We start from the raw sequence: 57,671 nt of genomic DNA on the forward strand, positions 1-57,671 counted from the left end.
AAATAACCTGCAGGAGTACTGGAGCAATGGTGGGAGCTTCCCGCCGCTGGCCCAGATGCCCTTCTTTATCCTTGCGGATGAAAAGCCAATAGAAGATGTCCAGCATTTCCGTGCCCGGTTCCGCTTTGTGGATGATATCATCACTCCTAATGCCTGGGACCACCTGGAAGCGAAAATTGCTACTATCACCAAGTTTAAGAAGATCAGCAGTTTCCCCGCCGGCGAGCAGCAGGAGGTAGCCGCCCCAAGATACACCCGTCATTTCCTGAGCAACTTTATGAAACGTGGACTGGACCTGGTGGTGGCCCCGGCCATCCTGCTCCCGTTACTGCCGGTCATGCTGCTCATCGCATTGCTGATCCGGCTGGAATCCAAAGGCCCTGTCTTTTATGCAGCCACCCGCGCCGGCCGCAATTATAAAGTTTTCAAGTTCTATAAGTTCAGGACCATGGTGCCCGATGCCGATAAAAAGCTGAAGGAACTGCAACACCTGAATATGTACACCGATAAAAAGGACGGCCCCGTATTCTTTAAAGTGTCCAACGATCCCCGCATTACCCGCCTGGGAAAATTCCTGCGCAATACCAGCCTGGATGAATTGCCCCAATTACTGAACGTGATCAAGGGTGATATGTCGCTCGTGGGCAACCGGCCTTTGCCCCTGTATGAAGCAACAACGTTAACGACAGACAGCTATGCAGAGCGCTTCCTGGCACCGGCCGGCATCACCGGGCTGTGGCAGGTAAAGAAACGTGGTAAAAAAGAAATGTCCATTGAAGAAAGGATTGAACTGGATATTTCCTACGCACACCAGCGTTCTTTCCGCTACGACATGTGGCTGATCCTCAATACGCCCAAGGCGCTTGTTCAAAAAGATGATGTGTAATGTTGTTGATCTTAGCATTTATAGTTTTTATATACCTGGCTGCATGCGTTACCTATAATCTCGTGCTGGCTATTGCAGGGGGGCTGAAACAGCGCTCCCGCCTTCCTTACCAGGATGAAACAACGTTTGGAAGGATTGCTATACTTATTCCCGCTTACCGGGAAGATGAAGTCATTATTTCAACTGTCCAGAGCTATCAGCATTTAAATTATCCTGCCGGTAAATACGAGGTAGTAGTGATTGCAGACTCCCTGCAGCCTGCTACCATAGCTACTTTGAGGGAACTGGATGTGAAGGTGATCGAGGTTTCCTTTGAGAAAAGCACCAAAGCAAAATCCCTGAACGTAGCATTCCAGCAGTTAGGGGACGATTACGACATGGCGCTGATAAGTGATGCCGATAACATACTGGCCGCAGACTTCCTGCTGAAGGCCAATTACCTGTACCAGCAAGGCCATGAGGCCATACAGGGGCAGCGCGTGGCCAAGAACCTGGATACGCCTTTCGCCATCCTGGACGCGGCCAACGAGATCATTGCCAACCATCTTTATCGCAAAGGCGCTAATGCACTGGGGCTTTCTTCTTCCGTGATCGGCTCCGGGATGGTATTCCATTATCCCATGATAAAGGAAATACTCCAGGAGATACAGGCCACCGGCGGGTTTGATAAAGTGCTGCAATTACTGGTGGTAGAGAGGGGCGTCAGCATCGCCTACCTGGAAGATGCGTATGTGTATGATGAGAAGATAGCACATTCCGCTGTGTTTGAGAACCAGCGCAAAAGATGGATAGCCAGCCAGATCGTGTACCTGCGCACATTTTGGGCCAGGGGCTGGAAAGCCCTGTTCAAAGGGCAGGTGAATTATTTCAACCTGTCTGTGTGCCAGAACGCGCTCATGCCCAGGATGCTGTTGCTTTTCATCCTTACCATAGGTACCCTGCTCAGCCTTGTGCTGAAGCCATACCTGGGGGATGCATGGTGGTGGATGCCGGTGCTGTTTGTACTGAATGCCATTACAATGCTGATCCCCATCCCGGCTAAGTTTTTCACCAACTACCTGTTTACCGCCCTGCTGGCCATGCCCAAGGCGGTGCTGATCATGGTAAAACTGATGTTTCGCCTGAAAGGTGCCGACAAGACATTCATTCATACCAAACACACCCAGACAGGTATTAACAACCCATTGTTACATGCACCCGGAGAATAAAATACAACCACTCGTTTCTATCGTCACTGTTAATTACAACAATGCAGCAGTTACGGCAGCACTGATGGCTTCCCTGAAAACCATCAGCTACCCCAACCTGGAAGTGATCGTGGTGGACAATGCTTCCACAGAAGATCCCGGGGAGCAGGTACTGAGGGAATACGAAAATGCAAAAATTATCTACAGCGATAAAAACCTGGGCTTTGCCGGGGGCAATAACCTGGGTATTAAACAGGCAAAAGGCGAATACCTTTTCCTGGTGAATAACGATACCGAATTTACCGAAGGATTGATAGAAGGATTGCTGGAAGTCTTTTACCAGCACCCGGATGCGGGCCTCGTGAGCCCCAAGTTCCATTACTTCTTTAACAAAGGCACCATAGAATACGCAGGCTACCAGGCCGTGGACCCCGTAACCGGGAGAAACGGGATGATAGGATGCCGGGAGCAGGACCACGGGCAGTATGACCAGCTGGCGGTGACCCACTATGCGCATGGTGGTGGTATGATGACCTCCGCTGCGGCCATCAAGGCAGTAGGGCTGATGCCGGAAGTATATTTTCTCTACTATGAAGAATTTGACTGGTGCGAGCAGTTCAAGAAAAAAGGATACCAGGTGTATTATCAGCCCAAGTCGCTGATCTATCATAAGGAATCAATGACCACCGGGAAGAACAGCCCTTTGAAAACATACTACATCACCCGGAACCGCATGCTGTTCATGCGCCGGAATGTAAAACCCTTTTCCAGGGCACTGTTCATGGGATACTTCATTTTGCTGACCATCCCCAAAAATACCCTGCAGTTTTTAATACGGAGGGAAGGGGTGCACATGAAGGCCTTCTGGCGTGGGATCTATTGGAATATTAAGCATTTTAAAACGGACGACATATGTGCGGGATAGCAGGATTTATTGATTTTTCAAAACGGTCGGATTTTCAGTTGCTGAAATCCATGACCGACGCTATGACGCATCGTGGTCCGAACGATGCCGGCTATGAAGTGTTTGAGCAGGAGCATGCCATGATCGGCCTGGGCCAGCGCCGCTTGTCTATCCTGGACCTGAGCGCTTCCGGCCACCAGCCCATGCACTTTGATGCATATACCATTATCTTCAACGGTGAGATCTATAATTTCCGGGAAATAAGAGCAGAACTGGAATTGCTGGGTTATACCTTCCAGTCGGATGGTGATACAGAGGTACTGCTGAAAGGCTATGCCGCCTGGCAGGAAAACATACTGGACAAGTGCATCGGTATGTTTGCTTTTGTGATCTACGACCGGAAGAAAAATGAAGTGGTACTGTTCCGCGACCGTGCCGGTGTAAAGCCGCTGTATTATTACTGGCATCAGCAGCAACTGTTTTTTTCCTCAGAACTGAAGGGCCTCATGGCACATACCGCCTTCCCCAAAGTCATTGATCCAAACAGTTTGTCGCTCTTCCTGCAGTACAGCTACATTCCCGGTCCCTACACCATTTTCCGGCACACCCGTAAACTGTCGCCCGGGCACCTGCTCCGCGTAAGCCTGCAGCGCAGGGAAGTGGAGGAAGCAGGCTACTGGAATGTACTGAAATCTTACCAGCAGGAAGTAACAAAGCTGACCGAAACCGAGGTCATAGACCACACCCGTTCACTGCTGCACAGCGCCTATAACTACCGCATGGTAGCCGATGTGCCGGTAGGCGTGTTCCTGAGCGGCGGCTATGACAGCAGCAGCGTGGCCGCCATCCTGCAGTCTGACAGTAGCAGCAAGATCAAAACATTTACCATTGGTTATAAGGAAGCCGCGTGGGATGAATCCGCAGAAGCAAGGAAGATCGCCGGTTTCCTGGGCACAGACCACCATGAATGGATAGTGGGGCCGGAAGAAGCCAGGGGGGTATTGGAGCACCTGCCGGAGATCTACGATGAGCCTTTTGCCGATAATTCTACCGTGCCTACCACGCTGGTAAGCCAGTTTGCCGCAAAGGAAGTAAAAGTGGTTTTATCTGCCGATGGGGGCGATGAGCTGTTTGCCGGCTATAACAAATTCAACCAGTCTATCCGCTATACCAGCAGTATGCCGCAAATGGTACAGCGTTCCATCAGCGGTGTGATGTCGCTGGTATCGCCGGAGCTCATCCCGTATTTCAATAAGCAATACAACTTCTCCTCCCGCTATGAGAAAATGAAACTGATCTGGGCCAGCGGGAAGCCCCAGCAGGCGCTTAAATACATCAGCCAGTACCTCACCGAGGCAGAAGTAAGCCAGTACACTGGCCTGGCTAAAAGCAGCTACAAAACAAACTTTGACCTGAACGGTGAGCTGGGCAACATTGCCGATCCGCTGAACCGCCTGCTGGCCGTGGATTACAAGACCTTCCTGGTAGATAATAACCTGGTGAAGGTGGACCGGGCTACCATGTCGGTGAGCATTGAAGGCCGTGAGCCCATGCTGGACCACCGCCTGGTGGAGTTCCTGGCGCAGGTACCGACATCGCTGAAAACGAAAGGCGGGGTGAATAAATATATCCTGAAAGAGATCGTACATAAATACATTCCCAGGGAGTTGATGGAAAGGCCCAAACGCCCTTTCATTGCGCCCCTGCAGGAGTGGTTCCGGGATGAGCTGAAAGAGCAGATGCGCTATTACCTCACCGGTGAAAGGCTGGCCCGGTCCGGGTTTTTCCAGGTGAAGGAAGTGGAGAAGTTACTGGAGCACTACCTGGCCGGTGGTAAAGTAAGCCACCAGAAATTATGGAATATGCTGGTGTTCCAGCTTTGGTACAGCCGGTGGATAGAAAAACTATAGGCAATGGGAAGTGACAAAAAGATAAGAGTGCTGGAGACCATCCGCCAGGGAAAAATAGGCGGGGGAGAAAGCCATGTGCTGGACCTGGTAGCTACGCTGAACAAAGACGAGTTTGAGCCGGTGGTACTATCTTTCACAGACGGGCCCATGATCGAAGCGCTGCAGCAGATGGGCATACCGGTCCGGGTGATCCAAAGTGAAAAAGCATTTGACATCGGCGTGTGGAAAGCGGTAAAACGTTTTATTGCCGCTGAAAAGATAGATATTGTGCACGTGCACGGCACCCGGGCAAACACCAATGTGCTGTGGGCCGCCCGCAGCCTGGGCCTGCCCATCGTGTACACTATCCACGGGTGGTCTTTCCATGAAGGGCTGCACCCGGTGGCAAAACGACTGCGCATTGCCGCAGAGAAATTTATTACCGGAAAGGCCCGCGTTAATATCTGCGTTTCCGCTGCCAATCAACAGGCTGGCAACCACGCTTTCGGCACCTTCAACAGCATCGTGATCCGGAATGGGGTGAACCTGCAGAAGTTCAATGCAGCCGGCGGGTATACGGATATCAGGGCTTTGTTTAACATACCGGCAGATAAGATCGTGGTATGCTACATTGCCCGGATGACCTACCAGAAAGACCCGCTTACCATGGTGAGGGCTTTTGCACAGGCACATGCCGGCGCACCGCAGCTGCACCTGCTGATGGTGGGCGATGGTGAGCTGAAGGAAGCCACCATGCAGGAAGCGACAAAACTGGGCGTGGAACGGATGATCACGTTTGCGGGCTTCCGGCAAGATATCCCGGCCATCCTGAGCGCCGCAGATATTTACTGCCTGCCCTCTTTATGGGAAGGATTTCCCATCGGGGTGCTGGAAGCCATGGCCATGGGCAAGGCCGTAGTGGCCACGGATGTAGATGGCACCCGGGAAGCCGTGACCCACAACAAAAACGGGGTACTGGTACAGCCACAGGATGTAAACGGCATTGCGCAGGAATTGATCGCATTGGCCACAGACCCGCAACGCAGGGCGTCCCTGCAGGAAGAAGCCCGGGCCACCGTGTTGCAAAATTTCAATGTAACCGGGATGACGGGTGCAGTAGAAAAGGTTTATCATCAACTACATAAAAGTTAACTTACTATTCGTGATATGAGAACAACCGCAATAACCTACGGATACGATCGAATTGCCGATATAAAAAGACTGAACTTCATCACAGACAGCCTGAAGCAGTATATTCCCGACGGCGGCAGTGTGCTGGATGTAGGATGTGGCAATGGCGTGATCAGCCGGCACCTGGGCCAGTTTGGCTACAACGTGCTGGGCATAGATATCAGCGAAAAAACCATTGCCGTGGCTAACAAAGCCAATACTTATCCCAACGTGAAATTTGCAGCCATCAGCGCAGAAGCACTGACCGCGCAGGGCGAAACCTACGACGCCGTGATCTGCAGTGAAGTGATAGAGCACCTGGACCAGCCGGAGTTATTACTGCACACCATACACGCCTCCCTGAAGGATGACGGCCTGCTGATCGTTACCGTGCCCAATGGCAACGGGCCGCGGGAGCTGTGCGTAACAAGGCCCATGCTGAAAGCCAGGAACAATCCTGCTGTGTGGAATAGCATTAACAAAGTAAAGAAAGCGTTAGGCTTCAGGGGTACCACCGCGCAGTCGCAGGCGGATAACCTGGACCACGTGCAATTCTTTACCCGGAATGATCTCCGTGAACTGGCCAGGAACAGCTCATTTGATATTATCCGGTTTGCCAAGACAAACTTCGTGGAGGATGTGTTTCCTTTTTCCATCCTGACACGCCGCATAAAATTCCTGCAAACGATCGATTGCCAGGTAGCGGAAATACTGCCTTACGCCTTTACCGGCGGGTTTAACACCCTGTGGCGTAAAGCAAATAAATAGGGGTTTCTTTATTAGGATATGGTCTCAACCCAAAAAAGGGTATCTCAGTTGTAACGCTGTGATACCCTTTTCATTTATAAGATCCCGGTATTATTAACGGGTACTTTTTTGCTGTACATGCGCATCAATGGCGTCCAGCACCTGCGGTGCGGTGGCCATGTCAAATTTCCGCGCCAGCAATTTGCCACTTTGTAAGATGGCTGGCAGATCAGCCATGGTAAATGTTCTGGGGTGGGCATGCCCTTCAGACCAGTCTATATAACGCAGGTAGTCGTTGTGCACCTGCCCCCGGAAATCACTGTGCATGATCACTGTCTGGAAAATAAATTCATCCCCGCCCCAGGTGTATTTATAGAACCGCTCCAGCTGCGGGTGCTGGCTGATGTAATTGAGGCACCAGTATGCACAATCCGCAGTGAGGCTCCACCACAGGGAGCCGCCAAACACCTCCAGGCCCAGGGGATGCTTCCGCTTGGGAAGCAGCGCATTGATAAGCTGCGTCACTTTATATTTCCCCGGTATCTTCCAGTCTTCAAAATGCCATTGGGTGATCTTTTTCATCATGGGCTGCAATGCAGCAGGGGTAAGGACATCCAGGAATTGCAATCCCGGGTGCTGTTCAAAGTAGTTGTAAAGATCAGCTGCCCCCACCAATGGATAATCCTGTGCGCTGATGAGGTGCACATAATCGTAATGGGTACCTGACTGGCGCACGCTGGCAATGCCTTTCAGCGCGGCGGCAATCGTGCCATAACCCGCCCAGGTTACACTTACCCGGTCTGCCACATAATATGTTTGCGGGTGCTCAAATATATGCTCCCAATCCTTCTTATCCACCTTGGCATCCAGGTGGATAAAGGCGTCTATCTGCGGATGCGACAAGCGACGCAAAAGCCTTAGCAGCTGCGCCGGTTGCTTATGCGCCAGGATGATAAAAGCGTGCCTCATGACTGGTCGGATTTTAAATTAAAGCGGGCCGACCTCACTTTGCGGACCAGTTGTTTGCATTCCTGCCAGCCCAGCTGCCAGATACTTTTAAATTCAAGGTCCGGCAGGTATTTTTTCAGGAAGTAGTAGCCAAAGATCACGGCAAACAACAGGTTGAGCGAAGAAGCGATGGCCACCGCTTTAATATCGTTGAACATCCACACCAGTGTGATATCGAGAATAATGTTGAGCACCAGTTTCAGGAGGTTCTTATAAAAATTCACCCCCGGTTTGTTGATCATATCCAGCGTTACACCGGTAAAACGGTCAATGGGGTAGAGGATGGCAGACAGGAGGAAAATGATCACGATGCCGGTGGCGGAGATATACTTAACAGAGGCCAGCAGCGTTATCAGCGGTTGCACAAACAGCAGCATACCGATGATGAAGGGCAGGATCAAAATCGTTACGGTACCGGTGTACCGGCAAAAAGCCCTGGCCACACCGGCCAGGTTGCCTTTGTTTGCTTCCTCGGAAAGCGTGGGCTGGGAAGTAGCCACAAAGCTTCTCAGTATAATTTCAATTACCTCCATGAATTTCTGCGGAATGCTGTAAATAGCCACCGCCGCAGGACTGATCATGGTACGGAGCACAAGGTTGTCTGAATAATTGAGCAACGCGGAAGACAACATGCTGCCGATGATCAAACGGCCGTATCTGTACATTTCCATTATCCGCGCGGTGTTGCGGTGGCGCATGGCATGCAGCTCCGCCCAGCCAAAGTACAAGCAATATAAGCTGGTGACCAGCAGTGACAGGGCATAGGCGTAAAGCACGGTATGCAGTTCCAGCGTGCCCGAAAAATAAAACACGCCCAGGAAAACCAGGAACGATCCGTTCTGCATAAACCGGATCTGCACGATCTTATCAAACCGGTGGCTGGCCTGCAGCAGCCAGGTGGCCATATTGAAAGGAAGGGATAACAACGTCATGATGCCCAGGTAACCAAAGAAGAAATGCCAGGTGGGGCTGAAAAGGTTGCCTGCAAATAAGAACAGCAGCGAGGAGAGCACCACGTAACCACCGGTGAGCAGGAGGGAGATGTACCATGCCGCGCCCGTGCCCAGGGTGTAATTTTCTTCACCAGCCCCTGTGCAGAATTTAATGATGCCGGATTGCAGCAGCGCCGTGCGGATCTGGTCAAGAATGCCATAGGTGGCCAGGAAGAGCACCCATTCCCCGAAGGGGTCTTTCCCTAACACGCGTACCAATAACGCAAAGGACAACAGGTTGAAATAGGCCATCACAACGTTACCGGTTAACGATAGTAAATGCCTGTTCTTTAAAATGCCGGAAATACGGAGGCCCATGAACTAGATATTAATGATCATGGCTTTAAACAGGATGAGGTTAAAATGTGGGTGTGCAGTACGCAAAGGTAAACAAATTTTTTTGCCTTTACGATCAATAAAAATAGTACTGGTAAAACGAATATAGATTATATTTATTTATACTTTATTAAATGTACTTATACATGTTGTGTATTTTTCATATATGTTGGAAAAAATTTATTTTCTTTGCAAAGTAAGTTTCTGCGGCCCAATGAGATAGTATAGGAGAAACTAAAACTTTGCAACCATATACTTTAGTGATGATTAACCGTACTCCCCTGACAGGAAGCCCTCTATTGCGCGTGTATAACTGGTTGGTCCTGGTTATCATTTATTTGCTATGCTGCAATAGCAGCGCATTGGCGCAAACCATGACCGGTAAGGCATTTAATGACCCTACGATGAGCAACATCAAGGGGTATTACGAGTATTTGCCCGCCGGTTACTCCCCTACAAACGGAAAGAAGTACCCACTTATTATATTTTTTCACGGCCAGGGCGAGTTGGCTTCCAGCTCCCCGCTGAGCAGCGTGTTAAAGAATGGGCTGCCCCAGAAAATAAATGATGGCCTTTTCCCTACCAGTTTTACGGTCAATAATCAACAGTACGAGTTCATTGTGCTGTGCCCGCAATTTTACAGCTGGCCGGGTTCCGGCGATGCGATCAAGTTCAAGGACTGGGCGTTGAACAATTACAGTGTTGACGTAAACCGTATTTATATCACCGGTTTAAGTATGGGCGGTGGCGAAGCCTGGGGCGCACTGGCCGAAAATGGCGGCTCCAAAGCCTTTGCAGCCGCGGTGATGGTGTGTGGTTATTATCCACCCACCCAGGCCCTGGCCAAGGTGATCGCCGGCAATAATGTGCCCGTATGGGCCCTGCACAACAAGGTAGATCCGAATGTGGACCCCAATTATTCCATTAACTGGGTTAATTATATCAACAGCAGCGTACCCGCACCGGCGGTGCCGGCAAGGCTCACCATCTTTGACGCCTCCGGCCACGATGCATGGACCAAAGCATATGATCCTTCCTACAAGGAGAATGGGATGAACATCTACGAGTGGATGCTCCAGTACTCACTGGGTGGTACCACTACACCGCCACCTACCAATCCGCCTCCCACAACGGGCGGCAAGCGGATCACCGTACCCATGTCTAACAGTGCCAATGGCAGGGCCGAAATATATTACCCGGATGCCATGACCACCTTTGGTGTAAACCCCGGGGACACTTTGTGTATTCCCGCGGGGGAGTACGAATATGTGCACCTGGGAAACCTGGTAGGCACAGCAGATAAACCGATTGTGATCACTAATTGCGGGGGCCAGGTAAAACTGGGTGTAAGGAACCAGGGCACCGCTACGGTTTTTAACGCGCCATCCTGCCGGTTCATTGAGATCAGCGGGAGCGGGGATGAGAACTATGAATATGGTTTTGATCTGAACGGCACCAACATCAACGGGCTGAAGATATTCGGCATCACCTTTGGCATGGGTGCTTCTGATTTTGATGTGCATAACCTCTACATCCACGATGGTAATATCCTGTTGCAGGCCAAAACCCTGCAAACCTGCGACCATCCTGAATACCTGGAAGGCGCTTTTGTAATGAAGAACGTGAAGATCCACCACCTGAAGGCCATCAATTCAGCGGGGGAGGGCTTTTACATTGGCAATACCCACTACTTCTGGAATGACGGTACCTGTACCAACCTGCGCTCGCACTGGATCGAGAACCTGCAGGTGTATGACAATGACCTCGAAAACATAGGCTCAGACGGCATCCAGGTGGCTATGGCAAAAGACGGCGACAACCGCGTGTATAACAACCGCCTGATCAATTACGGTATGTCGCAGAATGCTGCCCAGGGCTATGGTATCCTCATTGGGTCCGGCTGCTCCATGAAGGTGTATAACAACTACGTACATACCGGGTTTATGCCGGGCATCGCCATCTTTGGCTCCGGTGTGAATGATGTATATAATAACGTGATCTCTGACATCCACTATGAAGGGATCAACGTATCAGACAAAGTCCCTGACGGCACCACCACAGACCTCTTCCCACCCGCTACGGCCAATATCTATAACAACACCATCGTAGCTACTGATTCAGGGAAAAATGCGATCAAGATCTTCGCATATCTCACCACCATCGGGCACCAGGTGTACAATAACCTGATGGTGCAGAAAGGCACCGACTTCGATTATCCCAGCAGGGGAATGTACATCAAAGGTGATCAGCAGATCAAGTTATCCGCCAGCAACAACCTTTGCTATCCTACTGCCACGGCCGCAGGCATGGTGGATTCTGCATCTACCAGTTTCAGGCTGCTCGGCACTTCCCCGGCCATAAACGTGGGACGGGATATGTCTGACTTTTCCCTTAAAACAGATTTTGACGGCACCGCGCGGCCCCTGCAAAACATTTATGATGTAGGTGCATTTGAGGTCAATGCCAGTTCTGTGCCGGCAGTACCCATTGCCAAGGCAGGTAACGATATGTCCATCACTTTGCCTGCATCGGCTGTAACCCTGAATGGTAGCGGATCTACACCCGCTCCGGGCAGCACCATTGCCAGTTATGCCTGGGCCAAAGTGAGCGGACCGGCGGTAGGCACCATTGCCAGCCCCGCTGCTGCACAAACCCAGGTAACAGGGCTTACCACCGCGGGCACTTACATTTATAAACTCACGGTGACAGACAAGAACGGGAAAACAGCATTGGATTCTGTTACCGTTACCGTGCTTGCTGCTGCCAATATACCGCCTGTAGCAAATGCCGGTACCGCACAAACCATTACGCTGCCCACCAGCAGTGTTACTGTGGATGGCTCCAAATCAACAGATACGGATGGGCAAATTGTGACCTGGTTATGGCAGCAAACAAGCGGCCCCGCGGGTGCCGTGATTGCCACACCGGCTGCAAAGACCACCCAAGTCACCGGCTTACTGCAAGGAGCCTACACATTTTCCCTCATTGTCACCGACGATAAAGGCGCGAAGGACACCGCCACGGTGAGTATTACGGTAAACGCTGCCGCCAACGTACCGCCCACTGCCAATGCAGGCCCCGCGCAGGCCATTACCCTGCCTGCAAACAGCGTTACGGTAGATGGTTCCGGATCCACCGACCCGGATGGCCAGATCGTAACCTGGCTGTGGCAGAAAGTGAGCGGCCCCGCCGGTGGTGTCATTGCCACACCGGGTAGCCAGGCCACCGCGATCTCACAACTGGCGCAGGGTGTATACGTTTTTTCGCTTACCGTAACAGATAATAAGGGCGCTACCAATACCGCTACGGTACACGTTACTGTAAACCCCGCCGGCAATGTGCCCCCCACGGCAAACGCAGGCTCCGCGCAGACCATCACGCTTCCCACAAATACGGTTACCGTTGATGGTTCCAAATCAACAGATACGGATGGGCAAATTGTGACGTGGTTATGGCAGAAAGTAAGCGGCCCGTCAGACGTGGTGATCTCCACGCCTGGCCAGCAGTCTACCCAGATCACCGGTTTGCAGCAAGGCACTTATGTCTTTGCCCTCACCGTAACAGACGATAAGGGAGGCTCCGATGTTGCCACGGTAAACATTACAGTGAATGCAGTTCCCAATGTGCCACCCACCGCCAATGCCGGCACTGCACAAACCATTACGCTGCCCACCAGTTCCGTGACCCTTAATGGCGCTGGGTCCACAGACACGGATGGGACAATTGTAACCTGGCAATGGCAGCAAACAAGCGGCCCCGCGGGCGCTGTGATCGCCACACCCGGCCAGGCCTCCACGCAGGTCACTGCTTTGCAGCAGGGCACTTACACCTTCTCGCTGACGGTCACAGACAATAGCGGCGCCAGCGCCACTGCCACTGTAACCGTTACGGTGAACGCCGCGCCCAACGTACCGCCCACGGCGGATGCAGGTGCTGCGCAAACCATTACACTGCCCACCAATACTGTCACCCTGGATGGTTCAACATCAACGGATGCAGATGGACAAATTGTAACCTGGTTGTGGAAAAAGCTGAGCGGCCCGGCCGGCGGTACGATCTCCACACCGGGTGCAAAGACCACGCAGGTCACCGGCCTGGAGGAAGGCACTTACGCATTCTCCCTCACCGTTACCGACAATAAAGGCGCTACGGCCATTGCTACGGTGAGCATTACCGTAAAAGCAGCCCCCGTCCAGAACCAGCCACCAGTGGCCGTTACAGGCGGCAACCTGGTAGTGTACCTGCCGGATAATTCCGTTGCAGTGAATGGCAGCACCTCCTACGATCCGGATGGCAGTATTGTAAAATATGAATGGGCACAGGTTTCCGGTCCCTCCACCGCTGATATCGTGAACCCGGCCGCGGCCAGCACCAACATCCAGTCACTGAAAGAAGGTATCTATAAGTTCAAACTTACCGTCACCGATAACCAGCAGCTCACCGGCGAGACCACATTTGTAGTGGGCGTGGTACCGGAAGCGCTGGAGCACATTGTAGACACGGTGCTGCTTTTCCCGAACCCGGCCTCTTCGTATGTAAGATTGAAGGTGACCCGGAGCGGCACAGATCCGTTGTACCTGAATGTCTATGACCTGAGTGGTAAACGCGTGCTGCAGGAAAAATACAATAACGAGGGTACCTTCCAGGTAGAACTGCCGGTAACCAGCCTGTCCAATGGATATTACGTTATCCAGCTGGAGGACAATAAGCGGCATTTCCACTGGCATGGAGGATTTATAAAACTCTTGTACTAACGGGAATTGATTGTTGACTTTCCGTGACACGGCGCGTTGCAGCACGCGCCCGTTACAGCCGGAACCAGCTGCCGGTATTTCCACTGCCATGGCGGCTTTGCAGAACGTGGGACTCAGCCGTTCGCTTTTTCCCAGTTGCCGGTGTCGGGATTGTATTGTTTAATAGGCCGTGCAGGATTACCCGCTACGATCGTGTAGGCAGGTACGTTCTTCGTAACAACGCTGCCTCCGGCCACCACGGCGTGTTTGCCGATGGTGACACCCGCGGTGATCACACTATTGGCCCCGATCCAGCAATCATCTTCCACCACGATCTGCGCCACGGAACAGGGTTGCAGCGCAATGGGTGTGTGCGGGTCCTGGTAGCCATGATTGAGCCCGGACAACACAATGTTTTGCGCCAGGATCACATTGTTACCAATCGTTACCGGGCCTATCACCACGTTCCCGATCCCGATCCGCGTGCTATCGCCAATGATCACGGCGCCCATGCCGTTATTCACCGTTGCAAAATCTTCAATGGTGGCATACCTGCCCAGTTGGAACGGCTGGAAGGGAAGTACATCTATCCGGGTTCTCCTTCTGATCAGGGATCCTTTCCCTTTTTTATGTACAAACGGGTTCACGAACAGCTTCACCCATAACCTTGGCCTGGCCTGGCCTTTGGGCATCATGAGGTAGAGCATGAATGCTTTTAGCTTTGGATTTTGCTTCAGTTTTTGTTGGATGCTCATACTATTGTTGTTGATGATGCCGGATGGCCTGGTAAATGGCGGCTACGGAATTTTCCCAGGTATGGGTGGCTGCAAAACGGATGTTGCTTTCCTGCTTTTCTTTGTTGTTTTCCCGCATGGCCTGCTCGATCATGCGGATGTATCCCTCCGCGTCGGCGGCCAGGTACACATGCTCACTGAACATTTCCATGGTCTTGGTATAAGTGGCTACCACCGGCTTTCCCATGGCCAGGTATTCATCAATTTTCAAAGGATAATTGCCCACCGTTACTTCATTCACGATCTGCGGGTTGATGCACACATCAAACGACTGGATGTAAGCAGGCAACTGGTCCAGGCCCTTGCTGCCGGTGAAATGCACGTTCGGCAGGGAGTGGAGTGCGGATTGTTGAAAGTCCTCATCCTCCGGCCCTACCAGCACTATTTGCCAGCCGGGGCGCTGCCGGGCGATGGATACCAGCAGTTGTATATCCAGGCGCAGTGATTTCAGGGCGCCCACATAGCCGATCACAGGCCGTTCCAGCGGCACATCCGCGGGCCGGGGATAGTGGATGTGGGGATTAAAGCGCTGCAGGTCGCAGCCCTGGCCCACGTAGTAGCTGTTTGGATTGTACTGCCGCAGCATCTCCGCCAGGTAAGCAGAATTGGCCACGGCTACATCAGCCCTGGCTATGTGCAAAGGCTCCAGCGTGCGCCCGTGCTTGGCCCAGTAGGGAACGCCCAGGAGGTAGTCCCTGCTGTAATACACATACGTGGCCGGCTGCAGGTAGTCTTTGATATAAAAACCCCTGAAAATATCATTATCGTTAAATACGATCACGTCTTTAAACCCCAGCGTTTTCAGCGCACGGCGGATGCTGTTGGCAAACCTGCGGTTATTGAGCTTATTGCCCCAGTTAAAGAGGGTAGTGGAAGGTAGCCAGTTCAGGGACTCCAGCACCGTGTCCGGGTAATAGTTCCAGAGCCGCGGGGAGATCTCCACGATGCCAGGCTTGCTGCCATTGAGCACCTGGAGATGGTACTGTACGTTTACATCTGCTTTGCCATGATGGATGGTCTTTCGGTCCAGGGGGGCATTCACATACAACACCCTGTTATGGCGGGCAAATTCAGTGGCAATGTTCTTACAATTGCTTCCGATGGAAGTGTACCATTGTTGCAGGCCTATAACAACAATATCCCTGTTCTGTATGATGGGCACAGTGTTTCGGTGATTTAACTAAGAAGAAAGATTGATTTACCGGGAGGTTTTACGCAGGGACGGCTAATATTCACTACAATATTAACGAAAAAATGCGTACCGGCAAAGGCGCACGGGGTGCGGGACATTTCATAAAAAAAGAGCGTTCCCATGCGGCAACGCTCTTTTTTACATAATATGTCAGGTACCTATTGCTTTGTAGCCAGGTAGTTGTATTTATCGATCCTGTCGAAACGGAAATTTGCCAGTTCACTCAGCTTATCATTTACCGTGTTGTCTCCTTCATAACGTTCAAAGATCACGCGGAGGTTGGGGTAAGTGGTAATAAACTGGCGGGCACCTTCCAGTACCTCTGTTTCCATGCCTTCCACATCCAGTTTTACGATGATATTTTTCTCCGGGCTGATGTTCATTTGCGGGATCAGGTCGTCAAATCTTTCAATGGGAATATTACCTTCTCCTGCGTTGCTGCGGTCTATGTAGCTGGAACCGGTCACCGTGCTCATGATATTGAAGTTCACCTTTTCCTGTTTGCTGCCCAGGCCACAGGCAAAAAGTTTTATTTTGTCCTGTACGTTATTCAGTTTGATGTTTTCTTCAATGGCTTTATAGTTCACTGGCTCAAAGGCAATGCACTGTACCCCCTGCGATGCCAGCCAGATATCGTACTCGCCAATGCAGGCACCAATGTCAATGAAGGTATCCAGCTTGTTGGCCCCCAGCTGTTGTTTCAGGTAATCCCTTACCAGTCTTTCGTAAGCATAGTTGATGAACTGGAAGTCCGTAGTGCCTTTGCGGATATTGAAATGGCCCATGGCAGATTTGGCGCGCCATTCCTGCCGACTCGGTTTGTTGAGCAACACCATTTTCAGGGATGCGCCCAATGATTTCCAGTCGCCGTATCTCACATATTCTCCAAAGTAGCTTAGGTATTGTTTGTATTGGGAAACATTTTTCCAGGAGGGGTAGTACGCTTCGTCTTTCATTGCTTGGGATAATTTAGACTAAATTAATCGAAAAAATCAAAACGCAATAGTTTTAATCCCATTGAAGCTGCAGGAAGAGACTGGCAACCCTAATGGAAGAATACGTAGCACAGCAGGATAGCGGCCACCATGCCCGCAAAATCCGCGATCAGCCCGGCTGCCAGCGCATAGCGGGTATTACGGATATTCACAGACCCGAAGTAAACAGAGATCACGTAAAAAGTGGTTTCTGTAGTGCCCTGCAACACGCTTACCAGCCGGCCCACAAAACTATCTGCCTTATACGTTTTGAGAATATCTACCATGAGGCCGCGGGCGCCGCCACCACTCAGGGGTTTCATGAACATGACCGGCAGGGCAGGCACAAAATCGGTGTTCACCCCCATGGCGCTGAACAACGCGGCCAGCCCATTCACCACATAATCCATGCAGCCCGTGGCACGGAATACGCTGATGGCAGCCAGCATGCCCACCAGGTAAGGAATGATATTCACCGCTGTGAGAAAACCTTCTTTGGCACCTTCAATAAAGGCTTCGTACACTACTATTTTTTTGCGAAGGCCCGCCACGATGAACAGTACGATCACCCCAAAAATGATCACGCCGCCCAGGGAAGCCGTGCGGGGCGCTATCTCCGCCGGGGGCAGGCTTTGCACCCAATAAAAAAGCGCCACCATAATAGCAATGAAGGATGCCAGGAACACCAGTACCGGCAGTTTAAACACATTGATGCGCTGGAATGCCGCGATCACGAAAATGCCTACAATGAAAGCCACGAAAGTGGAAATAAGCGTAGGCACGAGGATGTCTGCGGGATTGGCCGAACCGGCCGCCAGGCGGAGGGCGATCACGGAAGTGGGGATGATCACCACCCCCGCAGAGTTGAGCACCAGCAGGGCTATCTGTGCGTTGCTGGCCGTGTCCTTACTGGGATTGAGGTCCTGCAGTTGCTGCATGGCCTTGAGGCCAAAGGGAGTGGCTGCATTGTCCAGCCCCAGCATGGTGGCGGAAAAATTCATCACCATGGAGCCCATGGCGGGGTTTTCCTTGGGCACACCAGGAAATAATTTGGAGTAAAAGGGATTTACCAGCCTGGCAAAAACATTGATCACGCCCGCTTTTTCACCGATGCGCATGATGCCCAGCCAGAAACCCATAACGCCAATAAGCCCCAGGGAGATCTCCGCCCCGGTCTTGGTGCTGGCCATGAGGCTGTTCATCACATCGCCAAATACGGCCGCATCGCCCAGTACCAGGGTCTTGAAAAGCGCTACCACAAAGGAGATCAGGAAAAAGGCAAGCCAGACGTAGTTTAATGCCATGAACGGAGAATAAAGGACAAATTAATAATTTTCAGCATCAATTATAGCGCATTGAAATTCAATTTACAACACCTGCGCGTAAAAAATCAGCGTACCGGCCCTGCCCGGGGAATTTGCGGCAGCAGACCGGCATTAATTCCCAAATCTATAATATCTTTGCGCAAATTTTTTTAAATGGCGTTGCAAGCAGGAATCGTAGGTTTACCCAACGTTGGAAAGTCCACACTGTTTAATGCAGTAAGTAACAGTGCCAAGGCACAGGCGTCCAACTACCGCTTTTGTACTATTGAGCCCAACGTGGGCCAGGTAGATGTTCCGGATTTCCGTATGGATAAACTGGCAGAGCTGGTAAAACCCGAAAGAATCGTTCCTACCACTATTGAATTTGTAGACATTGCCGGCCTCGTAAAGGGCGCCAGCAAAGGCGAAGGCCTGGGCAATAAGTTCCTGGCCAATATCCGTGAAGTAGATGCCATCGTGCATGTGATCCGCTGCTTTGAAGATGAGAACATCCTCCGCGAGGAAGGCGCCATCAACCCCGTAAGCGATAAAGAGATCATTGATACGGAGCTTCAACTGAAGGACCTGGAGAGCATCGAGAAAAAAGTGGCCCGTACCGAAAAGATGGCCAAAACCGGCGGCGACGCTAAGGCCAAGGCGGAACTGGAAGTGCTGAAGCGCTGCCAGGCTCACCTGGAACAGGGCAAGAACCTCCGGGAGCTGGGCCTTTCCAAAGAAGAAAAGCAGGCCACCGCCGATCTTTTCCTGCTCACCGAAAAGCCTGTACTGTACGTGGCAAACGTAGATGAAGGCTCCCTTCACACCGGCAATAAATTCTCCCAGGCCCTGGAAGCCGCTGTGAAAGCGGAAAACGCCCAGGTGATCGTGATGAACAATACCATTGAAGCCCAGATCTCTGAAATGGAAGACCCGGCAGATAAGGAAATGTTCCTCTCTGAATACGGCCTCAAAGAGCCCGGGCTGAACCGCCTCATCCACTCCGCCTACCGCCTGCTGGACCTCATCACTTATTTCACCGCCGGCGTGCAGGAAGTGCGCGCCTGGACCATCCACACCGGCTGGAAAGCCCCCCAGGCTGCCGGCGTGATCCACAGCGACTTTGAAAAAGGTTTTATCAAGGCCGAGGTGATCGCCTATGACGACTTCGTAAAATATGGCTCTGAAAGCGGCGCCCGTGATGCCGGCCGCCTGCGCATAGAAGGTAAGGAATACGTGGTAGCTGATGGCGACGTAATGCACTTCCGCTTTAATGTGTAAGCCGCAACAGGGATCATGATTAGTTGTCTAACCAACTAAAATGCCCTACCTTTGCAGCTTACCCCTGAAAGATACCCGCGTGTAAGCGCTGAGGGTTACAACAAAAGACGGCCCATAGCATGTAAATTGCTACGGGCTGTCGCTATTTAGGAGGGGCCAGATCCGCGCTGAGGCCCAACCCGCGCACGCCCCCGGGAGGGTAGCATGGAGGCGCCCCGCGCCAAAGCCTTCCCAACCCCGCACTAACCCTCCAAACAAAAAATGCCAGCAACACGCGTGTCACTGGCATTTCCCTGTAAAAAATACGCTTACAGATTATACCCGATGGAAGCATAATACTGCGCACCCACGGTAGGATTTCCCCACGACTGCGTATACGCCTTATTGAAAATATTAGCCCCACCCAGTTTCAACGTGATCTTCGATGCCGGGAAGAACTTGGACACCTGGGCATCCACGGTGCCGTACGCCGGGATCTCGCTCAGCGCGCGGGCGTTCACCAGCGCCGCTACAAAATTGCTCTGCCATACAAAGGCCTGCTGCCAGCGCCAGGTTACATTAAAACCAATGTTGCTTTTACCAATACCGCGGTTGCCCACGTAGAGGTTGTATTTCACCTTTGGCGTGTTGTAGCTGGCCACAAAACCGTTCAGGTCTTTCTGGTTCAGCAATTCATTGTAAGAGATATTACCACCGGCCACAAAACGCTGTGGGAAGTTGTAATCCAGGCCCAGGGCCCATCCCCAGCTATGAATGTCCTTGGTATAATTCACCGGGATGGCAAACGTGTTATACGTGGTGGCAGAGGTGGGCTGTATGAGTGCCTGCGTGCCGCTGAAGTGCTGGAAGTTGTCCCAGTACGCATAAGCATCTATCACCAGTTTCTGATCTATCAGGCTGCGGTAGCCAATTTCCCAGGCCTGGATCTTTTCCGGTTTGTATTCCTGGAAAGTATATTGCTTGGGTGCGCCGGCCTGCACGGATTCCAGGCTGTATACCGGGCCGCTGTTCAGGTGGTAGCGGTCGCGGAAAAAGGGGAGGCCACCCAGCAAATGCGCGGTGGGCGTGTTGAGGTCAATGTACTGGTCCTGGTTCGTAGGAATGCGGAAACCCGTTTGGTAAGACGCACGGATATTGTGCGTACCAGCCAGGGTATACACCGCGGAAATGCGGGGGCTGAACTGCCCTTCAAAGTTCATGTTCTTGTCGTAACGCAGGCTGGCGGTGAGTTTCAGGTGCTCCTGCAGCAGGGGCTTGGCCACCTGTACATAGCCGCCACCTTCCTTGATGCGGAACTCCTTGCCGTTATCATCCAGCGCAAAGAGGGTGCCTTCAGAGTTCAGGTCATATACCCGGTAATTACCGCCCACCAGTACTTCCAGCACTTTTATGAGGCTGGAAAAATTGTACATGAACTCACCCTGGTAAAGGTTGGTCTTGTCCAGGAATTTAGCGCCCACACCGGCAGCGCTGCCGGGAATGGGGCGGTTCTTCACACTATCTGCTGCTGCATTGAAGGCCGCGGTGCCGGGCAGCAGGCGGCCCTGGTCTGCCACGCCACGGGCATCGGTGGCAAATTTGCCGGCGCCGGATTTAGCCGCGTTGGCGGCGGCAGCGTAGGCCTGTGCGGGTGTCTGGCCCCCGGCCAGCGCCGTCTGGAAAGCGGTGGCAAATGTAGTGAGCGACTCCGTGGCGTATGCGCCAAAATACTGGGTAAACCAGGTCTGGCTGGGCTTCCAGGCTTCGTTGATACCGGAGCCCAGGATGCCGATGGCATAGCTGTCGCCGGAACGTTCCTGTGTAGTGTAGGCCCGCACGTAGAAGTTTTCACCTCTCACTTCGGCCTTGTATTGTCCCATGCGGAAGTTGCGGATAGAGTAGCGGTCCGCGCCCGTGTACACGGTGGTGCCGGTACCATAGCTGCCTTGCAGGATGGCCTCCGTTTTAGGCGTGATGCGGTAGTGGAATGCCCCGCTTATTTTCAGGTTCTTGGTAGTATTATCGGTGAGGTCCCTTTCATTGTAGCCGGTGCGCGATACAAATGCGTGCGAACTGTCCGGCATGATGGAGCCATAGATCATTTGCGGGGTAATGGCGCCACCGGTAGCGGCGGAAAGCGCGGCAATATTGGCGCCCAGCGGGGTGGCCGGGTTGAAGGCCGTGGGTTGCAGGGAGGTGTACATGTTGATGTTCGTTTCGTCTGCATACACATTCACGCCGTTGTAAGCCTCGTTGTTGGCCCGGGTGCCGTTGGCAATGGTATGGCCGTTCTGCAGGCTCTGGTCACGGGTATCATAGGCCTGCCAGTCCTTGGCGTGCAGGTAGCCTACGTTGAGTTTGAACGCGAATTTTTTATTGAAGGCCTGTGCGTAGCGCAGGTTCACATCATAAAACCCGGTGGTGGCAGTGCTACGCCCGTCGTCACTGAGCACGCCGGATTTTACAACGGCGCTGAGGCCCTGGTAATCGAAGGGATTCTTGCTGGTCATGAGCAGGATTCCATTCAGCGCGTTGGGGCCATACAGGGCGGAGCTGGCGCCAGGTAAGAGTTCCACGCGGTCCAGGTCCAGTTCCGTAATGCCGATGATATTGCCTACGGAGAAGTTGAGCCCCGGCGCCTGGTTATCCATCCCATCCACCAGTTGCACCAGGCGGGTATTACCATTGCTGGCAAAGCCACGGGTGTTCACAGATTTAAAAGTGAGGCTCTGGGTGCTGAGGTCTACGCCTTTTACATTGGCCAGTGCGTCATAAAAAGAAGGTGCAGGGGAGTTGCGGATGCTGCGGCTGTCCAGCCGTTCTACAGATACAGGCGATTTGAGGATACTTTCCGCCACGCGGCTGGCGGCTACCACCACTTCCGTTCCGAGGATCTCGCCGGTATTGAGGCCCACTTCAATGGGCGCCTGGCTGTGTACCACCATTTCTTCCCGCTCATAACCCACGGAAGTAAATACCAGGGTTACGGGCCAGCTGTGTTGGAGGGATAAGGTAAAATGACCACTGGCATCTGTAATGGCGCCGGCCTTACTGCCTTTTACGGTCACGGTTACACCGGCGAGTTTCTCTTGCGATGTCTTGTTGGTCACCGTACCGGAAACTGTGATCTGTTGTGGGGCCTGGGCTACCAGGAGGCGGGGAACAAAAAGCCACAGCGCCAGTAGCGGCATCGCTTGCAGGAAGTACTTCATACGGGAATCAAATTAGTTTAGTGGGAATGGGTAAGCCTTGCTTCTACGGAATCTTGGTGTAATTAAATATAAGGAATTAATGGCAATGCCATCTTAAATCGATGGAACAGGTTACGCTTTTGAAAAATGGATATTAAAATTGGTGGTATTTGCCCTGCCATTTGCTGGCATGACAGGGCACAAGATAGAATTAATCAGCTAAAAAAGAAGAGAGTATAATACCAATCTTTTCATGTTCAATTAAAAACCCATCGTGACCATAAGGGGAGTCAATTTCCTCGTAACGGGCATGGGGCAGGTGGGCGGCCAGGAACAGTTGTTCTTCCGGTGGGCAGAGGATATCGCTGGCAATGCCGATCAGCAGGGTAGGCTGGGGCAGGGTGGCCAGGAGGGAGGCCGCATCGGTGTGGCGTCCGCGGGCTATGTTATGGCTGTCCATCGCTTTGCTCAGCACCCAGTAGCTCTGGGCGTTGAAGCGTTTTACCAGTTTTTCACCCTGGTATTCTATGTAGGAAGAAGCCCGGAAATGATCCGTCTTTTCTTTGTCCGGGTCCGTTTGGGTGCGCACAAAGGTTTGATAGTTCCGGTAAGTGAGCATGCCGATGGCGCGGGCCGCCTTCAGGCCTTTGGAGCCGGCTTGGGGCGTATGCTCCTGCCAGGAAGCGTCTGCGCTGATGGCCAGCCTTTGCGCGGTATGCACAGCAATGCCCCAGGCGCTTTCCGCGGCCCCGGTGCAGAGCAGGAACATTTTGCCAATGCGGCTGGTCTCTGCCAGGGCCCATTCCAGCACCTGGTAGCCGCCCATGGAACCGCCAGCCAGCAAGGCGATCTTTTCAATGCCCAGGTGCTCCCGCAGCAGGATGTGGGCCTTCACCATATCCCGGATGGTGACGGCCGGGAAGCTATGATAAAAGGGACGGCCGGTAGCCGCATTGGCCGTCAGCGGGCCACTGCTGCCATAACACGATCCCAGGATATTGGCACAGATAATAAAATAGCGGTTGGGGTCAATGGGCCCGCCGGCGGCCACAATGCCCGGCCACCAGCCTTCCGCATCAGAATTGGCCGTGAGGGCATGACACACCCAGGCCACGTTGCCCCGGTCTGCATTGAGCGTGCCGTAAGTATGATAGGCAATGCGCAGCTCCGGCAGCACCACCCCCGATTCCAGCGTAAACGGTGTATGGCTATGAAATACGTGTATTCCCAAAAATTCAAATTTGCGCAAACTTACGGCTGGATGATGGAAATGTCAATATAAATTGTCTTAGGTCCTAGGTCTTAGGTCCTAGGTACGCGAATGATCTGTACGTTTCATAGGTAGTACCTGCTGCATAATGCCCGGCACCTAAGACCTGGGACCCCATACATAATACCTGATACTTACTCCATAATACTTTATATTTGATGATTGAAAATCTGAAACTATGAAAGTCGCATTACAACGGGTTGACGATGCTTTTAACATGGAAGCAATAGATGAAGCCGGGCACAAAGTATTAATGGACGCTGGAGAAGCCTCTGGTGGCAAAGGTAACGGGGTGCGCCCTATGCAGATGCTGCTCATGGGCCTGGGCGGCTGCTCTGCCATAGACGTAGCGATGATCCTGAAAAAGCAACGCCAGCAGGTAACAGACTTCCGCATTGAAGTGGAGGGGGAGCGCGAAAAAGACAAAGAGCCCTCTCTCTGGGAAGATGTACACCTTGTATTCCACCTGGCCGGCAAGATCGATGTGGACAAGGCAGAACGCGCTGTGGAACTCTCCATGAATAAATACTGCTCCGTAGCAGAAACCCTCCGCCAGGGCAAGACAAAGCTCACCTGGGAAGTGAAGGTGAACCAATAGGATTTGTACAAGGTTCCAGGTCTTATGTCCTGGTCACCTTGCTTTTTTGATATCCGTTTTTTGCAAGCGGTATTTTTAATAAAGAGCTCAGGATTTTAACAGGGTACAGGCAGCTGGCAAAGGCTGGTACCGAAGACCTGGGACTTAAGACACAGGAAAATTTTTCATGAGCCAATACCAATACCACCCGGAAACACTGGCAGTGCGCATCCGTTCTGAGCGCACCGATAATATGGAGCATTCATCACCGCTCTATCTTACTTCCTCCTTTACCTATCCTAACGCAGAGCGCATGCGCGCTACGTTTGCAGACGAAACAGATGATTATATCTATAGCCGCTTCAGTAATCCCAATGTGGAAGAAGTGGTAAATAAAGTAGCCATGCTGGAAGGCGCCCCTGCGGGCTACGCCACCGCCTCCGGTATGAGCGCCATCTGGGCCAGTTTCATGGCCCTGCTCAGCGCCGGCGATCATCTGCTGGCCTGCCGCGCCATCTTCGGTTCCACGCATACGTTGATCACGAAGTACCTGCCCAAGTATGGTATCCAATACGACTATTTTGATATTGACAAGCCGGAGCAAGTGGAAGCGCTCATGAAGCCCAATACCAAGATGATCTTCGTGGAAACGCCTTCCAATCCCGGGCTGGACATCATAGACCTGGAGTGGCTGGGCAAGCTGGCCCGCAGCCGCAACATCATTTTGAATGTAGACAACTGCTTTGCAACGCCCATCCTCCAAAGGCCTTACCTGCTGGGCGCCCACCTGGTGACCACCTCCGCCACCAAGTGGATGGACGGCCAGGGCCGCGTACTCGGTGGGGTAGTGGTAGGAGATGAAAAGCTGATCAAAGATATTTACGCGTTTTGCCGCAGCACCGGCCCGGCCCTTTCCCCCTTCAACGCCTGGGTGCTGAGCCGTAGCCTGGAAACACTCTCCATCCGCATGGCCCGCCACACAGAAAGCGCCCTGAAACTGGCCACCGCCCTGGAAGGCAACAAACACCTGGAATGGGTAAAATACCCTTTGCTGCCCAGCCATCCGCAATACGAGATCGCGAAAAAACAAATGAGCGGCGGTGGCGGCCTGGTAGGCTTTGAACTGAAAGGTGGCATAGAAAGAGGGCGCCGCTTCCTGGACAACCTGGAACTGCTCTCCCTCACGGCCAACCTGGGCGACAGCCGCAGCATTGCCTCTCACCCCTCATCCACCACCCACGCCAAGCTCACAGAAGCAGAAAGGCTGCAAGCAGGTATCACCCCCGGTTTCATCCGCATCTCCGTAGGCCTGGAATACGCCGGTGATATCCAGCACGATATTATGCAGGCGCTGGAAAGGAGTGTATAAAAATCGTACAACGTACAACGTACAACGTACATAAAGGCGGATCATGTAAGTAATATTTTGTATATTCAATACTAACAAACACGCTGCTGGCAATTGCATGCTACATTCGCGGTACGTTGTACGTTGTACGCGGTACGTTGTACGTTATACAAAAAAAATCACCCATGAAATCCTTCACCCACTTCTTCCTTATCATCATCCTCAGCTACCTGGCCGGTGTTTTTATGCCTGTGTGGTGGGGCTTTGCGGTGGCGGTGTTCATCGTAACGCTGGCGCTGCCATTGCGGCCGGGCAACAGTTTTTTCAACGCTTTTGCAGGCGTGTTCCTGCTTTGGCTGTCGCTGGATTTTGTGGCCGATATCCGCAATGATCATATCCTGGCCGGGCGCATGAGCGTATTGATCCTGAAAGTGCATACGCCCTGGCTTATGGGGCTCATCAGCGCTTTCCTGGGCGGGCTGGTGGCTGGGTTTGCCGCCCTGGCGGCGGCTTACCTGCGGGTGCCGAAAAAAGAGAAGAAGGTTACCTATGCCTCCTGATGGGTGGAAAATGGTATTCAAGGAAAGATTAGCCTTAAAATATTGTTAAACGGGGTGCCGCGCGTTTTGCAGCGTGCGCCCCCTTTTTTATTTTTAGTTTCATGAAATCGATCGTGTTTACCCTAACCGCTGTACTGCTTGCGTTAACCTCTTATGCCAATACCCTGCACGGACTTGTTACAGACCAGGATCATCACCCGCTTCCTTTTGCCACCGTTTTTGTGAAAGGTACTACCCATGGTACCACCACCAATGCCGGCGGTGCCTACAGCCTGGAACTGGCGCCTGGCCACTACACCATTGTGGTGCAGTACATCGGGTACCAGCGCACGGAAACGGCCGTGGATGTAAGTGCAGCTGACCAGGAGCTCAATATTGCACTGCACGCGCAGCAACTAAAGATCCGGGAAGTGGTGGTAAAAGCCGGGGGGGAAGATCCCGCTTACGCCATCATCCGCCAGGCCATTAAAAAACGGAATTTCTATAATACCCAGCTGAAAGCCTATACCGCAGAGGCTTACATCAAAGGGATGTTCAAAACCAGGGCCACGCCCAGTAAGTTCTTTGGCCAGAAAATAGACAAAGCTGATATGGGCGTGGACTCCGCCGGGAAAGGTATCTTATTCCTGTCTGAGAGCATCACCAAAATCGCTTTCCAGGACCCGGACAAACTGAAGCTGGAAACAGTGGCCACCCGCAGCAGCGGCGGTGGGCTGGGCATCAGCTTTCCTACGTTCATTAATTTCTATGATAATAATGTAACGGCGGTGATCACGCAGATCAGCCCCCGTGGCTATATTTCACCGATCTCAGAAAATGCGCTGTCGTATTACAGGTACCATTACCTGGGCTCTTTCGTGGAAGACGGCAAAACGGTGAACAAGATCCAGGTGATCCCCAGGCGGAAACAGGAGCCCCTGTTCAGCGGCAATATCTTCATCACCGACGATGACTGGCGTATTCACAGCCTGGATGTATTGCTTACCAAGGATTACGGCCTGGATATGATGGACTCCCTGAAGATCCGCCAGACCCACGTGCCCGTAACACCGGAGATCTGGCGCACCAAGGACCAGGTGGTTTATTTTGCCCTCAAGAAATTTGGCTTCGATGTGGTAGGCCAGTTTGTGAACGTGTACTCCAATTATGATGTGAAACCCAACTTCCCGAAAGACTACTTCAAAAGCCGCACCCTCATGCGCTTTGACACGGGGTATAACAAAAAACGCATTGGCTTCTGGGACAGCGTGCGCCCGGTACCGTTAGAGCGGGAAGAAGTGAAGGATTTCCACGAAAAAGACAGCACCGCACAGGCCCGCCGTGATTCATCGCGCTCCCGCTACGCGCTGGATACCCTGCGCAAACACCAGAAGCCGCCCTCAGTGGGTGGCATACTGTGGAGCGGCGCCACCCATCATTTTTATTATATGAAAGATTCCAGCATTACCAGCACCACGGTGACTATGAGGGGCCTGCTGCAAAACCTGGAATACAATACGGTGGAAGGCACTGTGGCCAAGATCAGTGGTACGATAACAGCGCCCCTGCATGACGGTACGTTGTTCTTCAAACCCGTGCTCCGATATGGGTTTAGCAATACTCACTTCAACGCCTATACGGACATTGCCTACCAGAGCCGCGACCGGCTGGCCGGTTCCAGCAGCACCTGGGTGCTTTCCGGTGGCAAACGGGTATCGCAGTTTAACCACGATGTGCCGATTGTACCACTGGTCAATGAGTTCTACACTCTTTTCCTGAAGGAGAATTACATGAAGTTGTATGAGAATGCCTATGGCAGCCTGGCTTATACCCGCCGCTTCCCCAGCACGCTTACGGTAGGAGGTAAGCTCACGTATGAAGACCGCTTCCCGCTGGAAAACACCACGGATTTCGTGCTCTTTAAAAATGATAACAAACAGTTCCTGCCCAATCATCCGTATGAACTGGCCAATATGCCCTTTGAGCGGGAGCAGGCGCTGTTGCTGACGGTATTTGCCAGCTACCAGCCGGGGCAGACTTTTATCGAATTCCCGGAATCGAAAGTGGCATTCGGCAGTAAGTGGCCTATCTTCTCTGCGCGGTATACAAAAGGCATTCACGGCATAGCCGGCAGCGATGCGGACTTTGATAAATGGAATTTCAGCATCCAGGATCACACGAACCTGAAACTGTTTGGTGAGCTGCATTACCGCGTAGGCGTGGGCGGATTTTTGAACGATAAAAGCGTGAGCATCCCGGACCTCCAGCATTTCATTGGTAACCAGACCATCCTGAGCACCGCTTATGTGAGAAGTTTCCAGCTGGCACCCTACTACCGCTACAGCACCAGTGCACGTTTCTTTGCCACGGCCAATGTGGAGCACCACTTCAACGGGTTGCTGACCAACAAGATCCCCTTGTTCAATAAACTGAAATGGAACCTCGTGGCCGGTGCCAACGCATTCTACGTGAATGGAGACAACAACTACCTGGAAGCCTTTGCAGGCCTGGAAAACATCTTTAAAATAATGAGGGTGGACGTGGTAGCCGGCTACCAGAGCCAGGATAAAACACGTGTGGGCATCAGGATCGGGTTTGGAGGCATCCTCGGAGGGCTGGTAACCCTGGGCAACGGAGGTGCCAACTGATGGTTGAAAAAGACAGCGATACAATACGACAGGATCGCTACAGTGATGAATGAATGCGCATTACAAATGAACGGGTGAACACTGCCGGTTTAACGCCTGGTTTTGCGCATGCTCCTCGCATCGCGGTCATAAAAATAAACAAGTAAACGGTAGATCCACAGGATCACAATAGCATAAAACAAGTAGATAACATAACTAGCCATAACCTAAATTGAAGTGTAATAAGTTTTCTGTCTGCTACAGGAAATTTCAAAAAGAATGCCAACGGGGCACCCCGTTTTTGATTGTCCATCGTTATCAGGCAGTTAGCAAATAATGACAATCCACAAGTTGTGGTTACGCAGTTTTGCCATTGGAGGATGAGGACAGGCGTGTATCAAAATGGCGTCGGCAATGTATGTGTAAAATATTTAATATATGTTTTGTCCCAATGTGTTGGAGCGCTGAAAAGCAGTTTTCCCCCGCAGCCCCGCCGTGGGTGGGCAATGGAAAATTCTCCACAACTAATTTTGTTATTATACCACGTAAGTGTTACCTTCATATCACTGCTTTTAGAAAATAGTATACTGCACCTTTTAAAAAGAGGATGATATGAGGAAATGGACGCTGATCACATTTGTGGTAGGGGGAGTAATGGCTGCAATGGCCGCTGCCGCCGGGTTTCTACACTTACCAGGGTTCCAGTTTTTTATGATGACAGGCTTTGTGGGCTACCTGCTGGTCATGAGCGCCACTGCCGTGTACCTCATTACACTCCTCCGCGACTGGTCGCGGGAAATAGAGGGACAGCAGTAAGGCATCCCCCTTTTGTGTAAACCCCTGTCATGTTTTTTTGGAGGTGCGGCCGGGCTGCACCATGGCTTTTCTGTCTTTTCCCAACCGCTTTTTTGTACCTTTGCCCCGCTAAACCGGTTCCCCGTGGGACTGGTGAAATTTTGTTCAGCCGACGTCTGTCCTTAAAATTTCAGAACTAAAATGATATTACACAATCGCGTGTCTGCCGAGGAGTTGAAGCAACGCCTTGCCGCAGAAACATTTTCCCGCATCACCATCTCTTTTTACCAGTACGCCCACATTGAAGACCCCCGGGCGCTGAGAGATCAATTGTACGAAGGTTTATTTAAGTTGTCCGTGTTTGGCCGCATCTACGTGGCACAGGAGGGCATCAATGCGCAGATCAGCGCTCCCCACTTCCATGAGGAAGCATTGCGGGATTTCCTCTACAGTTTTGCTTTTATGAACGGCATGCGCCTTAACAAGGCGGTGGATGACGACGGCAAATCCTTCTGGGTGCTGAAGATAAAGGTGCGTGATAAGATCGTGGCCGATGGGATCACTGATCCTTCTTTCAATATCCTGGAGCGGGGCCGGTACCTGGATGCCGCTTCCTTCAACGAGATCACCAGCGACCCGGATACCGTGATCGTGGACATGCGCAATCACTACGAGTACGAAGTAGGCCATTTCCAGGATGCCATCGAGATCCCCTCAGACACGTTCCGTGACCAGTTGCCGATGAGTGTAGACATGCTGCAGGACAAAAAGGACAAGCATATCGTGATGTACTGTACCGGTGGCATTCGCTGTGAAAAGGCGTCTGCATACCTGCTGCACAATGGTTTTAAGAACGTGTACCACCTGGAAGGCGGCATCATTGAATATACTAACAAGGCCAAAGCCCAGGGCCTGCCCAATAAGTTCCTCGGTAAAAACTTCGTGTTCGATGCCCGCTTAGGGGAGCGCATTGGCCCGGACATCATCAGCCACTGCCACCAGTGCGGCAAGCCCTGTGATACCCACACCAACTGCATTAACGACGGCTGTCACCTGCTCTTCCTCCAGTGTGAGGAATGCGCAAAGAAATATGAAGGTTGTTGCAGCAGCGAATGCCAGGAGATCCTGCACCTGCCGGAAGAAGAACAGAAAGCCATGCGTGCGGGCGTAGATAAGGGAAACCTGATCTTTAACAAAGCCAAGGCAAGGTTAAGGCCCAGGCTGAACGAGATCCGCGCAGCGGCGCAGGAGAAAGGGAACGGGTAGGGTCGCCTACATACAGGCGGAAAATGCGGCGCAAAAGCGAAAACCGCTACAATGAGGCATAAAAAAAACTCCGCCCTGCGTCATATCTGGCAGGGCGGAGCACCACATACGTTGCGACCCGTGTGTGGTATCAACCTATATGCGAACTAAAGAGGTTGAATTAAGCTTTCTTGGCAGCTTTGTGACCTTTGTGAGCTTTGGTAGAGTCAGCAGCAGGCTTTTCAGTCTTAGCTTTTTCTTTCTTGGCAGGCTTAGTGGTCTGCGCAGAAACAGCGTTTACAGAAATAGCAACGATTGCGGCAGCAGCCAGTACGGACATGAACTTTTTCATAGTCTGATGTTTTTTTGAATGATGATTAATTGGGTTTGAACTGATTTTATTGTTGAAGACCAGTTTTAAGATTTGTGGTTCAGCGGTCCATCGCATCGTAGATAAGCTGTTGATCTGTGCTCACTACTTTCTCTCCTTCGTCCAGTCCTCCGCTGATGTAGCTGGTATTATCCAGCGATTTGAACGTCCACACCTGCCGCTTGTCAATGTTGTACCGGTCGCGGAACACCATCACGAATGACTTTCTTTTGCGCTTGTCATAGATCACCGCCTGTGCAGGAATAGCCACCATGTGATTGGTGTCTTCCCAGCGTAGCCGCAAGGTGGTGGCCATGGCAGCTTCCAGGGCCGTATCGCCCGGCTGCAGATGTACACTTACCTGGGCGGTATGGGCATTGATGCCGGTGATATGACCTTCGTAAATATGTTGCGGTGTAGTAACAGGGAAGACCGTTACGGTCATTCCTTTATTAACATGGAAAAGATCTGCGGGTGGAATTTTGGCCATAATTATGGCCTGGGCTTTCTTCACGCTGGCCACCTGGCCACGTAACTGTATCACATTCACGATGGGCGTACAAACAGCCGTATCCACGGTAATGCGGTGCAACATGGTGTCACTCATCACAAACGTTGCTTTCACTTCCCCGCTTGTTGTAGGCCTATACCGTTGTCTGCAGGCGCAAAGCACCATCGCGGTAAAGAGATATACAACAATTAAAGGCCGTTTCATGCACTCCGTTTTAACGCCATCCGCGTCGTGTCAACCTTGTCGCTTTTGACATTACAAATGTCTTTACCAGGAATTAAAAGTGGCTTTAATAGGTATTAAAAAGGGCTTAAAAGATTGTCTTACATCTTAGGTCTTACGACAATTATCCCTCACAAATGGGGCACTTCCACTGTAAACACCGTTCCATGACCCTCCCGGGACGATACGGAGATGTGGCCCTTGTGGATGGTAACGATGCGTTTACAGATGGAAAGGCCCAGGCCATGGCCGCGCACCTGCTGTGCGTTCTCACCACGGAAGAAGGGCTCAAAGATCATGGCCTGGTCTGCCGGGGAAATACCGATGCCATTGTCTTTTACCTGTACGATGATGTTTTTGGAGTGGAAATCTATGCACACCTGGGCAGTGTTGTCGGGGGAGAATTTGCAGGCGTTGTCCAGCAGGTTGAGGAAGAGCACTTTCAGCAGGCTTTCATTGCCCATGCAGGTTACCTCCTCATCGTTTTCCGGCACTTTGAGGAACTCTATGTCGATCTTGCTGTTGTTCTTTTGTTTCAGTTTAATGAGGTTGGGCATTTCCAGCAGCAGTTCGTCAATGCGCACCTGGCGGAACACCACTTCCTGCTGGCTCATTTCCGACTGGGCCAGTTGCAGCAGGCCATTGGAAAGGTCAGAGAGGTTCTCGGCGTCTTCCAGTACGCTGGAGAGCACGTCTTCATATTCATCTGCGCTGCGCTGCTTGGAGAGTGTTACCTGCAGCTGGCTGATCATGGCGGCCAGTGGGGTTCTCAACTCGTGGGAGGCATTGCTCACAAAGCTTTTCTGCAGGTCAAAGGAGTCGCTCAGGCGCTGCAGCATGGTGTTAAAGTTAGCCGCCAGCTGGGCTATCTCGTCCCGGCCTTTTTCCGTTACGCGGGTGCCCTGCAGGTTGTTGGCATTGATACTGTTCACCTGCCTTACCAGCCGGTCTATGGGCTGCACCATCTTGCGTGCAAAAAGGTAACCGATGATCACCAGGAAGGCCACCACGGCCAGCAGGCCTACCAGCAGGATCTTCTTCAGGTTTTGCAGGTACTGGTAACCGTATTTGTCAAAAGAGGATACCAGCACGATCACGGATACTTTGCCACTGGTATGGTAGATACCTATTTCTTCCGCATTGGCTTTTTCGTAGAAGAAGCGCTTGTTCTTTTTAATGTAATCCAGCTTGGCGCGGGGAGTGATGATGGCGGTATCTTTCAGGTTGGAATAGATCAGGTCATAATTGGGGTTATATACCAGGATAGACTCTTTGTACAGGTCCTGGAAGGTGGTGCGGTCCAGGCGGCGCAGCAGGTCCACCTTTACTTTCTGGCCTTCAATGATCACGTTGGCAATGGAGTGGGCGCGGTATTCCATGCGCTCCTGGTACTCCGCCTGCCTTTGCTGGGAAGAGAAATAATACACCAGCGCCGCAAATGCCATGAGCACCAGTGCGGCAGAGGTAGTGTAATAAAGGGCTATTTTATACTTGATCTTCAAAACTATTCCTCCAGGTAATATCCCATGCCGGTTTTAGTATGCAATAACTTGTTCTCGTAATCCTTATCGATCTTTTTCCGCAGGAAATTCATGTATACTTCTATCACGTTGGTACCGGTGTCAAAGTTGATGTCCCACACTTTTTCCGCAATGGTAAGTTTGGAGATCACTTTGCCTTTGTGCAGGGCCAGGAATTCCAGCAGCTGGTATTCTTTGGCAGTGAGGTTGATCTTGTTGCCGGCACGCCGTACTTCCTTTTTCTCCCGGTCTATTTCCAGGTCGCCGATCACGATCTTATACTGGTTATTGAGCGGAGCATCACTGCCCATGCGCTTCAGGAACACGCGGATGCGGGCCAGCAGCTCCCGGAAGTCAAAGGGTTTTACCAGGTAGTCATCCGCACCCAGGTCAAAGGCCTGCATTTTATCATCCACGCCGCCCAGGGCGGTGAGCATAATGATGGGCACACGGTTGTTCTTGCGGCGGATGATCTCGCAAAGCTCATAGCCATTTGCATGGGGCAGGTTGAGGTCCAGGATCACCAGGTCGTAGTCGTTGTTCGATGCAAGGCCTTTGCCAATGCGCCCGTCATAGGCCACGTCCACTTCAAAGCCATTCTCTTCCAGGCCTTGTTTCACCGCATTGGCTACTTTAACCTCATCTTCTACTACCAGTATTTTATGCATGATGGTTTTATATTAACAGGGACTAAAATACGTAAACATTGGCAAATGCCCTGAAAAGCAACAAGCCACCCTTTGCAGGATGGCTTGTTTATTAGCTTTACCGGGTTTAGGCTTCACCCCATTCCACCAGCTTTTCAAAAACAGCTTCGTACTGCTGGTTGGCAGCTTCCAGTTCTTTATTTACTTTGTTGAAAGCCGTTTCCACGTCTTTGAATTTTTGCCTGTCTGCATAGATCTTCGGATCGGCCATTTCCAGGGCCAGGTCGTCCTTCTTCTTATTCAGGGTGGCCAGCTGGGCTTCCAGCTGCTGGAATTGTTTCTGCGCTTTCTGGATCTCTTTTTTCTGGTCGTTGTTCACGGCAGGTTTGGGAGCGGCCACGGGTGCGGGGGCTGCTTCTTTTTTCTTCTCGCCCTTCGCGGGTGCCATGGCTGCCGCCTGGCGTTTTTTAAACTCCTCCCATTCCGCGTAAGTACCTTTAAATTCCTTGATCTCCCCATCCACGATCTCCCAGATCTTGTTGGCCGTATTGGCCACAAAATAACGGTCGTGCGATACGAGCACCAGGCTGCCTTCATACTTGGCCAGTGCATCAATGAGCATCTGCACGGAGTTCATATCCAGGTGGTTCGTAGGTTCGTCCAGCATGAGGAAGTTGGCCTGGCCAATGATGGTCTTTGCCAGTGCCACACGCGCTTTTTCACCACCGGAAAGGATGCGGATCTTCTTGAACACATCGTCCCCGTTAAAGAGGAAACAACCCAGGAGGTTGCGCAGTTCCTGTTCCGAACGGCCGCTACCGCAGCTTTTCAGCTCATCCAGTATTTCATAATCCAGGTTCAGTGATTCCAGCTGGTGCTGTGCATAAAAGCTGGTCACCACGTTGTGCCCGGGAATGCGTTCTCCTTCAAAAGGCTCCGTACCGGCTATCACGCGCAGCAGGGTGGATTTACCTTTACCGTTCGCACCAATGAGGGCGATCTTGTCCCCGCGGTTTATTTCCGCGCTGGTATTTTCCAGGATGGTGAGGTTGCCAAAGCGTTTGGTCACATCTTTCAGCGTGGCCAGGATCTTGCCCGGTTGCTTATCCACGTTGAAGTTGATGCGGATCTTGGCGGGGCCGCCATCAGCGGCCTCCACGCGTTCCAGTTTGTCCAGGCGTTTCATGGCGCTTTGTGCCTGGGCGGCTTTGGAAGCCTTGGCTTTAAAGCGTTCAATAAAACGTTCCTGCTGGCGGATGTATTCCTGCTGGTTCTCAAATGCACGGTTCTGCATTTCCACGCGCAGGGCTTTTTCCGCTTCGTAATCTTCATACGTACCGGTGTAATGGTGTAGCTGCTGCTGGTACACTTCGGTGATCTTGTTCACCATGCGGTCCAGGAAATAGCGGTCGTGCGATACGATGATCACGGCACCATTGTAGCCCACCAGGTATTTTTCCAGCCATTCAATGGAGGGAAGATCCAGGTGGTTCGTAGGTTCGTCGAGCATCAGCACGTCCGGCTGCTGCAGGATGAGGCGGGCCAGGAGTACGCGCATGCGCCAGCCACCGGAAAACTGGCTGTAGGGGCGGGCCAGGTCCGTGGTACTGAAGCCGAGGCCTTCCAGTACCTGGGCGGTTTTATGTTCCATGGTGTAGCCACCCATGGTATCAAATTCATGTAATTTCTCACTGTATTCCAGCAGCAGGGCTTCACTCTCGTCGGTTTCCAGGCGCTTGGTCAGGTCTTCCAGCTCCTTTTCCAGTTTTACCGCTTCGGCAAAAGCCGTCATGCCCACTTTGAGGATGGATTCATCCGTCTCAAAGCTCAGCAGGTCCTGGTTAAAGAACCCGATGGTGAGGCCTTTCAGTTTATTGACAGATCCCTTGGATACGGAATATTCACCGTTGATGATGCGCAGCAGGGTAGACTTGCCGGTACCGTTCAGGCCAATGAGGCCAATGCGGTCGCCGGTATTAATGTGCCAGGAAGAATTTTCCAGGATGGTCCTTGCTCCAAACTCGAAGGTGATGTCTTGTAACGCAATCAGCATAAGTAGTTTTCAAATAAATGCGGCCAAAGGTACGAAATAGTGCCGAGGTATTATCTTTGGGTAAAAGGTAATGCAATGTTCATCCGACTGACCCTTACCGGCATCCTGTCCGCCGCCCTGTTACTGCCAGCCTGCCACCGGGCAGACTCCGCCACTGGCGGGGCTTCCGGTCTGCGCCATGCTCCGTACCCCGCCGTTTGGTATGACTCCCTGTCCCGCGCGCTGGATACTTACATGGCACTGGGTGGCGCCCTGCACCGGGAAGATACCGTGCTGGCCAATGCGCAGGCCTCGTTGCTGCAGGGGCAGCTGGACCGCCTTCCCCAAAGTGCCCTGGGCACCAATGAAGACTCCGTGGAGTTGGTGGAAACCACCCTGGGCAGTATGCATGCGGAGCTGGATGGCTTACTCGGGGAAACGGACCTGGCGGGCAAGCGCGATGAATATCACATGGTCTCCGATATCTGGTACGATCTGCTCTTGCTTACCGGCCTTAAAGGGAGTATCTTGTACCGCGTTCATGATGCCAGCGCGCGCAACAACCGCGGTGGCAACTGGCTACTCACCAGCAACCCCGCCACGGCGGATAATCCTTACAATGCACAAGCCGGCCAGCATACCGCAACCGATACCCTGCGCTTCCAGTAAGCGGCAGGCATAACCTGAAAACACTATCAATGGACCTCCTTCTCAAATGGCTGATGTGGATGTTGTGTGGCCTGTTGATCAGCAGCGGCGTCTCGGGGCAGACGTTCACCATCAGCGGCTACCTGCGGGACAGCACTAACGGCGAAAATCTTATTGGCGCTACCGTGGCGCTTAAAAATACCAACCAGGGCGTACAAAGTAACAACTATGGCTTCTATGCGCTGCAGGTAAGCCCTGGCGACCATGTCCTTATTTTCTCCTACCTGGGTTTCCAGCCGCAGGAACACACCGTGCATGTAGGCGCAAACCTGCACCTGGATGTGGAAATGGCACCCATCCAGTTCCAGGCGCAGGAAGTGGTGATCACGGAAAAGCGCAAGGATGCAAATGTGAAGAACACGGACATGGGCCGTATAGAGCTTAGTACCTCCCAGGCCCAGAAACTGCCGGCCCTCATGGGCGAAGTGGATATCCTCAAATCCCTGCAACTCATGCCGGGCATGCAAAGCGCAGGGGAGGGCAATGCCGGCTTTTATGTGCGCGGCGGTGGGCCGGATCAGAACCTGATCCTGCTGGACGAAGCGCCCATTTACAACACCGGCCACCTGTTTGGTTTCTTTTCCGTATTCAATGCAGATGCCATCAAAAGCACTACCCTCATTAAAGGCGGCATGCCGGCCAATTACGGCGGGCGCCTGTCTTCCGTGGTGGATGTGACCATGAAAGATGGCAACAATAAGCAGCTGCAAGGGGAGGGGGGCATCGGCCTCATTGCATCCCGGTTATCCCTGCAGGGGCCTTTAAAGAAAAACAAATCCTCCTTCATTATCTCCGGCCGCCGCACCTACATTGACCTGCTCACCAAACCTTTTATGGGCGGTAAGAACAATTACCACGGTACAGGGTACTATTTTTACGATTTCAATGCCAAGGCCAATTATATTTTTTCAGACAAGGACCGCGTGTACCTGAGCGGCTACCTGGGGCGCGATATCTTCACGTTCAACAACCGGGAAAAGAATTTTGCGGTGCACATTCCCTGGGGCAACTCCACGGCCACCCTGCGCTGGAACCACGTGTTCAACCAGCGCCTGTTCCTCAACACCTCTTTCCTGTACAACGATTATAAGTTTAATTTCACCGCTTCGCAGAACACGTTCAAAGTGAACCTGAACTCCGCCATCCGCGATTTCAACGGTAAAATGGATTTTGATTACTACGCAAATTTCAAGCACCACCTGAAGTTTGGGGGCAATTATATTTACCACACCTTCATTCCTTCGTCTGTTTCCGGCGGGCAGGACTCCACCGTGTACAACCCGGACAATCCGTATAAGAAGAACGCGCATGAAGGAGCCGTGTATGTGCTGGACGACTGGGAGATATCCAAGCGTATAAAACTCAATGTGGGCGTGCGTTACAGCGCCTATGAACAAATAGGGCCCTATAAGTATTACAACGAAAACGCCACCGGGCAGAAAACAGACAGCGTAGTGTATGGCAAGGGCAAGTTTGTGCAATATTATGGAGGCCTGGAGCCCCGCCTCACGCTGCGGTATGCATGGAACGACCAGAATTCCATCAAGCTGGCGTACAACCGCAACAACCAGTATGTGCACCTGGTGAGCAGCGCCGGTACTACGTTGCCCACGGATATCTGGGTGCCCAGCACCTACCATGTGAAGCCCCAGGTAGCAGACCAATATGCCGCGGGTTACTTTACCAATTTTATGGACAATGTATGGGAAGCCTCTGTGGAAGGCTATTACAAGACCATGCAAAACCAGATAGAATACCGGGACGGCTATACGCCGAGCGTGAGTGGTGACCCCGAACGGGATTTTGTATTTGGGAAAGGCTGGTCTTACGGAGCGGAATTTTTTGTGCGCAAGACCAAGGGAAAACTCACTGGCTGGATAGGCTATACCCTGGCCTGGACCTGGCGCCAGTTTCCCGACCTCAACGATGGCCGTAAATTCCCCGCCAAGTACGACCGCCGCCACGATCTCAGCGTAGTAGGCATGTATGACCTGGATGAGCATTGGAGCTTCTCGGGCGTTTTCATTTTTGCCACCGGCAATACCACCACGCTGCCGGAAAGTTTCTTTTTCCAGGAAGGCACACTGGTACAGCAAACCAACAGCATCAATTCCTACCGCATGCCCAACTATCACCGCCTGGACCTTTCCGCCATCTACAAACCACACCGGCACCCGGAGCGCCGTGTACAGGGCAGCTGGGCGTTCTCTATTTACAACGTGTACAGTCGCCAGAACCCCTACTTCCTTTACTTTGATCAGACGGGCAGTCCCTTTACCGGCGATTTGCGCATACAGGCCAAGCAGGTATCATTGTTCCCGATCATTCCCTCCGTTACCTGGAATTTTAAATTTTAACGCGTAAAAAAAACGGGCTGCAACTTTCACGTTGCGGCCCGTTTTTTTTATAAGAGATTGCGTTAAAAACGGGAATCTTCGCGCAGCCCGCGAATGCGTTTGCGCAGCCCCGGCACGTACAGCAACCCTACGATGAAGCCCGTTACCAGGCCGCCAATGTGGGCCGCATTATCAATGCCGGGAATAAGGCCAAAGGCCAGGTTATATCCCACGAAGAAGATCATGCTGCCCATGGTTACCCGGTCTATATGCGGGGAGGAAATGCGGGCTACCATCAGCGCAATGAGGCCGCCATACATGCCAAATACCGCCCCGGACGCGCCGGAACTTACCACATCGGGATGGATAAATATGCTCACTGCACTGGCCATGATGCCGGTGAGCAGGTACATGATGGCATAGCGTTTAGCGCCCAGCACCGGCTCCAGCACCACGCCTGCAAAGAGCAGGGCGTACATGTTGGAAAAAATGTGGATCAGGCCACCGCCATGCACAAACACGGCCGTGAGCATGCGGTAATACTGGTGCTGGATCAATACGGCATAACCGTTATTGGCACCCCACTGCATCAGCGTTTCAGAAGAAAAACCAAACAAGGCGCCGGTGCGGATCACCATGATGATAAATACCAGGATATTGAGGTCAATGATGATTGGCGTCACGAAATAGCCGGGGCGGGGGCGCAGGAAAAACAACGGGTTTGCCCGCGGGCGCACCGGGCGCAGGGGCCGCTCGTCCGGGTGGGGGCGGTAGGCAAAATGCTCGCCCCCCTGGCTGTACACCTGCACGGGGGCCTGGGTACCCTTTACTTCCGTCTGTAACATCAGGTAAAACACGCCTACGAGGCCCAGCACAAAACCCAGGGCCTGGTACATGGGCGGGTAGCCCATGCCCATGAGCACCAGGGGCAGGGCCATAGCCAGCGCGGCGGCAAAAAGCAGGTTGCCGGTGAGGGTGCTCTTGCTTTCCCGGTGTACCAGGCGCTTGGCCCGGGGGCGTAGCAGCAGGCAGGGGATCACCACCAGGAGCACGGGGCCCCACACCAGCATATCTTCCGTGATGGCTATTCCCGGCACATTGCGCAGGCGGTACAGCCCAAAAATGTAAAGGGCAATGAACAGCACCGCGGTGTACAGGAAAGGGAAAAAGAAAACTTTAAAACTGCCGGTCTTTGTTTGCATAGAAAAATCGAAAATAAACAGGCAGTAAATGTAGAGATTAATTTTAAAAGCCAACTGCGATGGTATAGCCGTAATGTTAATGTATCTTTAAAGTCTGTTGGCCCCTGGAAACCCCGTGAGCCCCGCCTTGGAAGGTTGAGACCGAAGCATTTTAATAACAACCTTTTTTTTCATAACTTCGCAGGCATTTAATTTTGGATCATGGGTGGCAAAGACCCATGGCTTTTAAACAGATATGATCAGTATTACTTTTCCGGATGGAGCAGTACGTCAGTACGAAGAGGGCGTTTCTGCATTGGACATTGCCAAGTCGATAAGTGAAGGACTGGCACGCAAAGTATTGGCCGCTAAGATCAATGGTGAGGTGTGGGACGCAACCCGCCCCATCAAGACCGATGCTACGCTGCAGCTCCTGACGTGGGATGACCTGGAAGGTAAATCTACATTCTGGCACTCCTCCGCCCACTTGCTGGCAGAGGCCCTGGAGGCCGTTTTCCCCGGCACCAAGTTCGGTATAGGCCCCGCTATTGAAAAAGGGTTCTATTATGACATAGACCTGGGCGACCGCCAGATCACCGAAGAAGACCTGCGTAAGGTGGAGGTGAAGATGGCGGAACTGGCTAAGAACAACAGCGTGTACCAGCGCAAGGATGTGGCCAAAGCCGATGCGATCGCGTATTTCACAGAAAAAAATGATCCTTACAAGATAGACCTCCTGCAAAACCTGCAGGACGGTTCCATCACCTTTTATACCCAGGGCAACTTCACAGACCTGTGCCGTGGCCCGCACATTCCCAACACCGGCTTTATCAAGGCTATAAAGCTCACCAGCATTGCCGGCGCTTACTGGCGGGGCGATGAGAAGAACAAAATGCTCACCCGCATTTATGGGGTGACCTTCCCGAACAATAAGGAACTGGAAGAGCACCTGTTCCTGCTGGAAGAAGCCAAGAAGCGCGACCACCGCAAGCTGGGCAAGGAACTGGAACTGTTCACCTTCTCCGAAAAAGTAGGCCTGGGGCTGCCTTTGTGGCTGCCCAAGGGCGCCATGCTGCGGGAGCGCCTGCAGTCTTTCCTGCAGAAAGCCCAGATAGAAAGCGGTTACCTGCCCGTGGTAACGCCCCATATCGGCAGCAAGCAGCTGTACGTTACCTCCGGCCACTACGAGAAGTATGGCAAAGACAGCTTCCAGCCCATCCACACGCCGGAAGAAGGAGAGGAGTTCCTGCTGAAGCCCATGAACTGCCCGCACCACTGCGAGATCTATAAAGCATCTCCCAAGTCGTATAAAGACCTGCCGGTACGCTTCGCGGAATTTGGTACCGTGTACCGCTACGAGCAGCATGGGGAACTGCACGGCCTCACCCGCGTGCGTGGCTTTACCCAGGACGATGCCCACCTGTTCTGCCGCCCGGACCAGGTGAAGGAAGAGTTCATGAAGGTGATAGACCTGGTGCTCTATGTATTTAAAAGCCTGAACTTTACCGATTATACCGCACAGATCTCCCTGCGCCACCAGACAGACCGCTCCAAGTACATTGGTACAGACGAGAACTGGAACCTGGCAGAGCAGGCCATCATAACCTCTGCAGCAGAAAAAGGTTTGAAGACCGTGGTCGAATATGACGAAGCCGCGTTCTACGGCCCCAAGCTGGACTTCATGGTGAAAGACGCCCTGGGCCGCAAATGGCAGCTGGGAACCATCCAGGTGGATTACAACCTGCCCGAGCGTTTTGAACTGGAATACATCGGGGCAGACAACCAGCGTCATCGCCCGGTAATGCTGCACCGTGCACCCTTCGGCTCCCTGGAACGCTTCATTGCCGTGCTGATAGAGCACGTGGGCGGTAAGTTCCCGCTCTGGCTGACGCCTACCCAGGTGAAGATCCTTCCCATCTCTGACAAGAGCCAGGCCTATGCAGAAAAAGTGGCAGATTTGCTGAAAAAGTCGGAAATTCGCGCAGAGATTGACGACCGGAACGAAAAGATCGGTAAGAAGATCCGCGATACCGAGCTGGCCAAAGTGCCGTACATGCTGGTATTAGGCGAGAAAGAGGCCGCCGAGAACGTAGTAGCCGTACGCCGTCAGTCAAAAGGCGACATAGGCACTATGCCCTTGGAACAATTCATCTCCCTGATCCAGGAAGAAGTGAACAGCCGCATTGCCGCCGAATAAGTTTTTTTGATGTGTAAAACAAAACACATAAAACTTTTATAAATTCGGGTACGCAAATTGCAGGTCATTTCACCGGCTCAGTTTCAAATTAATTCATCAGTAATTTTTTATTTTTCTTAATGCAACAAGGACCAAGACCAAGTTTTAATCGCCCTCCTGGCGGTCCAAACAATAACAATTTCCGTGGCCGCAATCCCAATTTCCGCAGGGAACAGCAGCAGGAACACCGTACAAACCGCATGATCCGCGTTCCGGAAGTGCGCCTGGTAGGTGAAAATGTAGAACCGGGTGTTTACCGCACCGAAGAGGCCCTGAGAATGGCCGAAGACCAGCAGCTGGACCTGGTGGAAATTTCCCCCAACGCTGCGCCCCCCGTTTGCCGCATCATCGATTACAATAAATTCCTTTACGAAAAGAAGAAGAAGGAAAAGGAAATGAAGGCGAACGCGCATAAAAGCGAAGTGAAAGAAATTCGCTTTACGCCGAACACCGATGACCATGACTTCGACTTCAAATCCAAACACGCAGAGAAATTCCTCCGCGAGGGTAACAAGGTAAAGACGTACGTGCAGTTCAAAGGCCGCGCTATCATGTTCAAGGAACGTGGTGAGCTGATCCTCCTGAAATTTGCAGAACGCCTGGCCGATGTAGGCACGCTGGAAGGCATGCCCCTCATGGAAGGTAAGCGCATGATCGTGATCTTTGCCCCCAAAACCGCCAAGAAGGCCGGTAAAGCCGGCAAGGACAAAGAAGCCAAAGAGCCGAAGGAACCCAAGGAAGCTAAAGAACCAAAAGCTTCCCCCGCTCCCGAAGCCACCACAGAAAGCAAACCCGAATAGGCTTTACTTGCAATATGAAACGCCAGGCAATCACATGCCTGGCGTTTTTTATTGGGGGCTGATTGTAGGGCCGGATAATGATTGCAGTTGCGCAACCGCAATCATCCAGCTAACTAATTATTTAACAGCTTCAACACCTTCTTCGCCCTGGACACTATGCCCGGTGTAGGCTCCTGCTCCAACGCATCTTCGATCAGCATCACTATTTCCCCCTTGATCTCCGGGTATTCCTTTGCCAGGTTTGCCAATACCGTCATGGAAAAGGCGCGCACAGCCACGGTCTCCTGTGGGTCTGCCAGGAAGATGAAGCATTGCTCCATCACCGCACCCTGAAGGTCTTCCGGGATATGCAACACCTGTAACACCCGCACCACGTTGCGTTTCACCGCCACCGGCAGGCCCGCCTCCTGCATGCGCGCCACCATGGCAGGCAGGTGTGGCTGCAGCAGGGAAGGCTGTTCATCGGCCACCAGGCTGATGATCCATGCAGCGCGTTGCACCACGCGGTATTCATCGTGCAGGAAGCATTCCATCAATTGTGCAAAGCGGGGCGCGGAGTGGCCTATCCAAGTGGCAATGGAGGCCATGTCCGGCTTTCCGCCTGCGTTGAGTATGCGGTCTCTTAATGTGGTCATATGCTAAAAGATACGTAAATTTAAAAGACTGTCTTCACCTTCAGAAACCATTGCCATTGTTAAGAAAAGAGCTTCGTATCATCATGATCTCGCTGGTGGTAAGTTTTGTACTTACGGCAGCCAAATTCATGGCTTACTTTCTCACACATTCCGTAGCCATCCTTTCGGATGCGCTGGAATCCATCATCAACGTAGTGGCCGGAGCTTTTGCCTGTTACAGCATTTACCTTACCGGCAAGCCTAAAGACGAGGACCATCCTTACGGGCATGGCAAGGTGGAATTTTTTTCCATCGGTTTTGAAGGCGCCATGATCTTCATTGCCGGCATTCTTATTTTATTCAAAGCCTTCCAGCATATTTTCCTGGACAAGCAGGTAGAAGATGTGAGCAATGGGCTTTGGATAGAAGCCGCCACCACACTGGCTAATCTCTGGCTGGCCCTTTTTCTCCGGGCCGCCGGCCGGCGCATGGCCTCCATTACCATCAGTGGTAACGGGCAGCACATCATGACGGATGTATACAGCAGTGGGGGGCTCATTGCCGCATTGCTGCTCATGCATTTTACCGGCTGGCAATGGGTGGACCCCGCGGTATCTTTTGTGCTGGGCATCGTGATACTGGTGAACGGCTACAGGCTGCTGCGGCGCTCCATCTCCGGCCTGATGGACGAAACAGATATGCAACTGGTGGATAAGCTTATCACAGTGCTCAATAACCACCGCCGCGATGCCTGGATAGATGTGCACAACATGCGTGTGCAGCAGTATGGGAATAACTACCATGTGGACTGCCATGTAACCCTGCCTTACTACCTGCCCCTGGTAGATGCGCATGAAGAAATGAAAAGCCTGGAAACCCTTGTCAATAAAGAGCTGGAGGGCCACGGGGATATGGAATATTTCATTCACGGTGACCCCTGCATTCCATCCTCCTGCAAGATCTGCAGGCTGGCAGAATGCCCGGTACGCAGCTTCCCCTTTCAGCACGCGGTCACCTGGACCCGGGAGAACGTGCTGCCAAACAAAAAGCACGGAAGCGAGGCCCCCGTGCTTTAGTGCAGATGATCTGTAAATACCTTATTTCTTTTTGGTAGTGGTCGTTTTCCTTTTGGCAGCAGTCGTTTTCTTTTTGGTGCTGGTGCTGCGGTGCACAGGCTTTTTAGCTGTGGGCTTCCGGTGAGTGCTGTGATGCACGGTGCTGGTCTTTTTCCTGGGTATTTTGGGTACCGGGGTAAGGATGGCGTTTTTCGCAGTATCAGCTTCCGTGATGGGCGCATCCGGAGCCGTGGTGGGCGTGCCCTCCGTGGCATCTTCTCCATCTTCCGCGGCATCTGCGTGGCCCAGTATTTCGCTGATGGGCGCTACTGCGTGGTAAATGCCGGTATTGTACTTATTGCCTAAAATAATGATGGTGGTAGTGTCTTCCACGAAGCGGGTAAACACCAGGTTGTTGCCATGCCACCAGCCGTTGTGGTACACGATCCTGGAACCATCGGGGTGCATCATGAGGTGCCACCCCAGGCCATAGTTGCGGATGCCGGGGCGCTCATGGCTGTAAGGCTTGTAGGCCTCGTCCAGGGTTTCCTGCTTAAAGAGGCGGCCGGAGTACAGGGCCTGGTCCCATTTCAGCATGTCCGGTACGGAGCTGTAAATGCCTTTATCGCCTATCACCCCATCAAAGTAAGTATCCGGCTCCATCCGGTTGCCCCGCATGGAAGTGGTCTGGTGGGGCAGCTTGGGCGCCGTGGGATTGTACACGAACGTCATGCCCATACCAATGGGATCAAAGAAGGTTTGCTGCAGGAAATCCGCATACTTCATACCGCTGGCTTTTTCAATGATGGTGCCCAGCAGCATAAAGTTAGTGTTGTTATACTCAAAGCCCCTGTTGGGCGGGCGGTGCACCGCCGGGCGGTTTTTTATCATCAGGTCTATCACGTCCTGGTTGCTCAGGAACTGGCCGTTGTCTTTCACCATTTGCCCGCAGAAGTAGAGGTAATTGGGCAGCCCGCTGCGGTGGTTGAGCAGCATGCGGATGGTAATGCCTTTATAGGGGAAGCCGGGAATGTAAGTCTGTACGCTGTCTTCCAGTTTCAGTTTTTCATGCTCCATTAGCCAGAGAATGCCCATGGCGGTAAACGTCTTTGATACAGAAGCCATCTGGAAGGTAGAGCTGTCTGTAATGGGCTGCTTACCCACCGGGTTTTCCACACCGTGGTATTGCTCAAAGAGCACCACGCCTTTCTTGGCCACCAGGATGCCGCCGTTGAAGCCGGTGCGCAGCAGTTGTTTATTATAAAATACGTCTAGTTCTTGCTGTAATTGTCTATTGCGGGGACGCTCCAGGATGGCTGCCTTTTCTTCAGGGCTCAGGTGGAGCGTATAAGTGGTATCTGCTATGGGAGGAGGAGCTGCGGTGACCGCCTTTTTGCCTTCGGCACTGTTTTGACAGCAGGTGCAGAACACCAGGCCGGACACCGTAAATAAAGTAAGAATCGGTTTCAATCGCTTCATGAACATGACAAGTGTAAAATAAACTGGCTTTTCTTAGAAAGCGCTAAATTTAGAACGAGACCGTTGGTTTGCCAAATAAAAATGCCCTATTTGCCCTGTTTTAAGGAATATTTAAGTAAAAAACATCGAAAATCTTTAAAAAACAGGGTATTCCACTAGGATTTTTGGAGATTATCGAATACTAAAACAGCTGTATTTGATTCCTCCCCAACACTTTTTAATTTTGTGGCCTCAAAGCCGGATTGAAGCATTTTTTATGCCAACCGGAGCACTGTCGAATCTCTTATCTCAATTAGTTTTTATGGATCAGCAAAAGCTTACAAGTTACCCGAAGGAAAAGATCAACATCCTGCTATTGGAAAACATCAGCGAGGCCGCAGCCCAGGAGTTTAAATCGGCCGGTTATGAGAATGTACGCAGGCTGTCGGGAGCTTTAAGCGAAGAGCAGCTCATCCAGGAGATCAAGGATGTACACCTGCTGGGCATCCGTTCCAAAACACAGATCACGCCCAAGGTACTGGAAGCCGCCAAGAAGCTCCAGGCCATCGGCTGTTTCTGCATTGGCACCAACCAGGTGAACATGAACTCCGCCAAAGCCCATGGGGTGGCGGTTTTCAACGCACCATACTCAAATACCCGCTCTGTAGCGGAACTGGTGATCGGGCTTTCTATCATACTCATCCGCCGCATTATTGATAAGAACAACGCCGCCCACAACGGTGTTTGGATGAAGGAAGCCAAGGGCAGCTATGAGTTGCGTGGCAAAACGCTGGGCATCATTGGTTATGGCAACATTGGCAGCCAGGTGAGCGTGCTGGCCGAAGCCCTGGGCATGAAGATCATTTACTTTGATACCGTGACCAAGCTGCCCCTGGGCAATGCTACCCAGATCCGCTCCCTGGAAGAGTTCCTGGGCAAGGCAGACATTGTATCCCTGCACGTGCCCAGCACGCCGCAGACCACGAATATGGTTACCGCCGACGTACTGGCCATGATGAAGCCCGGCGCCATTTTCATCAACTACGCCCGTGGCGAGGTGGTGGACCTGGACGCACTGAAGGCCTCCCTGGAAAGCGGCCACCTGAGTGGCGCTGCCATCGACGTATTTCCCGTAGAGCCCGAGAAGAACGGCGCAGCATTCTCCACACCCCTGCAAAAATTGCCCAACGTGATCCTTACGCCCCACATTGGCGGCAGCACCGAGGAAGCGCAACATAATATTGGCCTGGACGTGAGCGCCAAAATGCTGGCCTACCTGGAAACCGGCAACAGTTTTGGCTCCCACAGCGTGCCGGCCCTCAGTGTACCGGAGGTAGAGCATGCCCACCGCATCCTTCATATCCACGAGAACGTGCCCGGCGTACTATCTGCCATCAACACGGCCCTGTCTTCCAACAAGATCAACATCCTGGGTCAGTACCTGAAGACCAATGAACAGATAGGCTACGTGGTGCTGGATGTGGACAGCAACCTGAGTGCAGATGCACTGGCATTTTTGAAAGAGGTACCGCATACGATTAAGACGAGGGTGCTGTATTAAATCAGGTCTTGGGCCCTGGGCCTAAAGTCTTAGGTACATGGCCATGAAATAAATAAAAGCCCGTCCTGGTTCAACCGGGACGGGCTTCGTCTTTTAACCTGCCACCCACTTCAGCTCCACCATATCCCGTGTACTGTCTGTGAGCTTAAAACGGTTATCAATGCGTAGGCCGGCTATCCATACAATGCGTTTGTTGCTTTCCACCACCCACACCTGTTCCTTACGGGCCAGGGAAAGTTTTTGGTCAATGAAGAAGCGGCTGAGTTTTTTCTTTTTGGTCATGCCCAGGGGGTAGAAATAATCACCGGTTTTCCATTTGCGGAGCAGCAGCGGAAACTTCAGTTGGGATGCGTCCAGGCAGGCCACCAGTGGGTTTTGGGCATCGGTGGGTAGCTTGCCATGGTAAGGTGTTGCAGGGCTGACATGCAGGGTGCCATCGGCGGTAGCCGCTTTGGTACCGGCATGGTCTATTACGTAAATATTGTTGTCCGTAGCGGTGTGTGGCAGGATGAGGAGCCAGGCCCGGTTACGCAGGATGCGGTGTGTGGGCGTGTCTACAAAGTGGCCGGATTCCGCCTGCAGCAGTTGCAGCACATGCGTGGTTTGCGCAGGCGTGCAGCCAAAAGGGGCAAACAGCTCAAATGCAATGGTATGGAGCGGTACCGCTTTTTGCAGTTTCAGTACGGACACCTGGAAATGAGGGCCCACCTGCACCAGTAATTTTTTGCGGTGCCATGCTATGGCCTGCTGGTACAGCTGCTCCGCCTCGCGGAAATGCCGGATGCTCTGGCCCATGTTGGTCACCGCCTGCGGAAACACTTCCTGGATGGCGGGGATCACATGCTGGCGGAAGTGATTACGTGTATACTTATCCGTTAGATTGGAGCTGTCTTCTACAAACGGGCGCCCGTCCAGGTAGGTGAGGAGGGAGGCTTTATCCGTGAAAAGCAGGGGGCGCACCAGCTTTCCCTGCCGGGGCAGTATACCGTGCAAACCCGCTATGCCCGTGCCTTTGCTCAGGTTCATGAGCAGGGTTTCCACATTATCCTGCAGGTGGTGGGCGGTGGCAATGTAGTCGTATGCTTCCTGTGCGCGCACTTGTTCCAGCCAGTCGTACCGCAGCTGGCGGGCCGCCACCTGTATGGATATTTTGTGTCGTTCCGCGTAAGACAGGGTTTCAAATTCAATGGAGAAAAAAGGTACATCCAGTTGCAGGGAAAGCGCTTCCACAAAATGGGCGTCGCGGAGGGACTCTTCTCCCCGCAATTGGAAGTTGCAATGGGCCATGCCAAAGCGCAGGCCTGCCGCTTTGAAGAGGTAGGCCATGGCCACAGAATCGGCCCCGCCGCTTACGGCCAGCAGCACGGTTTGCGACGGGTTGAACAGGTTTTCCTGTTGGACGTATGATCGGAATTGAGTGATGAGCATTGGTTAGTTATGGGTCTTAAGTCGTAAGTCTTAGGTCTTAGGTCTTAGGTCCTAGGTCCTAGGTCTTAGGTCCTAGGTCCTAGGTCTTAAGTCCTAGGTCTTAAGTCTCAGGTCTCAGGTCCTGGATTACTGAATAAACAATAACATACCGGTACCTAAGACCTAAGACAATTAATGATCGCTGAATAAACAACATAAACGTATCTAACATACCGGTACCTAAGACCTAGGACAATTAAGATGATCGCTGAATAAACAACGCAAATGTATTTAACATACCGGTACCTAAGACTTAGGACCTAAGACCTAGGACAATTCAATATATTAAATCCTCCAGTGCCGACTGCAATTCGTTGTACGCGTGCCTTTCCTGCTTTTCTTTCGCTATGGCCATGCCTTTTTCATACACTTCCTGCGCAGCGTCCTTTTCTCCCTGGCGCTCCAGCAATTTTCCCAGGTGGTAATAAGACCCGGTGTAGCCCGGATCGTGGGCCAGCACGGATTCAAAGAGACGGCGGGCGCCGGTGTCATCGTTGTGTTTAATATACTCCAATGCCAGTGCGTGCTGCAGGAAGCTATCCTGTGGTTCGGTCTCCAGCATTTGTTTGAGTTGGGAAATTCGGTCTGCCTGCATGCTCCGGATAATTTATTCAACGCTTGCTCATATACCCAAATAGGATATATTTGCCCATACCGCGTTTAATCAATAAAACAGTTAAAGGTCATGAAGATTTTAGTTTGTATCAGCAAAACTCCCGACACAACTGCAAAAATAGCGTTCACCGACAACAACACGAAATTCAGCGAGGCCGGCGTACAGTTCATCATTAACCCCTATGATGAATGGTATGCGCTGGTGCGTGCGCTGGAGATCAAAGAAGCCACTGGTGCCACCCTGCACCTGGTGACCGTGGGCGGTGCAGACACTGAGCCCGTGATCCGCAAGGCCCTGGCCCTGGGCGGAGATGAGGCGTTCCGCATTAACGGCGACAGCCAGGACAGCTATTACATTGCCGCGCAGATAGCTGCCCATGCGGAGCAGCAGGGCTACGATATTATTTTTACCGGCAAAGAAACGATCGACTTCAATGGATCGGGCATTGGCGGTATGGTAGCAGAAATGCTGCAGCTGCCCTACGTTTCCATTGCCGCAAAATTTGACCTGGACGGCACTACGGCCACCATCCGCCGGGAGATTGAAGGTGGGGAAGAAGAGGTGCAGGTGAGCCTGCCCGTGGTGGTAAGCTGCCAGAAAGGAATGGCGGAAGCCCGTATTCCCAACATGCGTGGCATCATGGCTGCCCGTACCAAGCCCCTCACGGTAACAGAGCCGGTAGCTGCAGAAACCCTGACCAGCATTGTCAGCTTCGAGCTGCCCCCCGCCAAGGCAGGTGTGAAGCTCGTTCCAGCAGACAACCCCGCTGAGCTGGTACGTTTGCTCCATGAAGAAGCGAAGGTGATTTAAGTTGAGTGTGAATGGTTGATCGTACCCGGTTGACCCCACCTTTAGCTGATAACAATTAACTTTTAACGCTTAACGATTAACCGTTAACTTAAAACCCTGATCAATGTCCGTTTTAATATTCGCAGACCAGGCAGAAGGCGTTGTAAAAAAGAGCGCGCTGGAAGCTGTTCAATATGGGGCTAAAGTTGCCCAGTTACTCAACACTACTGCTTCCGCCATTGTACTGGGAGCCGCGGACGACGCTTCCCTGGCCGCTTTGGGCAACTATGGCGCCAGCAAGGTGCTGCACGCCACAGCTGCTGCTTTGAAAGAAGTGGATGCCGCGGTGTACACCCAGGTGATAGCGGCAGCTGCTGCACAGGAAGGCGCAGACGTGCTGATATTCCCCTTCAACTTTGATGGCCGCGCCATCGCACCCATGGTAGCCGCCCGCCTGAAGGCCGGCCTGGTGACCGGGGCCATTTCCCTGCCCGATACCAGCAACGGTTTCGTAGTAAAAAAGAACGTCTTTTCCGGCAAGGCCTTTGCTAGCGTAAACATTAGCGCCGCAAAGAAAGTGGTGGCGGTAATGCCCAACACTTTTGCACTGGAGCCCACCGGCAACACGGCGGAGGTAGTACCCTTTGCTACGGAGATCCCCGCCGCCAAAGTAAAAGTGCTGAAGCGCGAGGTGATCACCGGTGAAGTGCCCCTTTCCGAAGCCACCCTGGTGGTGAGCGGTGGCCGCGGGTTGAAAGGGCCTGAAAACTGGGGGCTGGTAGAAGACCTGGCCAAGGCGCTGGGCGCCACTACCGCCTGTTCCCGCCCCGTGGCGGATGCCGGCTGGCGTCCCCACCATGAGCATGTGGGACAGACAGGGCTGACCATCCGCCCTAACCTGTACATTGCCATTGGCATTTCCGGCGCCATCCAGCATCTGGCCGGTGTGAACGGCAGTAAGGTGATCGTGGTGATCAACAAAGATCCGGAAGCGCCCTTCTTCAAAGCGGCAGACTACGGCATTGTAGGCGATGCTTTTGAAGTAGTACCCAAGATCACGGAAGCCGTGAAGGCCTTGAAATAAAGATCACCAGGGCTGCCTGGAAAACCGGATCCGGCATTTTCCAGGAACCCGGGAAACCCGGAACTTTTCAACCAAAGCGCCGCTATAAGAAATGCGGCGCTTTGATAAGGAAAATGGAGAAGGTACTGAAACAGAATGTCTTCCGCGGGAGCGCCGGCAACCGGCAAATAGCGGCTGGTTTTATTTCAGGCTTTTATTTACTTTTTTGTGTGGAAACGTGTAGTATTCAAGGTTATACGCCGCAGATATTTTCACATGCCAAATTATTTTGCTAACTTCACGGTTCTACTAACTATCAGCGACAACGCGAGCCAATATGAGAAAAATAGAACTGGAAATTGTAGCCTTGTCTCACAGCATTACGCAAACACATTCGTATGCGGTGGTACTGGGCGAAGTGAATGGATTGCGCCGGTTACCCATTGTAATCGGTGGATTTGAAGCACAAGCGATTGCCGTGGCGTTGGAAAAAATGCAACCCAGCCGCCCGTTGACCCACGACCTGATGAAGAACTTCATGACGGCGTTCAGCATTGAACTGCATGAAGTAGTGATCAGCAACCTCCAGGAAGGCATCTTTTATTCCAAGCTGGTATGCAGCAGCCACGATGAAACCATTGAAATAGATTCCCGCACTTCCGATGCGCTGGCGCTGGCCGTCCGCTTCGGTTGTCCCATTTATACATACGAGAACATCCTTAACAGTGCCGGCATCCTGCTGGACGATACCACCGGGAAGAAGGCCGGCAAGCCTTTGTCGCCCACTATTTCGGAACATGAGAAGGGTGCAGAAGACAACCTGCATGCCATGAGCCTGGAAGACCTGAACACCTTGCTGGGCGAGGTACTGGAGCAGGAAGATTATATCCGGGCCATCACTATCCGTGATGAGATCAATAGCCGTAAGAACGCCCTGTAAGCGCTATAAAAGACCCGCCCGCGCGGGCTATCCATTATCCTATGACACCTTTATTCCATGCTCACCTTTCCTAACTGCAAGATTAATCTGGGCCTGCACATCACAGGCAAGCGGGCCGACGGGTTCCATGACCTGCAAACCGTTTTCTATCCACTGCCGTTGAAAGACGGACTGGAAGTAATAACGGCCGCGGCCAGCACCACCTTTAGCAACAGCGGCCTTCCCGTGCCCGGCGATAGTGCGGACAACCTGGTGCTCAAAGCTTATCATCTTTTACAAAAGGATTTTCCCGCCATCCCGGCCGTGCAGGTGCACCTGCACAAACATATCCCCATGGGCGCCGGCCTGGGGGGCGGCTCTGCCGATGCTGCTTTCATGCTGCAACTGCTGAACCGCAAATACCGCCTGCAGCTGGAAGAGCCCACGCTGCTGACCTATGCGGCCCAGCTGGGCAGCGACTGCCCCTTCTTTATCCGCAACAAACCGGTGTATGCCACCGGCAGGGGAGAAGTGATGGAAGACATAGACCTGCAGCTGGATGCATATTCCTTCCTGCTGGTGTACCCGGGCATACATGTGAACACCGGCTGGGCCTTTGGCCAGGTGAAACCACAGCAGCCGGCAGCCTCCCTCAAAGAGGCCATCCGCCAACCCATAAAGGAGTGGAAACACAGTATCAGCAACGACTTTGAAGCCCCCGTGCTCAAAGCCCACCCCGCACTGGGCGACATCAAGGCACAGCTGTACAAACACGGGGCCCTGTACGCCGCCATGAGTGGCAGCGGCTCCGCCATGGTAGGCATTTTTGAGAAACATGCCTTCCCCGCGGTAACATGGGACCCGGCCTACCGGGTATTTAAGATCAATTGATTTACAGGTAAGTACTTTTTAGAAGGAAGGGTCCTGGTGTTTGCTTCTTGGAGTAAATGCCGGGGCTTTTTTGTGACTGGATAGGGAATAATATGCCATCCTGGGAGCGTTTGGAGCCATATGCCTGTGCCTGCGCATTTTGAGGCATAGCCCCAAACAACAAAGCCGGCACCTTGTAAGGCACCGGCTAAATCGGTATGTGCAATAAAGTAAAACCTTATTTTACGGAAGCTACCAGGCTCTTGAACGTTTCCGGCTCATTCATAGCCAGATCAGCCAGTACTTTTCTGTTCAGGTCCACGTTCTTTTCAGACAGTTTGTGGATGAATTCAGAATAGGTGATACCTTCTGCACGGGCGGCCGCGTTAATACGGGCGATCCACAGCTGGCGGTAGTTTCTTTTCTTTAATTTGCGACCTACATAGCTATAAGTCAGGCCTTTTTCAAGGACGTTCTTTGCTACGGTATATACATTTTTACGTTTACCGTAAAATCCTTTCGCTTGCTTTAAGATTTTTTTGCGGCGAGCTCTGGAAGCTACTGCATTTACTGAACGAGGCATTGTTGCTCTGTTTTACTCAGGTTAGATAAATTGATTATAATTAGCGAAGACAGAGCATTCTTTTTACCAGGTTCAAGTTAGCTTCGCTAACCATGCTGCTGCCTCTCAGGTGGCGTTTACGTTTGTTGCTCTTCTTGCTCAACAAGTGACTTTTAAAAGCTTTATATCTTTTAATTCTTCCGCTCCCGGTCACTTTGAACGTCTTTTTAGCACGGGAATGAGTCTTAACTTTCGGCATTGTAATTATTTAATTTGGTCTGCAAAGGTAGGGAATAAAATTATATATCGCTCATATCTCCCCAAATAATTATACACAGTGCCCCAATGTGGATAAATGTCCTGAAATTTTCCCAAACCCCAAGCACCTGATATTCAATAGCTCCGTCCGGTAGGGCTGAAAATCTTGTCCAATCTATCTTATTACAATGAAATCATATTTTTTAATTTTATCTATTATGATTACTTTTAATTTTGAAACACCTATAATACGACCTATCCTTATTTTAATTCGTTAAAGACGATTGCCTATGAAAACTCTCTACACTTCAACAACCCTGTCTATACTTAGACATATAGCAATTCGCCTAAATATTATAAGTATAACACATAAACTATCCTTAGTCTGCGCGCGCTAGAATGCCCTGTGGACCAAACTCTCTTTATAAATAATTGTTGAAGACAATGAAAAAGTTTCTGGCTCTCCTATACCTGGTTATTGCCACGTTCTTCCTGGGCGTGCAGCAGGTGTCTGCGCAGTCGGTTAAGCTCAACGCCCCGTCGGATGTTTGTAAAGGCAGCTTTGCTACCATGAACATCCACCTCACCAGTGGCACAGCTGTAACAAACCCGACCACCGTATGGACGATCACCAAAAAGAAAGCAGGGACCACTGTTACCTCTCTGTATGGTACGTTCAACGGGCAAACCGCCGCCAGCTCCAATACTGACAACTCCACCGTGAGCGTGCAGTTCAATACCGTGGACACCATCACTTTCACCGCGAAAGTGCCCTATAAGTCAGGCAAGACCACTATCGATACACTGACAGCCACCAAGACCATCATTGTACACGATTGTTCTATTGACGTGTGCTATGGCTCAGACAACTCCGGTACCGGCTTTACGGAAACCTTTGGCAACTATACCGATGGCATACGCCACCAGGTACAGGCACCCGCTACGATCAGCTATACTTTCCAATCCGGTCCGGATGGTTCCACCACCACGAACGTAGAAGATAACTACTACTGTGTGGCCACCTCCACCCAGCAACACGACGGCTGGATCAAGGCACCGGACCATACCAGCGGTGACTATAAAGGCGCTATGCTGGTGTGTAACTCCCAGAACCAGGGGCTCGCATTTTATACCAGGACCATCACCGGCCTTTGCCCGGGTGCCAAGTATAATTTTACGGCCTACTTCATGAACCTGAACACCCAGGCCATCCTGGAAAATACCTGTGCCGGCGGTTATATGTATGCTGGCGTGGACTTCCAGATCATTGACGCAAGCACCAACGCCCTGCTGGCTACGTTCCCCACTTACGACGTATCCATGGGGATCCCTAATTCTACCTGGAACCTGTACGGCGGTACTTTTAAAACACCGCCCGGCGTGACCAGCGTTAAATTTCAAATGGTGAACCGTAACCCTGGTGGTTGCGGTAACGACATTGCAGTGGATGATATCACCTTCTCTTATTGCGGTCCTAAAATGTTCACCTACATTGACGGTCTGAAAGGTAATACCTCCAACAGCATTTGCCAGAACCAAAGCGTGAGCCTTACCGGTTCTGTAACCCCCGTAAGCTATTTTACCCAGCCTACCTATTACTGGCAGGACAGCATCGCCGGCCAGCCCGGCTGGAACAACATCACGATTGATGGTTCCCAGTTTATCAAGACCAACGACAGTACCCTCACCGTGAGCGGCGACGTACTGCAATCCAACGGTAACAATTCCCTCCAGTATTTCTTCCGGGTGAAAGTGGTGGAAAATGGCCAGGACCCCAATGGTACCTGCGCCCGCTTCTCCGACCCGGCCACATTGACGGTACTGCCCGTGCCCATGATCACCCTGGACAACCCCGAGATCTGTATCGGGGACTCCGTGCACCTGGTCACCCAGAAAGTGTACTCGCACTACAAGTGGGTGATCAACAGCACGCCGGTCCGCTATATAGAAGGTGATACCTCCGCGGGTGTCTTCAATGCCATTGCAGACAAACCCCCGGTGAGCACCACGTACAGCGTTATCGGTACCGTAACCTTTGGCAAGGGCAAATCCTGCTCCCGCCAGGCTACTGCCAATGTGATAGTAGATACCCTACCCGTAGGCAACCTGATGCCGGCGGTGGCCAATATCTGTATCAATACACCGGTAACCCTGCAGGCCAATCCTTCTAACGCCGCTTACACCATCCGCTGGAGCACCAGCCCCGCGGATGTGGGCACCTCCATCACGGTGCAGAAATCGGCCGTAGGCTCCTACAGTTATTCCGATACTTTGTTTAACGGGGTGTGTAAGATCTCCCAGACCGCGGTGGTGAACGTACGGCCCATGCCCACGCCCAGCGTAACAAAGGATACCCTTAAACAATGTAACAACGGCACCTTTACGCTGAACGGCAGCACGCCTGCCACTGGCCAGATGGGCACCTGGTCGCTGCTGGCTCCCACAAACGGAGCCGCTATTGCAGCGGCAGACCTCCACAACCCCAGTGCCAGCGTAACCGGCCTCACCCTCGGCTCCAAGGTAACGGCCGTATGGGACATCCAGGACACCGTATCCACTACCAGCTGCGACAGCTCTGCAAAAGTGGTACTGTGGAACCGCCCGATGCCCACTACCGGCGTTATTAACCAAACCACGCTGACCAATTGCGCGGGCATCTTTAACCTCACAGCCAACAGTGGGGTAGCAGGGGAGACCGGCACCTGGACCATCGTATCCAATACCAGCGGCGGTGCCACCGGCGTAAGCATTGGCAGCCCCAATGCCGCCAGCACTACCGTAACGCTCTCCGGTACCAGGCCGCAGACCGTGGTACTGGCCTGGACGCTGAACAACGGTACCTGTGACGGCGCCGCTGACCAGGTAACGCTCAATTATGTAGCACCACCCACCATCAGCATTGACTCCGTAA

At 52.3% G+C, this 57,671-nt stretch carries 45 protein-coding genes (2 of these 45 running past the window's edge); 25 read left to right on the forward strand and 20 right to left on the reverse strand.

Annotated features, from left to right (window positions below; genetic code table 11):
- The 6 genes in view from DCC81_RS22480 to DCC81_RS22505 are tightly spaced (at most 50 nt apart) and all read left to right on the forward strand, a layout consistent with a single transcriptional unit that may run on beyond the window.
- Nucleotides 1–886, forward strand: partial view of a sugar transferase gene (locus DCC81_RS22480; RefSeq protein ID WP_205686410.1) — the 3' portion only. It extends 263 nt beyond the left edge of the window; 886 of the gene's 1,149 nt are visible here — the last part of the coding sequence; the start codon falls outside the window, past its left edge; it ends in the stop codon at nt 884–886.
- Entirely contained in the window at nt 886–2,094 is a 1,209-nt protein-coding gene (locus tag DCC81_RS22485; protein WP_108688912.1) for a glycosyltransferase, read from the forward strand. The genes DCC81_RS22480 and DCC81_RS22485 overlap by 1 nt, the downstream gene beginning before the upstream one ends.
- Complete coding sequence (locus DCC81_RS22490; protein WP_108688913.1) at nt 2,078–2,998, forward strand: glycosyltransferase family 2 protein; 921 nt, start codon at nt 2,078–2,080, stop codon at nt 2,996–2,998. Before DCC81_RS22485 ends, DCC81_RS22490 begins: the two co-directional genes overlap by 17 nt.
- A 50-nt stretch (nt 2,999–3,048) precedes the next feature.
- On the forward strand, nt 3,049–4,887 hold the full coding sequence (gene asnB / locus DCC81_RS22495; RefSeq protein ID WP_240613049.1) for an asparagine synthase (glutamine-hydrolyzing): 1,839 nt from the start codon (nt 3,049–3,051) through the stop codon (nt 4,885–4,887).
- Between the two features lie 3 nt (nt 4,888–4,890).
- The gene (locus DCC81_RS22500; RefSeq protein WP_108688915.1) at nt 4,891–6,018 is read left to right on the forward strand and encodes a glycosyltransferase family 4 protein; all 1,128 of its coding nucleotides are present in this window, start codon (nt 4,891–4,893) and stop codon (nt 6,016–6,018) included.
- Nucleotides 6,019–6,033: 15 nt separating this feature from the next.
- Entirely contained in the window at nt 6,034–6,804 is a 771-nt protein-coding gene (locus DCC81_RS22505; protein ID WP_108688916.1) for a class I SAM-dependent methyltransferase, read from the forward strand.
- A gap of 93 nt (nt 6,805–6,897) precedes the next feature.
- On the opposite strand, the gene DCC81_RS22510 is transcribed toward DCC81_RS22505, so the two are convergent.
- Nucleotides 6,898–7,752, reverse strand: a complete 855-nt coding sequence (locus DCC81_RS22510; protein ID WP_108688917.1) for a beta-1,6-N-acetylglucosaminyltransferase — start codon at nt 7,750–7,752, stop codon at nt 6,898–6,900.
- Nucleotides 7,749–9,101 (reverse strand): lipopolysaccharide biosynthesis protein, encoded by a 1,353-nt coding sequence (locus DCC81_RS22515; RefSeq protein ID WP_108688918.1) that lies wholly within the window; start codon nt 9,099–9,101, stop codon nt 7,749–7,751. Before DCC81_RS22515 ends, DCC81_RS22510 begins: the two co-directional genes overlap by 4 nt.
- A gap of 422 nt (nt 9,102–9,523) precedes the next feature.
- On the opposite strand from DCC81_RS22515, the gene DCC81_RS22520 reads away from it, so the two are divergent.
- Complete coding sequence (locus tag DCC81_RS22520) at nt 9,524–13,873, forward strand: PKD domain-containing protein (RefSeq protein WP_165806698.1); 4,350 nt, start codon at nt 9,524–9,526, stop codon at nt 13,871–13,873.
- 113 nt (nt 13,874–13,986) lie between these two features.
- Here the strand turns inward: DCC81_RS22520 and DCC81_RS22525 are convergent, their stop codons facing one another.
- The 4 genes from DCC81_RS22525 to DCC81_RS22540 form a co-directional block, all read right to left on the reverse strand.
- The gene (locus tag DCC81_RS22525) at nt 13,987–14,607 is read right to left on the reverse strand and encodes an acyltransferase (RefSeq protein ID WP_108688920.1); all 621 of its coding nucleotides are present in this window, start codon (nt 14,605–14,607) and stop codon (nt 13,987–13,989) included.
- Nucleotide 14,608: 1 nt separating this feature from the next.
- Nucleotides 14,609–15,808, reverse strand: a complete 1,200-nt coding sequence (locus DCC81_RS22530) for a glycosyltransferase (RefSeq protein ID WP_108688921.1) — start codon at nt 15,806–15,808, stop codon at nt 14,609–14,611.
- A 188-nt stretch (nt 15,809–15,996) separates the two neighbouring features.
- Entirely contained in the window at nt 15,997–16,794 is a 798-nt protein-coding gene (locus DCC81_RS22535) for an FkbM family methyltransferase (RefSeq protein ID WP_108688922.1), read from the reverse strand.
- Between the two features lie 89 nt (nt 16,795–16,883).
- Nucleotides 16,884–18,116, reverse strand: coding sequence for a nucleoside recognition domain-containing protein (locus DCC81_RS22540; RefSeq protein WP_108688923.1), 1,233 nt, complete (start codon nt 18,114–18,116; stop codon nt 16,884–16,886).
- Between the two features lie 174 nt (nt 18,117–18,290).
- On the opposite strand from DCC81_RS22540, the gene ychF reads away from it, so the two are divergent.
- Entirely contained in the window at nt 18,291–19,394 is a 1,104-nt protein-coding gene (gene ychF / locus DCC81_RS22545) for a redox-regulated ATPase YchF (RefSeq protein WP_108688924.1), read from the forward strand.
- A 308-nt stretch (nt 19,395–19,702) separates the two neighbouring features.
- Here the strand turns inward: ychF and DCC81_RS22550 are convergent, their stop codons facing one another.
- Nucleotides 19,703–22,585, reverse strand: a complete 2,883-nt coding sequence (locus tag DCC81_RS22550; protein ID WP_205686411.1) for a TonB-dependent receptor — start codon at nt 22,583–22,585, stop codon at nt 19,703–19,705.
- A 190-nt stretch (nt 22,586–22,775) separates the two neighbouring features.
- On the reverse strand, nt 22,776–23,795 hold the full coding sequence (locus DCC81_RS22555; protein ID WP_165806699.1) for a homoserine O-acetyltransferase family protein: 1,020 nt from the start codon (nt 23,793–23,795) through the stop codon (nt 22,776–22,778).
- Between the two features lie 217 nt (nt 23,796–24,012).
- On the opposite strand from DCC81_RS22555, the gene DCC81_RS22560 reads away from it, so the two are divergent.
- The 6 genes from DCC81_RS22560 (at nt 24,013) to trhO (ending at nt 30,986) form a co-directional block, all read left to right on the forward strand.
- Nucleotides 24,013–24,432 carry an OsmC family protein gene (locus DCC81_RS22560; RefSeq protein WP_108688925.1) on the forward strand — a complete coding sequence of 140 codons (420 nt, stop codon included), beginning with the start codon at nt 24,013–24,015 and terminating at the stop codon, nt 24,430–24,432.
- 166 nt (nt 24,433–24,598) lie between these two features.
- Complete coding sequence (locus DCC81_RS22565) at nt 24,599–25,780, forward strand: trans-sulfuration enzyme family protein (RefSeq protein WP_108688926.1); 1,182 nt, start codon at nt 24,599–24,601, stop codon at nt 25,778–25,780.
- A 164-nt stretch (nt 25,781–25,944) separates the two neighbouring features.
- Nucleotides 25,945–26,319 (forward strand): hypothetical protein, encoded by a 375-nt coding sequence (locus tag DCC81_RS22570; RefSeq protein ID WP_108688927.1) that lies wholly within the window; start codon nt 25,945–25,947, stop codon nt 26,317–26,319.
- 101 nt (nt 26,320–26,420) lie between these two features.
- Nucleotides 26,421–28,946: a DUF5686 and carboxypeptidase regulatory-like domain-containing protein gene (locus DCC81_RS22575; protein ID WP_108688928.1), complete on the forward strand. Its 2,526-nt coding sequence runs from the start codon at nt 26,421–26,423 to the stop codon at nt 28,944–28,946.
- A 591-nt stretch (nt 28,947–29,537) separates the two neighbouring features.
- A complete protein-coding gene (locus tag DCC81_RS22580; protein ID WP_108688929.1) occupies nt 29,538–29,741 on the forward strand; it encodes a hypothetical protein in 204 nt (67 codons plus the stop codon).
- A gap of 180 nt (nt 29,742–29,921) precedes the next feature.
- Nucleotides 29,922–30,986: an oxygen-dependent tRNA uridine(34) hydroxylase TrhO gene (gene trhO, locus DCC81_RS22585; protein ID WP_108688930.1), complete on the forward strand. Its 1,065-nt coding sequence runs from the start codon at nt 29,922–29,924 to the stop codon at nt 30,984–30,986.
- A 160-nt stretch (nt 30,987–31,146) separates the two neighbouring features.
- On the opposite strand, the gene DCC81_RS25620 is transcribed toward trhO, so the two are convergent.
- The 5 genes from DCC81_RS25620 to DCC81_RS22605 form a co-directional block, all read right to left on the reverse strand.
- Nucleotides 31,147–31,317: a hypothetical protein gene (locus DCC81_RS25620; RefSeq protein ID WP_165806700.1), complete on the reverse strand. Its 171-nt coding sequence runs from the start codon at nt 31,315–31,317 to the stop codon at nt 31,147–31,149.
- A 79-nt stretch (nt 31,318–31,396) separates the two neighbouring features.
- Nucleotides 31,397–32,050, reverse strand: coding sequence for an efflux RND transporter periplasmic adaptor subunit (locus DCC81_RS22590; RefSeq protein WP_133177771.1), 654 nt, complete (start codon nt 32,048–32,050; stop codon nt 31,397–31,399).
- Nucleotides 32,051–32,199: 149 nt separating this feature from the next.
- Complete coding sequence (locus tag DCC81_RS22595) at nt 32,200–33,570, reverse strand: sensor histidine kinase (protein WP_108688932.1); 1,371 nt, start codon at nt 33,568–33,570, stop codon at nt 32,200–32,202.
- 2 nt (nt 33,571–33,572) lie between these two features.
- Entirely contained in the window at nt 33,573–34,256 is a 684-nt protein-coding gene (locus tag DCC81_RS22600; protein WP_108688933.1) for a response regulator transcription factor, read from the reverse strand.
- Nucleotides 34,257–34,362: 106 nt separating this feature from the next.
- Complete coding sequence (locus tag DCC81_RS22605) at nt 34,363–36,288, reverse strand: ABC-F family ATP-binding cassette domain-containing protein (RefSeq protein ID WP_108688934.1); 1,926 nt, start codon at nt 36,286–36,288, stop codon at nt 34,363–34,365.
- Between the two features lie 75 nt (nt 36,289–36,363).
- Between DCC81_RS22605 and DCC81_RS22610 the strand changes: the two genes are divergently transcribed.
- Together DCC81_RS22610 and DCC81_RS22615 are read left to right on the forward strand one after the other, a co-directional pair.
- Nucleotides 36,364–36,936, forward strand: a complete 573-nt coding sequence (locus DCC81_RS22610) for a DUF3347 domain-containing protein (RefSeq protein ID WP_108688935.1) — start codon at nt 36,364–36,366, stop codon at nt 36,934–36,936.
- A 29-nt stretch (nt 36,937–36,965) separates the two neighbouring features.
- Nucleotides 36,966–39,332, forward strand: coding sequence for a TonB-dependent receptor (locus DCC81_RS22615; RefSeq protein ID WP_108688936.1), 2,367 nt, complete (start codon nt 36,966–36,968; stop codon nt 39,330–39,332).
- 62 nt (nt 39,333–39,394) lie between these two features.
- On the opposite strand, the gene DCC81_RS22620 is transcribed toward DCC81_RS22615, so the two are convergent.
- Nucleotides 39,395–40,513 (reverse strand): rhomboid family intramembrane serine protease, encoded by a 1,119-nt coding sequence (locus DCC81_RS22620; RefSeq protein ID WP_133177772.1) that lies wholly within the window; start codon nt 40,511–40,513, stop codon nt 39,395–39,397.
- 235 nt (nt 40,514–40,748) lie between these two features.
- Between DCC81_RS22620 and thrS the strand changes: the two genes are divergently transcribed.
- Both thrS and infC read left to right on the forward strand, forming a co-directional pair.
- Nucleotides 40,749–42,689, forward strand: a complete 1,941-nt coding sequence (gene thrS / locus DCC81_RS22625; RefSeq protein WP_108688938.1) for a threonine--tRNA ligase — start codon at nt 40,749–40,751, stop codon at nt 42,687–42,689.
- A gap of 119 nt (nt 42,690–42,808) precedes the next feature.
- Complete coding sequence (gene infC, locus DCC81_RS22630) at nt 42,809–43,528, forward strand: translation initiation factor IF-3 (protein WP_108688939.1); 720 nt, start codon at nt 42,809–42,811, stop codon at nt 43,526–43,528.
- 113 nt (nt 43,529–43,641) lie between these two features.
- On the opposite strand, the gene DCC81_RS22635 is transcribed toward infC, so the two are convergent.
- Nucleotides 43,642–44,163, reverse strand: coding sequence for a hypothetical protein (locus DCC81_RS22635; protein WP_108688940.1), 522 nt, complete (start codon nt 44,161–44,163; stop codon nt 43,642–43,644).
- Between the two features lie 56 nt (nt 44,164–44,219).
- Here DCC81_RS22635 and DCC81_RS22640 point away from each other — a divergent pair, with 56 nt between their 5' ends.
- Nucleotides 44,220–45,218, forward strand: a complete 999-nt coding sequence (locus tag DCC81_RS22640; protein ID WP_108688941.1) for a cation diffusion facilitator family transporter — start codon at nt 44,220–44,222, stop codon at nt 45,216–45,218.
- Nucleotides 45,219–45,239: 21 nt separating this feature from the next.
- On the opposite strand, the gene DCC81_RS22645 is transcribed toward DCC81_RS22640, so the two are convergent.
- Nucleotides 45,240–46,676 (reverse strand): serine hydrolase domain-containing protein, encoded by a 1,437-nt coding sequence (locus DCC81_RS22645; RefSeq protein ID WP_108689295.1) that lies wholly within the window; start codon nt 46,674–46,676, stop codon nt 45,240–45,242.
- Nucleotides 46,677–46,977: 301 nt separating this feature from the next.
- Here DCC81_RS22645 and serA point away from each other — a divergent pair, with 301 nt between their 5' ends.
- Nucleotides 46,978–48,216 carry a phosphoglycerate dehydrogenase gene (gene serA / locus DCC81_RS22650; protein ID WP_108688942.1) on the forward strand — a complete coding sequence of 413 codons (1,239 nt, stop codon included), beginning with the start codon at nt 46,978–46,980 and terminating at the stop codon, nt 48,214–48,216.
- A gap of 93 nt (nt 48,217–48,309) precedes the next feature.
- On the opposite strand, the gene tilS is transcribed toward serA, so the two are convergent.
- Together tilS and DCC81_RS22660 are read right to left on the reverse strand one after the other, a co-directional pair.
- Entirely contained in the window at nt 48,310–49,644 is a 1,335-nt protein-coding gene (gene tilS / locus DCC81_RS22655; RefSeq protein ID WP_108688943.1) for a tRNA lysidine(34) synthetase TilS, read from the reverse strand.
- Nucleotides 49,645–49,960: 316 nt separating this feature from the next.
- The gene (locus DCC81_RS22660; RefSeq protein WP_108688944.1) at nt 49,961–50,278 is read right to left on the reverse strand and encodes a tetratricopeptide repeat protein; all 318 of its coding nucleotides are present in this window, start codon (nt 50,276–50,278) and stop codon (nt 49,961–49,963) included.
- A 90-nt stretch (nt 50,279–50,368) separates the two neighbouring features.
- On the opposite strand from DCC81_RS22660, the gene DCC81_RS22665 reads away from it, so the two are divergent.
- The 4 genes from DCC81_RS22665 to ispE all read left to right on the forward strand — a co-directional run bounded on the left by DCC81_RS22665 (nt 50,369) and on the right by ispE (nt 53,961).
- The gene (locus DCC81_RS22665) at nt 50,369–51,109 is read left to right on the forward strand and encodes an electron transfer flavoprotein subunit beta/FixA family protein (RefSeq protein ID WP_108688945.1); all 741 of its coding nucleotides are present in this window, start codon (nt 50,369–50,371) and stop codon (nt 51,107–51,109) included.
- 103 nt (nt 51,110–51,212) lie between these two features.
- Entirely contained in the window at nt 51,213–52,172 is a 960-nt protein-coding gene (locus tag DCC81_RS22670) for an electron transfer flavoprotein subunit alpha/FixB family protein (RefSeq protein WP_108688946.1), read from the forward strand.
- A 316-nt stretch (nt 52,173–52,488) separates the two neighbouring features.
- Entirely contained in the window at nt 52,489–53,091 is a 603-nt protein-coding gene (locus tag DCC81_RS22675) for a bifunctional nuclease family protein (protein WP_108688947.1), read from the forward strand.
- A 57-nt stretch (nt 53,092–53,148) separates the two neighbouring features.
- Nucleotides 53,149–53,961, forward strand: coding sequence for a 4-(cytidine 5'-diphospho)-2-C-methyl-D-erythritol kinase (gene ispE / locus DCC81_RS22680; RefSeq protein ID WP_108688948.1), 813 nt, complete (start codon nt 53,149–53,151; stop codon nt 53,959–53,961).
- A 217-nt stretch (nt 53,962–54,178) separates the two neighbouring features.
- Here ispE and rplT read toward each other — a convergent pair whose 3' ends face one another.
- Nucleotides 54,179–54,523, reverse strand: coding sequence for a 50S ribosomal protein L20 (gene rplT, locus DCC81_RS22690; protein WP_108688950.1), 345 nt, complete (start codon nt 54,521–54,523; stop codon nt 54,179–54,181).
- A 40-nt stretch (nt 54,524–54,563) separates the two neighbouring features.
- On the reverse strand, nt 54,564–54,761 hold the full coding sequence (gene rpmI, locus DCC81_RS22695; protein ID WP_108688951.1) for a 50S ribosomal protein L35: 198 nt from the start codon (nt 54,759–54,761) through the stop codon (nt 54,564–54,566).
- Between the two features lie 443 nt (nt 54,762–55,204).
- On the opposite strand from rpmI, the gene DCC81_RS22700 reads away from it, so the two are divergent.
- On the forward strand, nt 55,205–57,671 hold the start of the coding sequence (locus tag DCC81_RS22700; RefSeq protein WP_108688952.1) for a gliding motility-associated C-terminal domain-containing protein. 11,936 nt of this gene lie beyond the right edge of the window; 2,467 of the gene's 14,403 nt are visible here — the first part of the coding sequence; its start codon is at nt 55,205–55,207; its stop codon lies beyond the right edge, outside the window.

Source organism: Chitinophaga parva (assembly GCF_003071345.1).
In the GTDB taxonomy this organism is placed as follows: Bacteria; Bacteroidota; Bacteroidia; order Chitinophagales; family Chitinophagaceae; genus Chitinophaga; species Chitinophaga parva.

Coding starts and splice junctions, on each gene's coding strand:
- DCC81_RS22485 (WP_108688912.1), top strand. CDS start 886: ATGTTGTTGATCTTAGCATTTATAGTTTTTATATACCTGGCTGCATGC.
- DCC81_RS22490 (WP_108688913.1), top strand. CDS start 2,078: ATGCACCCGGAGAATAAAATACAACCACTCGTTTCTATCGTCACTGTT.
- asnB (WP_240613049.1), top strand. CDS start 3,049: ATGACCGACGCTATGACGCATCGTGGTCCGAACGATGCCGGCTATGAA.
- DCC81_RS22500 (WP_108688915.1), top strand. CDS start 4,891: ATGGGAAGTGACAAAAAGATAAGAGTGCTGGAGACCATCCGCCAGGGA.
- DCC81_RS22505 (WP_108688916.1), top strand. CDS start 6,034: ATGAGAACAACCGCAATAACCTACGGATACGATCGAATTGCCGATATA.
- DCC81_RS22510 (WP_108688917.1), bottom strand. CDS start 7,752: ATGAGGCACGCTTTTATCATCCTGGCGCATAAGCAACCGGCGCAGCTG.
- DCC81_RS22515 (WP_108688918.1), bottom strand. CDS start 9,101: ATGGGCCTCCGTATTTCCGGCATTTTAAAGAACAGGCATTTACTATCG.
- DCC81_RS22520 (WP_165806698.1), top strand. CDS start 9,524: ATGAGCAACATCAAGGGGTATTACGAGTATTTGCCCGCCGGTTACTCC.
- DCC81_RS22525 (WP_108688920.1), bottom strand. CDS start 14,607: ATGAGCATCCAACAAAAACTGAAGCAAAATCCAAAGCTAAAAGCATTC.
- DCC81_RS22535 (WP_108688922.1), bottom strand. CDS start 16,794: ATGAAAGACGAAGCGTACTACCCCTCCTGGAAAAATGTTTCCCAATAC.
- DCC81_RS22540 (WP_108688923.1), bottom strand. CDS start 18,116: ATGGCATTAAACTACGTCTGGCTTGCCTTTTTCCTGATCTCCTTTGTG.
- ychF (WP_108688924.1), top strand. CDS start 18,291: ATGGCGTTGCAAGCAGGAATCGTAGGTTTACCCAACGTTGGAAAGTCC.
- DCC81_RS22550 (WP_205686411.1), bottom strand. CDS start 22,585: ATGAAGTACTTCCTGCAAGCGATGCCGCTACTGGCGCTGTGGCTTTTT.
- DCC81_RS22560 (WP_108688925.1), top strand. CDS start 24,013: ATGAAAGTCGCATTACAACGGGTTGACGATGCTTTTAACATGGAAGCA.
- DCC81_RS22565 (WP_108688926.1), top strand. CDS start 24,599: ATGAGCCAATACCAATACCACCCGGAAACACTGGCAGTGCGCATCCGT.
- DCC81_RS22570 (WP_108688927.1), top strand. CDS start 25,945: ATGAAATCCTTCACCCACTTCTTCCTTATCATCATCCTCAGCTACCTG.
- DCC81_RS22575 (WP_108688928.1), top strand. CDS start 26,421: ATGAAATCGATCGTGTTTACCCTAACCGCTGTACTGCTTGCGTTAACC.
- DCC81_RS22580 (WP_108688929.1), top strand. CDS start 29,538: ATGAGGAAATGGACGCTGATCACATTTGTGGTAGGGGGAGTAATGGCT.
- trhO (WP_108688930.1), top strand. CDS start 29,922: ATGATATTACACAATCGCGTGTCTGCCGAGGAGTTGAAGCAACGCCTT.
- DCC81_RS25620 (WP_165806700.1), bottom strand. CDS start 31,317: ATGAAAAAGTTCATGTCCGTACTGGCTGCTGCCGCAATCGTTGCTATT.
- DCC81_RS22590 (WP_133177771.1), bottom strand. CDS start 32,050: ATGAAACGGCCTTTAATTGTTGTATATCTCTTTACCGCGATGGTGCTT.
- DCC81_RS22600 (WP_108688933.1), bottom strand. CDS start 34,256: ATGCATAAAATACTGGTAGTAGAAGATGAGGTTAAAGTAGCCAATGCG.
- DCC81_RS22605 (WP_108688934.1), bottom strand. CDS start 36,288: ATGCTGATTGCGTTACAAGACATCACCTTCGAGTTTGGAGCAAGGACC.
- DCC81_RS22610 (WP_108688935.1), top strand. CDS start 36,364: ATGTTCATCCGACTGACCCTTACCGGCATCCTGTCCGCCGCCCTGTTA.
- DCC81_RS22615 (WP_108688936.1), top strand. CDS start 36,966: ATGGACCTCCTTCTCAAATGGCTGATGTGGATGTTGTGTGGCCTGTTG.
- DCC81_RS22620 (WP_133177772.1), bottom strand. CDS start 40,513: ATGCAAACAAAGACCGGCAGTTTTAAAGTTTTCTTTTTCCCTTTCCTG.
- thrS (WP_108688938.1), top strand. CDS start 40,749: ATGATCAGTATTACTTTTCCGGATGGAGCAGTACGTCAGTACGAAGAG.
- infC (WP_108688939.1), top strand. CDS start 42,809: ATGCAACAAGGACCAAGACCAAGTTTTAATCGCCCTCCTGGCGGTCCA.
- DCC81_RS22635 (WP_108688940.1), bottom strand. CDS start 44,163: ATGACCACATTAAGAGACCGCATACTCAACGCAGGCGGAAAGCCGGAC.
- DCC81_RS22645 (WP_108689295.1), bottom strand. CDS start 46,676: ATGAAGCGATTGAAACCGATTCTTACTTTATTTACGGTGTCCGGCCTG.
- serA (WP_108688942.1), top strand. CDS start 46,978: ATGGATCAGCAAAAGCTTACAAGTTACCCGAAGGAAAAGATCAACATC.
- tilS (WP_108688943.1), bottom strand. CDS start 49,644: ATGCTCATCACTCAATTCCGATCATACGTCCAACAGGAAAACCTGTTC.
- DCC81_RS22660 (WP_108688944.1), bottom strand. CDS start 50,278: ATGCAGGCAGACCGAATTTCCCAACTCAAACAAATGCTGGAGACCGAA.
- DCC81_RS22665 (WP_108688945.1), top strand. CDS start 50,369: ATGAAGATTTTAGTTTGTATCAGCAAAACTCCCGACACAACTGCAAAA.
- DCC81_RS22670 (WP_108688946.1), top strand. CDS start 51,213: ATGTCCGTTTTAATATTCGCAGACCAGGCAGAAGGCGTTGTAAAAAAG.
- DCC81_RS22675 (WP_108688947.1), top strand. CDS start 52,489: ATGAGAAAAATAGAACTGGAAATTGTAGCCTTGTCTCACAGCATTACG.
- ispE (WP_108688948.1), top strand. CDS start 53,149: ATGCTCACCTTTCCTAACTGCAAGATTAATCTGGGCCTGCACATCACA.
- rplT (WP_108688950.1), bottom strand. CDS start 54,523: ATGCCTCGTTCAGTAAATGCAGTAGCTTCCAGAGCTCGCCGCAAAAAA.
- rpmI (WP_108688951.1), bottom strand. CDS start 54,761: ATGCCGAAAGTTAAGACTCATTCCCGTGCTAAAAAGACGTTCAAAGTG.